Source organism: Streptomyces sp. NBC_00247, assembly GCF_036188265.1.
Classification (GTDB): domain Bacteria; phylum Actinomycetota; class Actinomycetes; order Streptomycetales; family Streptomycetaceae; genus Streptomyces.
This window is the reverse complement of the sequence record NZ_CP108093.1, coordinates 461,374-519,044: the sequence shown is the minus strand read 5'-3', so window position 1 is coordinate 519,044 and position 57,671 is coordinate 461,374. Positions and strand designations below refer to the sequence as shown.

The window sequence follows — 57,671 nt, the reverse complement described above, 5'->3', positions numbered from 1 at the left end:
TCGAGGTGAGGCCGTGGTCCGCGACCTCGGCGAGCAGCCGGGTCCGTGCCTCGTCCGTCAGCCCGTTCCAGGTGCCCCGGACGATCACTCGGTACGTGTGCTGCGTGCCCATCGTGGTGCCTGCCTTCTCCTGCGCCGCACGCGGCCGGACGCCGCGCGTGTTCGTCCCGCGGCGAAATCCGCTCGCCGCCCAGGTTACGACGGGAAAGATGGGTGTCATGCGGAATATCGTGGTCGTCGACGCCCCCTCCAACCTGGGCCTGAGGCCCCCGTCGCCGGGCACCGTCCCCGGCTGCCACAAACTCGCCGGAGCCCTGCGGGAGCTGGGCATCGTGCGGAGGCTCGGGGCCCTGGAAGGCGGCGTCGTGGTTCCGCCCCGCTACGACCTCGGCACCTGGCGGGAGGGTGACGGCGTGTTCAACGCCACAGCCCTCGCCCGCTACACGCGGACCCTGGCGGACCGCGTCGAACGGCACGTCAGGGCGGGTGACTTCCTTGTCGTGCTCGGCGGAGACTGCTCGATCCAGCTCGGCGCCTCCCTCGCCCTGCGCCGGATCGGCAGGTACGGACTGGCGGCCGTCGACGGGTCCGCGGACTTCCGGCACCCGGGCAACTCGGACCGGATCGGAGCGGCGGGCGGTGAGGAACTGGCCCTCGCCACCGGGCGGGGACAGGACGACCTCACCGACCTCGAAGGGCTGCGCCCCTATCTGAGGGACGAGGACCTCCGCCTGTTCGGGATGCGGGACGGGGACGAGGACCGGGCCGAACTGACCGCCCTGAAGATCCCGCACCTGACGGTCGGGGAGATCCGTGAGTGGGGGCCGGAGGAGGTGGCCCGGGGGGTGGTCGCCTCCCTGGAAACCTCTGTGCTCGACGGGTTCTGGGTGCACCTGGACGCCGACGTGCTCGATCCGAGCGTGATGCCCGCCGTCGACAGCCCCGACGACGGCGGGCTCCTCCCGGACGAACTGACCTCTCTGCTGCGTCCGTTGATCGCTTCGCCCCGGTGCGTGGGGCTCAACGTCACCATCTACGACCCCGATCTCGACCCGACGGGCACGGCGGGGGCGCTCCTCGCGGATCTGGTGGTGGATGCCTTCCCGGGGCAGTCGGGGCGTGGGCGCCCCTGAGGCGAGTCCCGGGTCCTGGAAGGCGAGCGACCGCGGAGTGGGGCGGGCAGCGGAGAGGAGCGGGTCAGACGACGGCGTTGCGGTCCGCGTACTCGAAGACCGAGCCGTCCGGGTGGAGGGCGATCAGGTTGCGGCCGACGGGTGTCGGGACCGGGCCGGCGACGACGTGGGCTCCGGCCCGGGTCAGTGCCTCGCGGGCCTCGTCCACGTCCTTGACCGCGATGGTGGCCGCCACCTTGCGCAGCATCTCCAGCTCCGTCTCGGGCCCGCTCATGAGCAGGAAGCAGCCGATCGCGGCGACCGACACCCCGCCGCGCTCGAAGCGCAGTGCTCGGGTGCCGGTGATGCCCTCGTAGAAGGCCACCGAGGCCTCCAGGTCGTCGACGCAGACGCGTAGCGTGGTTCCCAGGATGTCCATGCGTACGAGGTTAGTTGGGTCTCCCGGACCGTGTGATCGGTTCGCCCCGGTCAGCCTCCCCGATGCGTGGCCGAGGAGGTCCGACCGGGGAGGCGAGGGTGTCCGGGAGGAATGGCCGGTGTCCGGTGGATCACGCCCGGGGCGACCCCGGCCGCCGGACACCACCCCGCCGTCTCATGCCCGGCAGAGCACCTCTCCGTGCGGCACCATGAACCAGCCGTCGCCCTCCTCGCCCCAGGCGCGCCACGCCGCCGCTGCCGCCGCGAGCTCCTCGGGCGTGGCGTGGCCGCCCTCGACCGCGTTCCGCGCGTAGGCGGAGCCGACCGTACGGTCCGCCCACAGCCCGCTCCACCAGCTCCGGCTCTCCGGTGTGGCGTAGCACCACGCGGCGGCGGTCGGCACGATGTCGGTGAAGCCGGCCTGCCGTGCCCAGGAGAGGAGCTTGCGGCCGGCGTCGGGCTCACCGCCGTTGGCGCGGGCCACCTGCCGGTACAGCGTCAACCACGCCTCCATGCCCGGAACTTCCGGATACCAGGTCATCGCCGCGTAGTCGCTGTCCCGGGCGGCGACGATCCCGCCCGGACGGCACACCCGGCGCATCTCGCGCAGTGCCTGTACGGGGTCGCCGACGTGCTGGAGCACCTGATGGGCGTGGACCACGTCGAAGGAGTCGTCCGGGTAGTCCAGCGCGTGGACGTCGGCGACGGCGAACGAGACGTTGTCCAGGCCGCGTTCGCGAGCGGCTCCGGCCGCCGCGTCGAGGATCTCCTGCTGGGTGTCGAGGCCGGTCACCACGCCCGGGGCGACCAGTGCGGCGAGGTCCGCCGTGATCGTCCCCGGTCCGCAGCCGACGTCCAGTACGGACATCCCGGGCTTGAGTTCGCCGAGGAGGTAGGCCGCGGAGTTCTCGGCGGTGCGCCAACGGTGCGAGCGGAGCACCGATTCGTGGTGTCCGTGGGTGTAGACGGCGGTTTCCTTCGGCATGCCGAGGTCCTCTCTCCGGGCGTGGCTGCGTGCGGTACGTCAACCGTACGCCGCCGATCGCATGATGAGATACGCGTCTTGTGATGTGAGACGTCTGGTGATGTGGGACGCGCATCCTGGGGGGAGAGAGGGCCCCGGTGGTCTCACACCGGCATGGGGCAGTAGACCGTCAATGCTTCGGGGAGTTTGTCGACGAGCAACTCCGTTCCTGAGGCGGCCACTTCGCCGTCGTACGCGTAGGGAGTCCCCGGCGGCAGCCCGGCGATCCGGACCCGGCGGCGGCGTTCCGCCGCGTGCACGGGGGAGCGGGTCAGCGGACCGGCCACGGCCGCCGCGATCAGGCGCAGCCCGGGGGTGCGGCCTCCGTGGACCACGCGTACGTCCAGCAGGCCGTCCGCGAGGTTGTGGCGCCTGCCGGGTGCGGGGCCGACCCGCTGGAAGAGGCCGTTGCCCACGAAGAGCAGCCACAACGGGCGCCGCTTCCCCTGGAGTTCCGCCTCCAGGGGGCGTTCCCCGCGCAGCACCTCGAAGGCCGCGAGCATTCCGGCCGGCCAGCCGCCGATGCGCGGTGCCCAGTGCTCCCGCTTCCGTACGAGCTCCGGATACACGCCGAGGCTGAACGCGTTGAGGAAGTAGCCGTCCGCCCCGTCGGGCCCGTGCGGGCCGGGGCGGAAGCGTCCGAGGTCGACCCGGACCGCGTCACCGGCCTTCAGGGCGGCCACCGTGTCGTGCACCGTCTCGATGCCGAGGTCGTACGCGAAGTGGTTGAGGGTGCCGCCGGGGAACACCGCCAGCGGGACCCCGTGGGTCGCCGCGACGGACGCGGCCAGGTTGACGGTGCCGTCGCCGCCGCAGACGCCGAGCGCCCGCCCCCTGCCGACCGCCCCGGCGAACGCGTCCGCCAGGTCGCCGGGCGCGCATTCCACCACCTCGGCCATCGGCAGTGCGTCCCGGACGAGCGAAGCCGTGCCCCTCGCGGTCCCCGATTCCTCGTTGACGACCACCACCAGGCCCTCGCCCGCGGGGAGCGACGGGGCCTGGGCGGGCGGCCGGCCCGGCGCGGGGAGCTGGCCACGGGTCGGTACCACCCCGCGCAGGGCGAAGGCCGCCCCCACGCCGAGTGCCGCACCCGCCACGACGTCGCTCGGATAGTGCACCCCCGTGTAGACCCGGGAAGCCGCGACCGCCAGGGCCACCGGGGCGACGACCGCGCCCCAGCCCCTGGATTCCAAGGCCACCCCGGTGGCGAACGCGGCGGCGGACGCGGCGTGCCCGGACGGGAAGGACGTGGTGATCGGCTGCCGCTTCAGCCGCCGTATCACCGGGACCGTGTCGAGCACCGGTCGCTCCCGGCGCACCGCGCCCTTGCCGACCGTGTTGATGGCGGCCGAGGCGAGGGCGAGCGAGGCCACGCCGCGCAGCGCGGCCCTGCGCGCCCGTGCGCTGCCGCCGAGCGCGGCGATGCCCGCGGCGGCGCCGAACCAGAGCAGGCCGTGGTTGGCGCTGCGGCTCAAACGGGGCAGCAGGGGCTCGGCGCCCGGCCAGTGCCGTTCGGCCACCCCCTGGAACGCGGTCAGGTCGCGCTGCTGGAGCCAGCCCCTGAGGCGGGTGGACGAGGTGAAGGTGGAGGGCAGAGGGCGTGTGGACATGGGTCAGCGGATACCCGGTCCGGCGGCCCTGAACCAGGAGGCGCGCTGCGGGAGCCGGCCGGAGGTGTGCCCAGGGGGCCGGGCGGGGGTGCTCGGTGGCCGGGCGTGACCGCGTCCTCCGGCGGCCGGGCCCGTGCGCGGAGCGGGCCGGGGGTGCGCGCGGGCCGGGCGTCGGAGGGAAGACGGTCCCGCCCGGTGGGAACCGGGCGGGACCGCCTCTGTCGTTCGGTCCGGCCCCTGTGCCCCCGGTGAGGGGCGCGGCCGTGGCGCCGTTCCGTCGGCTCCCGGGTCAGCCCGCGGCGCTCGTGCGACGACGGCGCGCGGCGACCAGCAGGACACCTCCGGCGGCCACCGCCGCGACTCCGCCGCCGAACGCGAGGCTCGTACCGGCGTCCGTACCGGTGGAGGCGAGCGGGCCGTCGCCCTGCGCGGTCATGTTCCCGCCGCCGTCCGAACCGCCGGAGGCGGAAGCGGAGCCGGAAGCGGAGCCGGAGGCGCTGCCGTCGCTCGTGGCGTCGCCGTCGGAGACGGGCTCGACCGTGCCGCCGACGGTGGACGCGGTGCCTGAGCCCGAAGTCCCGCCGGTCTGGGCGGTGCTGCCGGTGGCGCCCCCGCCGTCGGTACCGGTCGTTCCGTCGGTACCGCCGTCGCCCGCCTGTGCGGCGTCCTTCTCGTCCTGCTCGCGGGCCTCGTACTGTCCCGACTCCAGGAACGCCACGCGGTCCTCCGGAGTGCCCTTCAGCGCCGCCTCGCCGGCCTCCTTGACGTGCGGCCCGCCCATCTGGACGATCCGGGCGACCTGCACCTTGTTGTCCGTGTCCCGCGCCACGTGCTGGCCGGTCTCCAGGAACGCGGCTCGGTCCTCGGGCGTGCCCTCCAGCGCGGCCTTGCCCGCCTCCCGCACGTAGGTGCCGCCGGTGCTGATGAGCTGGGCGACGAGGACACGGTTGTCCTCGTCGCGGGCCTCGTACTGGCCGGTCTCCAGGAACGCGACACGGTCCTCGGGCGTACCGTCCAGAGCCTTGCTGCCCTCCCGCTTCACCCCGGGGCCGCCGACGCCCATGATGCGCGCGACGGCGATGCGGTTGTCCTGGTCCCGGGCGGTGTACTGGCCGGTCGTCAGGAACGCGCGCATGGCCACCGCGCCCCCGTCGATCGCCGCGCTGCCCCGCTCGGCCACCACGGAGCCCTTCCCGGACGCGGCGATGAGGCGAAGGATCTCGATCCGGTCGTTCTCCTCCTGGTCCTCACCCTCCGAGGACGACGCTGACGACGACGAGTCCGTGGCCGACGCCGTGGCCCGGTCGTCCGTCCCGGCCGCCCACGCGGGGGACGACAGCAGGAAGGCGGGCGCGACGGCGGCTGCGGCGAGCAGGGTGCCGACTCTGGATATCTTCAAGAAGAGCTCTCACTTCACCCAAGGAATCATCAAGTACGAGAGGTGAGTGTAGTGCGCGCGACTGACAAGAGCCCTCGACAATAAGCCGGTTGGGCACTCCGCGCGGTTCCTGACGCGTGGTCGGGCGAGGGCCGGAGGCGGTCGCGCCGGTAGGGCGGGGCCCGTACGCATGTGTCGCGGGGCAGCCCGGTGCGGGACCGGCCCCGGGCGCCCGCCGCGCGCGGGACCGGCCCCGGGCGCCCGCCGCGCGCGGGCCCGGCCGGGGTGCCCGCCCGGCGGGGGCGCCGGCGTCCTGTCCGGGACGGCCCTCCGGGCGGGCACACCGGCCGGAACCTCCGTATAAAGGCCTGAGAGCGGCACGTGGGGCGGAGGCGGACGAGCGTCGCGGCGGACGAGGAGGGCCATGCACCGGACCGAGTACGGCCCGCACGGTGCGCGGGAGGATCACGGGCCGGTCCGTTACGGCCCGCCCGTCCCCGACCCTGGGCTTCCCGCCCTGCCCGAGCTCGTCGGCGTGCTGGCCGCCGCGGCCGGGGACACCCGGCCGGAACCCCCGGGCGGCGGAACGGTTCTCCGGGAGGCGGCCTGCGCCTACTGGGCCCGGCGCGGACTCGGCGGCGACCCGTCGGACGTCGCCGCCGCCCCGGGCACCCAGGCACTGCTGCTGGGGATCGTCGCCGCGCACGGCGGCGACGTCCTGATGCCCCGGCCCTGCCCGGCGGCCTGGATTCCGCAGGCCCGGCTGCTCGGCCGGCCCGCCTACCACGTGCCGACCCCCGCCGAATGCGGCGGCGTGCCCGACCCCTACGCCCTGCTGGAGACCGTCCGCCGGGTCCGCGCCGAGGGCGGCCGACCCAGGCTGCTGGTGCTCTCGGTGGCCGACGACCCCACCGCCACCGTCGCGCCGCCCGAACTCGTCCGCGAGGCGTGCGAGGCGGCCGTCGCCGAGGGCCTCCACATCATCAGCGACGAGACCTGGCGCGACACCCTGCACCGGCCGCACGACACCGTGCTGCTCAGCCCCGCGGAGATGTGCCCCGACGACGTCACCGTCCTCACCGACCTCGCGGGCGCGCTCGCTCCGGCGGCCTGGCCCGTCGCGGTGGCACGCTTCCCCGCCACCCCCCGGGGTGCCGTGCTCCGCGCCCGTACCCTCGACGTCCTCACCGCGCTGGGCGCCCTCGTCGCGACGCCGGTCGCCCGGGCCGCCGCGAACGCCCTGCGGGAGCCGGAGGCGGTCACCCGCCGCGTCCGGCAGGCCGCACGGCTCCAGGCGCAGATCGCCGCCGCCGCCCACCGTGCCGTACTCGCGACCGGGGCGCTGGCGAGGCCCCCGCAGGCGGGCCGGCACCTCTACGCCGACCTCGGGCCGCTGCGCACCCGGCTGGCCGAGCGCGGGGTGACGGACTCCATGGAGCTGGAGGAGTACCTCACCGGCCGACTGGGCGCCCCGACTCCGGGCGGGCACCGGTTCGGGGACGAGCTGGGGGCGCTGCGGGCACGGCTGGGGACCGGCGGCCTCGTGGGGGCGACGCGGGACCAGCGGGCCGCGTCCCTCACGGCGGCGACGCCGCTGGAATTGCCGCACGTAGCGAACGCGCTGAGCATGTTCGCAGCGGCTTTCGACGAACTCCGGTGACGGGAGATTCCGCGATGACCGAACAGACCGGGCCTGTCCGTGCCGACGCGGACCGGGAGCCCCGAGGAGAACCCGGCGCGCGGACCGGGAGCCCGCCCGCCGGGGAACGTGTCTGGCCGAGGACCTTCGCCGACCGGCTCACCGCGCCCCTGCCGGGAATCAGGGCCATGACCCGGCTGGTCCGCGAGCGCTCCCTGCGCCCGGACGCCGCAGGGCTCAGGGGCGTCCACCTGCTGCCGTTCGATCCGGCGCCGCTGCCCCTGCCCGACCAGGACGCGGTCACCTGGGCCGGCCACGCCAGCTGGCTCGTGCGCATCGGAGGGCTGAACGTCCTCACCGACCCCGTCTGGTCCCGGCGGATCCTCGGCACGCCGGCCCGGATCACCCCGGTGGGTGTGGCGTGGGAGGCCCTCCCGACCGTGGACGCGGTCGTCGTCAGCCACAACCACTTCGACCACCTGGACGCCCCGACGATCCGCAGACTCCCGCGCGAAACGCCGGTGTTCGTGCCCGCAGGACTCGCCCGGTGGTTCAGGCGGCGCAGGTTCACCCGGGTGACCGAACTCGACTGGTGGGAGACGGCCGAACTGCGGGGCGTGCACTTCGCGTTCGTTCCCGCGCACCACTGGTCGCGGCGGACCCTCTTCGACACCTGCCGCTCTCTCTGGGGCGGCTGGGTCCTCACCGACACGACGAACGCCCCGGGGGCGCCGGGGCGGAAGGTCTACTTCGCCGGGGACACCGGGTACGGCCACTGGTTCCGGGAAATCGGCCGCCACCACCCGGGCATCGACCTGGCGCTGCTGCCGATCGGCGCGTACGCGCCCCGATGGTGGCTCGCCGACGTGCACACCGACCCCGAGGAGGCGGTGCGGGCGTACGAGGACCTCGGTGCCCAGGCCATGGCGCCGATGCACTGGGCGACGTTCCTGCTCTCCGCCGAACCCGTGCTGGAGCCTCTGGTGCGGTTGCGGCTGGCCTGGCAGCGCGCGGGCCACCCGCGCGAGCGCCTCTGGGACCTGCCCATCGGCGGCTCGCGCGCGCTCGGTGAACCCGCCTGACCCCGGGGACGGCCGGGTGCGGCCCGCGCGTCAGCCCCAGATGCGCTGCGCGTAGTCGGCGAAGTTCCGGCCGAGGATCTTCTCGATGCGCCCGGAGCCGTAACCGCGCTTCTCCAGCAGCCGGACCAGCTCGCGGAACTGGTCCACACCGCGCAGGTCGACCACGAACGGGTAGGTGTCGGCCCGTTCGCCCGCCGCACCGACGCCCGCTGCCCGGCGTTCGGCCACGTGCGCCGCGAGAGTGGCGGCGTAGGCGTCCAGATCGTCGATGGCGGTGACCGGCCCGTCGGTGCCTATGCCGACCGCGTCCTCGCCGCAGACGTTCACGGCGTGGGCGATGTGCTCCACCACGTCGGCGGCCGTGGCGTGCCCGGTGGGGTTGAGGAAGGGCATGAAGTAGATGCCGACGAAGCCTCCGCGCCCGGCGACCAGCCGCAGTTCCTCGTCCGTCTTGTTGCGCGGGAGGTCGGTGACCGCCCTGCACCCCGTGTGGTTGATGGAGACGGGCCGGGCGGAGATCCTGGCCGCCTCCAGGCAGGTGTTCTCGCCGCTGTGGGAGAGATCCACCATCATGCCGGCCTCGTTGACCGCCTCGACCACCTCGCGGCCGAACGGGGTCAGCCCCCGGTTCTCCGGCGCCATCGATCCGTCGCCCAGACGGTTGGCCTGGTTGTACGTCAACTGGAAGACGCGCACGCCGCGTTCCTGGAAGATGGCGACACGTTCGAGGTCCTCGCCCACGGCCACGCCGTTCTGGAAACCGTAGATCACCCCGATCCGTCCCTCGTCCTTCGCGCGGTACAGGTCGGACGCGGTACGGACGTGGAGCAGGTCACCGGGACGCGCGGCGATCAGCCCGTCCCACACGTCGAGTTCGTGCAGGGTGTGTTCGTACGGAGGCATGTCGCCCATCACGTACCCGAGGGTGATGTTGACGGCGTTCATCCCGGAGGCGCGCGCTTCGGCGATGGCCCGGCCGTCGACGGCCAGCTCGTCGATGGTCTGCAGGAGCTGGCCCGCTCCCTCGGCGGCTTCGGGGGCATTGGGGTTCTGCAGCTCACCGAGGGCGTTGACGATCAGCATGTCGTGGACGGAGGTCGTGTTCATCGGCCGTTCGTGCCTTCCGGGTCCGTGGTCGTACCGGCCGGGCCGGACGCGTCGGACGTGTTCGCCGCCGGGGCGCTCTCCTGGGTGAACTCCGAGCGGTCGAGGCGCAGTCCGCGCTTCACCACCGTGGTGACGGTGCGCAGATTGCGGATGTCCGCCAGTGGATCGTCCTTCAGCACGACGAAGTTGGCGAGCTTGCCCTCGGCGACCGTCCCCATGGAGTCCTCCGCGTCCATGCTGCGGGCCCCGACCAGGGTGGCCGACCGGATGGCCTGCGCTGCGGGCATGCCGCACCGCTCCACCAGGAAGACCAGTTCGTCGTGGACCGAGGGGTAGGGCTGCCCGGGGGCGGTCTCGTAGTCGGTGCCCGCGCTGATCTCGACACCCGCTCCGAACGCCTGCGCCGTCAGGGCCGCCGAGAGCTCCGCGTTGTCCCGGGCCCTGGTCTTCTCCTCGGGCGTGTCCGCGTCGTCGGCGAGCCAGTCCCAGAGCGTGTTCGTCGCGTCGAGCACCGTGCCCCGCTCCCGCATCCGGGCGAACAGCCCGGCCATCTCCGGATCGTCACCGGCAAGGAAGCGGTCCCGGTCCACCGGCGGCTTGTCCTTGTACGTGGTCAGCGCGCGCCCGGCGAACTCGTGCACCAGCAGGTGGACATGGGAGACCGAGTCCACCCCGGCCTCCACCACCTCGGCCGGGGAGGCGGGGAACACCGCCGCGTGCGCCCAGACGCCCAGCCCCTGCCGGTGCGCCTCGGCGGTGATCGCCGAGACCAGCGAGCCCGGCAGGTCCGCGTAGATCTTGACGGCGGTGGCGTACGTACCGGCGGCCCGGGCGACGGCCAGCGGCAGGTCGGTCTCCTCCGTGACGGCCTGCATCCACGGGACGTGGCCGGGCACCGCGCCCTGCGTGACCTGCCAGGTGCGCGGGTCGTCGAAGAACCCGGGACCGGCGGTCAGTGCCGCGTAGTGGATGTCCGGGCCGGGGATCTCCCCGACCAGCGTGGAGCGCGCCAGGTCGGCGACGTGTCGCAGGTCGTCGGCCATGTCGCGGATCGCCGTGACGCCGCCGTAGACCTGGCGGCGCAACGCGGCTTCGGCGACCGGGCGGTTGGGCGGGGTCGCGATGTGCTGGTGCGAGTCGATCAGACCCGGTACCACGAACGCGCCCTGCAGGTCGACGACTTCGGCCTCCGCGAGGAGGGCGACGGGGATCTCGCCGTCCGGCGCGACCGTCCGGATGCGATCACCGTCCACCACGATCGAGGTGGCCGGCCGCGCGGCCCCGCCGGTGCCGTCGATCAGCGTGGCACCCCGGTACAGCACCACCGTCCCCTTCGCCGGGGCGGCGAAGGGGACGGGAGCGCCGACATCCTCGTGAGCCATCGGGTCACACCTCTCCGTCATGTGCCGCACCGGCGGCCTGGGAAATTACATCTGTTGTCATGCTGGTTCCGTCTGTGGAAACATACGCTACCGTCCTTACTCCCGTGATCGGCAAGGGTTCGCCGTGAGAAGTCCCGGGAGGTGTCGACTTGAGGAGAGGGGTGGCCCGGACATGCCCAAGTCCGCCAGTTCGGCCGTCGACAAGGCGCTGGACCTCGTGGAAGCGGTCTCGCGTTCCGAACGTCCGCTCAGGCTGAGCGAGATCGCCGACGAGGTCGGGCTGCACCGGCCGACCGCCTACCGGGTCCTCGCCGACCTGGTCCGCCGAGGCTGGGTGCTGCGCTCCGGCGACCACTACCTGCCGGGCGCCGCCGCCCTCCGGCTCTCGCGCACCGCCGCCGCCAACTCCCTGGTGACGCTGGCCCGTCCGATCCTCGAAGCGCTCGCCGGCCGTACCGGCATGATGGTCAACCTCCAAGTGCTGGAGCACGACCGCTCGCGGGTGCTCGACGCGGTCCGGCCCGCCCGGCTGGAGATGATCAGCCTGCTCACCGACCGGACGCTGCCCGTACACCGGTTCGCCGGGCCGCTGGCTCTGGTCGCCGCGCTGCCGCCCGCCGCTCGCGCCCCCTACCTGCGGCCCGCCGCGGAAGCCGGACACCCGATGCAGGGCCCCGACGGACTCCTCGGCGACCTGGCCACGGTGGAGCGCACCGGATTCGCGGTGGAGCGCGGCCGCAACGAGGCCCTGGTCGCCTCCGTCGGCCGCGCCGTCCTCGCGGGCCCCGGCCGGCCGCTCTGCGCGCTCACCGTGGTCGGACCCGACGCGGAGTTCGACGAGCCGACGCTGGGTGCGCTCTGCGAGGCGCTCAGGGACGCCGCCGCCGCCGTCGCGGAGCTGCTGGGCGTGGGCACGGCGGCGGAACCCGGGGAGCGGACGGACGGGGGGGAGCACGTATGACGGACGAGGTGCTCGTACTGGACGCGGCGCGGACCCGCGCCGGGCTCGACCCGGACCGGTTGGCCCAGGCGCTCACCCGTGCACTCGTCGCGGTGGCGCGCGGGACGGTGTCCGCACCGCCGAGGATCGCCGCCGCGGCCCCCGCCGGCCTGCTCGGCGTGATGCCCGCCCACGTCCCCGGCCTCGGCCTCGCCGCCAAGCTGGTCTCCGTCTTCGCCGACCCCGCCGTCCCCGGGCGCAGCTCCCACCGGGGCGTGGTGGCCCTCTTCGACGAGAAGGACGGCCGGCCGCTGGCGGTGATGGACGCCGAGAGCATCACCGCCGTACGGACCGCCGCCACCGCGACGCTCGCCCTGCGCACGCTGGCCGGCCCGGACCTGAACCGGATCGCCGTGCTCGGCACCGGCGTGCAGGCGACGGCCCAGCTCGACCTGCTGGCCCGCCAGTACCCCGACACCTCCGTCGTGGTCGGCGGCCGGGACCCGGAGCGTGCCCGCTCCCTGGCCGCCCGGCACCCGCGCGCCACGGCCGACACCGTCGAGGGTGCCGTGCGCGGATCAGGCGCCGTGCTCTGCTGCACCGGCGCACGTGCACCGGTGATCCACCGTTCCTGGCTGGCCGAGGGCGCCCATGTCGGTTCGGTCGGCGGCTCCCACGGGCCGGAACTCGACGGGCCGACCGTGGACGAGGGCTCGCTCTTCGTCGAGTGGGCCGGAGCGGTCACCGCCCCGCTGCCCGCCGGGGCTCACGAGCTCCAGGGCCTGGCCCCCGACCGGGCCACCCTCCTCGGCGAGGTCCTGGACGGCAGCCACCCGGGCCGTCGCGGCGCCGCCGAGCTGACGGTATTCAAATCCACCGGGCACGCCGCGCTCGACGTGGCCGCGGCAGCCGTCGCGTACGCCGGGGCGCGGGAGGCGGGGAGGGGGATCAGCCTCACGTTCTGACTGGGGCCGCGCGGGACCGTGACGGGGCGGCCCGGGGCGAGGCCTTCCGGCGGCCGGGTCAGTGCCCGAACCGAGCCCGCAGGCCCCGCCACCCGGCGGGCACCCCGCTGATCAGCAGCGTCAGCGCCACCGCGGCCACCACCCCCTGCCACGGCTCGGGGAAGAGCGAGCCGCCCAGGATGCCGATCAGCTGATACGTGGCCGCCCAGGCCAGGCACGCCGGAACATCGCCCCGGGCGAACCGGTGCAGCGGCATCTCGCCCAGCAGGCACGCCAGCATCACCGGTATCCGGCCCGCCGGGACCAGCCGCGACAGCACCAGCACCATCACCCCGTGCTCGTCCAGCTTCCGCTGCGCCTGCGCCAGCCGCTCCGGGGCGGCCCGGTCGGTGATGACCTTCAGCCACTTCGACCCGTTCTTCGACCTGACCCCGCGCTTGCCGAGCCAGTACAGGCAGAGGTCGCCGAGGAACGCCGCCGTCGCCGCCGTCAGGAAGACGTACAGCAGGGAGAACGGCGAGGACTGGTGGAACGCCACCACGCCCGCCGAACTCACCAGCGCCCCCGTCGGCACCACCGGTACCAGGGAGCCCAGCATCACCAGCGCGAAGAGCGTCGGATACCCGACGGCCTGCTGGGTCCCCTCGGTCGGCAGCCGCACCAGTTCATCCACGATCACCGGCGGACCTCCGGCAGGACCCGTTCGCCGTGCGCCGGCAGATGGACCGCCACGTCGGGAGCCAGCAGCGCCGCCTGCCGTACGAACTCGGAGCCCGGCGAGTGGAACTCGTGCGGACGCACCCCGTCCATCCCGATAGGCCAGAACGTGCCCCAGTGGACCGGTACCGCGGAGCGGGGAGCGAGCCGGGCCAGGGCCTCCGCCGCCCGGGCCGCGTTCAGATGGCCGGGACCCAGATGGGGCCCCCAGCCGCCGACCGGCAGCAGCGCCACATCGACCGGACCCACTTCCTTCGCCATCTCCTCGAACAGACCGGTGTCCCCGGCGAAGTACGTACGCGCCTCGCCCTCCACCACGTAACCGAGTGCCGGAACCCGCTGCGGGCCGACCGGGAGGCGCCTGCCGTCGTGCTCGGCCGGCACCGCGCGTACGGTCACCCCGCCGATCCGTACCGCGTCGCCGGGCGCCACCTCGGTGATCCGCAGTTCCCGCATCCGCCGCACCACCCGCAGACCGGGCACCGCGCGGACCGTACCCTCCGGCACGATCAGCCGGGTGCCGCAGGCGACCCTGGCCAGCGACGGCAGGTGCAGATGGTCGGAGTGGAGGTGGGAGACGAGGACCACGTCGGCCAGCGCCGCCGACGCGGGTGGAACGGCGCCGGAGCGGCGGCGCAGATGCGCGAACCGGCGCACGAAGAGCGGGTCGGTCAGCACCCGCACGCCGGAATCCTCGATCGTGCAGGTGGCATGCCCCCACCAGGTGACCTCCACCGGCGCCCCGCCTCCTCTTCCACTTCCACCCGCCATGACGCTTTCGTACCGGCGTTCCGCGCTCGGCACGCTCCGACGAGCCGGTACGAGCCTATGCCTCCCGCACCGGGCGCCGACCCGGGGTCTGCCCCCTCCCACGGGACGTACACCTGTGCCCGAGGACCGGACCGTGAACCTCCGGGAAGGGCTGTGCGAAGCTGGTGGGCGGGCCCTGAAGGGTGTCCCGGGGCATGCCCCCGACCGACCGGCCCCGACGTACGGAAAGGCGGAGCGGGCGTGGGAGCCGGGCGATGGCGCAGGGCGGGCAGTGCCCTGCTGCGGGTGGCGGCCGTGTGGGCGGTCTCCACCCTGACGATGCTCGCCCTCGCGGGAGCCCTCCCCGACTTCCAGCTCCAGTCCGACGACGGCGACACCATCACCAAGACCGCGTTCACCGCCGCCTGGGGAGCGGGCGCCTTCGGACTGCTCTCCGCCCTCGTCTGGCCCGTCGTGGTCAGAGCCCTGCTGGTGGTCCCCGCGCTGGTCCTCGGCGCGCTGGTCTTCTTCCTCAACGGCTCCCTGCTGCTCGTGGCCCTCTGGCTGATCCCGGACGGGCGCGGCACCGCGAACCCGGAGACCGCCGTGGCCGTCGCCGCCGTGATGTCCGCCGTGGCCTCGGCGGCCTCCACCGCCCTCGCGGTCCGGGACGACGACGCCTACCGGCGGCGGCTCTCCCGCCTCGCCGACCGGCGGCGCAAGCGCGTCCCGGGCGACGCCGGGGACGGCCGGAGCGGTCCGCCGGGCACGGTCTTCATCCAGCTCGACGGCGTCGGCCACGACGTCCTCACGAAGGCCGCCGCCGCCGGACTGATGCCCACCGTGGCCGACTGGCTCGCCGATCCCGAAGGCCACCGGCTCACCCCCTGGCGCACCGACTGGTCCAGCCAGACCGGCGCCAGCCAGCTCGCCCTGCTGCACGGCTCCAACCACGACGTACCGGCCTTCCGGTGGTACGAGAAGGAGACCGGCACCGTCATGGTCTCCAGCCGCCCCGCCAGCGCGCTCGAACTCCAGCGCCGGGCCGTCGCGCGCACCCACGACGCCGGCCTGCTCTCCCTCGACGGGGCCAGCCGGGGCAACCTCTTCAGCGGGGGAGCCGACCAGCTCGCCCTCGTCCTCTCCATGGCCGGGCGGTTCGGCAAGGGCCGCAGGTCGCGCGCGGGGTACTTCGCCTACTTCTCCGACCCGGCCAACGCCGTCCGCACCGCGCTCTCCTTCGTCGCCGAGGTCGGCCGCGAGATGGGCCAGTCCACCCGGTCGCGGCTGCGCAAGGAGCACCCGAGGATCAAGCGCGGAGGGCTCTACCCCTTCATACGGGCCTTCGCGACCGTCGTCGAACGCGACGTCGTGGTCGCCGCCGTCATCGGCGACATGTTCGCCGGACGGACCGCCGTCTACGCCGACCTCGTCGCCTACGACGAGGTCGCCCACCACTCGGGGCCGTACAGCCGCGACGCCGACAAGGTGCTCGCCCGGCTCGACCGCTCCCTCGCCCTCATCACCAAGATCACCGGTCACACCCCGCGCGCGTACCGGATCGTGCTCCTCTCCGACCACGGCCAGAGCGTCGGGGAGACCTTCGCCGGACGGTACGGGCTCACCCTGAAGGACCTCGTACGGGCCGGCTGCGGCCTCCCCGTACCCAGGCGCGCCCAGCGCACCCTCAGCGCGTCCGAGGCCCGCGACGCGGTGCGCATCGCGCTCCACCGGCCCGTGCAGGAGACGGAGGCGGCGCCCGCCGCCGTCGCCGCCTCGGACCCGGTGGTGCTCGCCTCGGGGAACCTCGGACTGATCTCGTTCCCCGGCATCGGAGGCCGTGCCTCCCGCGAGGAACTGGACCGCCGCCACCCCGCTCTGCTCAGGACCCTGGCCAACCACCCCGGGATCGGCTTCCTGCTGGTCCGCAGCGAGGAGCACGGCTCGGTCGTCCTCGGAGCCGGCGGGGCCGAGGTGCCGGTGGCGGACCTGCGGGACGACGAGGGACCGCTCGCCGGCTTCGGTCCCGGTGCGGCGGACGCGGTACGCCGCACCGACACCTTCCCGCACGTCGCCGACGTGATGGTGAACTCGATGTACGACCCCGCGACGGGGCAGGTACACGCCTTCGAGGAGCAGATAGGTTCGCACGGCGGGCTCGGCGGCCCGCAGTCACGGCCGTTCCTGATGTGGCCGCGCGGCATGACCGACCCCCTCGACGCGCTCGCCGCCGAAGCGTCGGCGTCCGGCGCGGCGGAGCGGCCCGAGCCTGGCCCGGTGCCGCACCCCGGCGCGGCGGGGAAACCCGCGCCCGTCCCGGCACCGCACATCGGCCCGGTCGGGGCCGAGGCGGTCCACCGGGTGCTCAGGCGCTGGCTGCGGGAGCCCTCCGGACCGCAGGTGCCGCTGCGCCCCGAAGGACCGCCGGGCGTCACGTACGCCGACCGGCCCGTCCCCGGCGCCCGGGAGGCGGAAGGCCGCCCGGCCGCGGACGCCGTACGGCCGGAAGCCGACGGCCCGACCGTCCTCGGCCCGCGCGGCTGACCGCGGCCCTTACGACATCCCGTCCCTCAGGCCGACTCCCGGCCCACCAGCACCGAGGGGAAGACGACGGACGGCGCGGGTCCCTCGGAGGTACGTATCTGCCGCAGCAGCAGCCGGGCCATCTCGGCCGCCATCTCCTCCACCGGCTGGCGCACCGTCGTCAGCGGCGGATCGCAGGCCAGCGCCGCACTGCTGTCGTCGAACCCCACCACCGCGACGTCGGACGGCACGTCGAGACCGGCCCGCAGCAGGACCGGCAGCGCGCCCAGCGCCATCAGGTCCGACGCGACGAACACCCCGTCCAGGTCCGGGCGGTCGCCCAGCAGCCGCTTCATCGCCGACGCCCCGCCCGCGTGCGTGAAGTCGCCCTCGGCGCTCGGCACGTCCGTGATCCCGTGCGCCGCCAGCGCCTCCAGGAACCCGCTCAGCCGGGCCCGTCCCGCGGGCCGGTCCTGCGGACCCGCCACCGTCACCAGCCGCCTGCGCCCCAGCGCGACGAGACGGTCCGCCGCGAGACCCGCCCCGGCGTGCTGATCGGCCTCCACGTGCGTGAGCGGGGTGGGCTGCGCCGGAGCGCTCGCCAGCACGGCGGGCAGCCGGGTCCCGTGCAGCAGCCCGGGCAACGGGTCGTCGGCGTGCGAGGAGATCAACACCACCCCGTCTACGTGCCCCTGCCGCAGGTACGACAGCAACTGCCCCCGGGAGACCGCGTCGTCCGCCAGCATCAGCACCATCTGGATGCCCGCCGGGCGCAACACGTCCAGCAGACCGGTGACGACCCGCCCGAAGTGCGGGTCGGAGAACATCCGCCCCACGAACGGCTCGGCCACCGTGCGGCGTTCGCGCTCGGAGACCACCAGCGCGATCGAGTCGGTGCGCCGGGTCACCAGCGAACGCGCCGCGCGGTTCGGTACGTACCCCGTGGCGGCGACCGCCTCTTCGACGACCCGGCGCAGCAAGGGATCGACCGTGGTCGCCCCGTTGATCACCCTGGAGACGGTGGCGCGGGAGACACCGGCCACCGCGGCAACGTCCTCCAGGGTCGCGGGACGCGCGGGAGGTGACACATCGGCAGTCATGCAGCATTTATACCGGGAGCGGGTGCGGCCCGGACCGGGTGCGGGCAACGAGGTGATCTTCAGAGGTGATCTCCGGATTCGATCCCCGGGGCGGAGAAGGCCGCCGCCGTCCGCGCGGCTCGTTGTCAGTGGTGGACGGCAGGATGGTGGCCATGACGAACTCAGCCGTCGCGCTCGCCGACGCCACCGCCTACGCCGCCGCCGTCGAGGAGGCCACCCGCGCCGCCGCCGCGTACTACGCCACCGGGGACAGCGCGCTCGACGACGACGCGTACGACCGGCTGGCGCGAGCGATCACCGCCTACGAAACGGCCCATCCCGAGGACGTGCTGGCCGACTCGCCCACCGGCAAGGTCGCGGGCGGCGCGGCGGTCGGGGACGTCCCTCACACCGTCCCGATGCTCTCGCTGGACAACGTCTTCTCCGGCGAGCAGTTCGCGACCTGGACGGCCTCGCTGGAGCGCCGGATCGGCAGACCCGTCGAGGCGTGGAGCGTCGAGCCCAAGCTCGACGGCCTCGCGGTGGCCGCCCGTTACCGCGCGGGACGGCTGGAACGCCTCGTCACCCGCGGCGACGGCACCGCCGGCGAGGATGTCTCGCACGCCATCGGGACCGTCCTCGGACTGCCCGAGGAGCTCGCGGCGCCGGTCACCATCGAGATGCGCGGCGAAATACTCATGACCACCGAGCAGTTCGAACAGGCCAACACCGTCCGCACCGCCCACGGCGCGTCCCCCTTCGTCAACCCGCGCAACGGCGCCGCCGGCACCCTGCGCGCCAAGGACCGGCCCTACCGCGTCGAGATGACCTTCTTCGCCTACGGCGCGCTCCCGCTGCCGGACTCCGGCGACCTCGTCGAGCGACTGCGAGAACTGCCGCACAGCGAGGTCCTCGCGTACGTCGCCGGCCTCGGCGTGCACACGGCGGCGGACACCCCCGTCGCCCCGCGCACCCTCCGGGCGGTGGAGGACGTACTGGCCCGGGTGGAGGAGATCGGCGCGCTCCGGGCCTCCCTGGCCTTCGGCATCGACGGCATCGTCATCAAGGCGGACCACGCCGCCGACCAGCGCGACGCGGGCAACGGCACCCGCGCGCCGCGCTGGGCCATCGCGTACAAACTCCCCGCCGTGGAGAAGGTCACCCGGCTGCTCGCCGTCGAGTGGAACGTCGGCCGCACGGGCATCATCGCCCCGCGCGCCGTGCTGGAACCCGTGGAGATCGACGGTTCGACGGTCGGTTTCGCCACCCTGCACAACCCCGCCGACATCACCCGCCGCGACCTGCGCGTCGGCGACATGGTGATGGTCCACAAGGCGGGCGACATCATCCCGCGCGTGGAGGCGCCCGCCGTCCACCTGCGGACGGGCCAGGAGACGCCGATCGAGTTCCCCGACGTCTGCCCGCAGTGCGGCTCCGCGATCGACACGAGCGAGCAGCGCTGGCGGTGCGTCCGGGGCCGCGACTGCCGGCTGGTCGCTTCCCTCTCGTACGCCGCCGGCCGGGACCAGCTCGATATCGAGGGACTCGGGGCCACCCGGGTCGTCCAGCTCGTCGAAGCGGGACTCGTCTCGGATCTCGCCGACCTCTTCACCCTGGAGCGCGAGCAGTTGCTCGGCCTGGAGCGGATGGGGGAGACGTCCACGGACAACCTCCTCGCGGCCCTCGACGCGGCGCGCACCCGCCCGCTCTCCCGCGTCTTCTGCGCCCTCGGCATACGCGGCACCGGCCGTTCGATGTCCCGCCGCATCGCCCGGTACTTCGCCACGATGGACCGGATCGTCGCGGCCGACGCCGAGACGCTCCAGCGGGTGGACGGCATCGGCACGGAGAAGGCATCGGCCGTCGTCGCCGAACTGGCCGGACTGGCCCCGCTGATCGAGAAGCTGGTGAAGGCGGGCGTCAACATGACCGAGCCGGGCGCCACCCCGCCGCCGGAGCCCGGCACGGAGGAGCCCGCCTCCGACGCCGCCCCCGCCGACGGGAACGGCACCACCGCCGGCGGTGGGCCGGAACTGCCCCTGGCCGGAATGACCGTCGTGGTCACCGGGGCGATGACCGGAGCGCTGGAGAAGCTCTCCCGCAACCAGATGAACGAACTCGTCGAGCGCGCGGGCGGAAAGTCCTCGTCCAGCGTCTCCGGGCGCACCAGCCTGCTGGTCGCCGGGGAGAAGGCGGGCTCCAAACGCACCAAGGCGGAAGGCCTCGGCGTACGCATCGCCACGCCGGAGGAGTTCGCCGTGCTCGTCGCCACCCACCTGGAGGCGGAGGGGGAGGCTGTCTGAGGAAGGCCGGGACGGGGGCGCCGGGCGCGGGCATCCCCGTCCGGCTCGGGCGTCCTCGTCCGGTGCGGCCGGCGCCCCGGTCCGGCCCCGGGCGTCCGTACGGGCTTCCTACGTCCCCGACTCGCTCCACCGGACCTCGCCGTCCGCCACCACCGTCGACGCCCGCAGCCCGAGCGCTTGCGCGATGCCCGCCGACGCGTCGTGCCCCGGACGGATGTGGGCGACCAGTTTGCCCACGCCTTGCGCCCGCAGCCAGGAGGCCATGGCGAGCGCTCCCTCGCGTCCGTAGCCCGCGCCCTGGTGGTCGACGCCGACCACCCAGGCGAGCGACGCCTCGATCGCGTCTCCGGTCGCGTCTCCGGTCGCGGGCCGCCGGTACAGCGTGGCCTGGACCGTGCCGATCAGCAGCCCGTCCGACGTCCTGCGCAGCATCCAGTTCAGCCACCCCTGCGAGCCGTCCGGCGACCGGCCCGCCGACTGGCGCGCGTACCGCGCTTCGAGCTGAGTGAGCGGGGCGGGTGTCCCACCCGTCCAGGTGTGAAGCCGGACATCGTCGAATACGGACACGGCCTCGGGGGCGTGCTCCACGCGGAGCGGTTCCAGGGAGAGCCGTGGCGTCGCCAGAGGAACCGCGGCGAGCCACGGGGGCGGTTGATCAGAGAGTGGTTGACCGGGCATCGGCGCAACGTAGCGCGAATCGGCGCCGCGGGCACAGCGCGTCCGGGCAGCCGCGGCGCAGTGGCAGCGCGTCCGCGGCGCGTCCACGGCGAACCGGGAGCGGGAGCGAGCCGAGCGGCAGCGTGTCGGTGATGGCGCCACGAGCGGGAAGAACGGGACAATCCGACGCCCCAACTGATCGGAGCGCACCGATGCCGACCCTGTTGCGCGAGGCATGGGCCACCCTGGTCCCCGATCCGGCCGGCCGGCACGGTCCTCTGCCGCCCCTGTTGCTCGTCCTGACCGTCGTCACCGGCCTGGTGGACGCGGTCAGCTACCTGGAACTGGGACGGGTCTTCGTCGCCAACATGACCGGCAACGTGGTGTTCACCGGGTTCGCCCTCGCGGGCGCGCCCGGATTCTCGCTCGCCGCCTCCCTGGTAGCTCTGGCGGCCTTCGTGGCGGGAGCCTTCGCCGGAGTGCTGATCGTCCACCGCACCCGGGCGGCCGGACACCGGGGCCGACTGCTCCTGTACGCGCTGCTCGCCGAGACCGTGTGCGTGGTGGCCGCCCTCGTCGTCACCCTGGTCTCCGGAACCCCGTACGTGGGCGGTGTGCGGTTCGCGCTCGTCGTGCTGCTCGCCCTCGGCCTCGGTACCCAGAACGCGGCCTCCAGGGCGCTCGCCGTGCCGGATCTCACCACGACCGTGCTGACGCTCACGATCACCGGCACGGCCGCCGACAGCCGGCCGGCGGGCGGGGCGGGCAGCCTGGCGGGGCGCCGGACACTGTCCGTCGCCGCGATGTTCCTGGGCGCGCTCGGCGGCGCACTGGCCGTCCTGAACGGGCAGCCGAGACTTCCGTTGCTGCTCGCCGCCGTCCTCCTGGTGGTGGTGACGCTCGCGGCGGTGCCGGCGGCGAGGGGAGCCCGGGCTTGGGCCGCCACCGGTGGTGCTTAGGCCGTGTCGGGCGGCCCCTTCGGGGGACGTCCGGCGGATCATGACCGCAGTCGGCGCACGCCCCGGTCCGGTGGCCGCCGCACCGGACGACCACCGGGCCATCGGACGACTACCCCGGCGCCACCCGGGGACCCGTACCGCCCGTGACCCGTACCGCCCGGAAATCCGTACCGTACCGCCCGTGAAGGAGCCACGCATGCCCGCCGAACCGCTGACGCAGGCCGAGATCGAGGAAGGGCTGGGCGAACTGCCCGGCTGGGAGTACGAGGGGGATCGGCTGACGCGCGCTTACCGGCTTCCGTCCCACTTCGCCGCCGCCGCGTTCACCCTGCACATCGCCCGGATCCAGGACGAACTGAACCATCACTCGGATCTGACCCTCGGGTACAACACCGTCTCCCTCGCCGTGCACACTCATGACGCGGGCGGCGCCGTCACGGCCAAGGACCTCGCGCTGGCCGCCCGGGTGACCGCCGCCGCGCCGGCCCACGATGCCGGGTAACAGCGTGCTCCGGACGTAGCGCCGTCCGCCCACCAGGGCTCTTCCCCGGGCGGGCGGACACGCCGACGGCGTCCCACCGCGGCTGTGGTGGGACGCCGTCACGTCGGACACGCGCGTCGGAGACGGCGTGTCCGAGAGGGGTCAGTTGAACTCGGCCGGGTTCGGGCCGAGGCGCTTGCCTTCGTCGAGCGCGGCGAACGCGGCCAGGTCGTCCGCGTCCAGCTCGAAGTCGAACACGTCGATGTTCTCGGCGATCCGCGACGGGGTCACGGACTTCGGGATGACCACGTTGCCGAGCTGGAGGTGCCAGCGCAGAACCACCTGGGCCGGCGTACGGCCGTGCTTCTGGGCCACCGCGACGACGGTCGGGACCTCCAGGAGGCCCCGGCCCGAGCCGAGCGGGGACCACGCCTCGGTGGCGATGGAGTGCTTGGCGTGCGTGGCGCGGGACTCGGCCTGCTGGAGCTGCGGGTGGAGCTCGATCTGGTTGATCACGGGGACCACCGAGGTCTCGGAGATCAGCCGCTCGATGTGCTCCGGCAAGAAGTTCGAGACGCCGATCGCCTTCGCGCGGCCGTCGGCGAGGAGCTTCTCGAAGGCTCGGTACGTGTCGACGTAACGGTCCTTCTCGGGCGTCGGCCAGTGGATCAGGTACAGGTCGACGTACTCCAGGCCCAGCTTGTCCAAGGAGGTGTCGAAGCCCTTCAGCGTGGCGTCGTAGCCCTGGTCGTCGTTCCACAGCTTCGTGGTGACGAAGAGCTCGTCGCGCGCCACACCGGAGGCGGCGATGGCCTTGCCCGTGCCCGACTCGTTCCCGTAGATCGCGGCGGTGTCGATGCTGCGGTATCCGGCTTCGATCGCCGTCGCGACAGCGCGCTCCGCCTCGTCGTCCGGCACCTGCCAGACACCGAAACCGAGCTGCGGCATGTCGACGCCGTTGTTGAGGCTGAGGGAGGGGACCTTGCTCACGAGCGGTCGATCCTTACGTCGATGGCAATGACACCTGCGGAAACGAGCGGGGCGACCGATCCATTCCCGTATCCCCCGGAGGCTGTCCCGACAGCAACGGACAGGGACAGCCTCGTGTCCCTGAAACCGGTTCCCGGGGACCGCCCCGCGCAATCCCCTCCCGTGCTCGCTTCCCACGGGCGGCCCGGTCCGGCGGCGGCCCGGACCGGGCTCAGCCGTAGAGTGCGTCCACCTCGACCGAATACGCGGTCTCGATCGCCTTCCGCCTCAGCTTCAGGGACGGCGTGAGCAGGCCACGCTCCTCGCTGAACCGGTGGGCCAGGATGCGGAACGTACGGATCGACTCCGCCTGCGAGACGGCGGTGTTGGCCGCCACCACCGCGCGCCGTACCTCCATCTCCAGGTCCGGGTCCCGGACGAGTTCGGCCGGTGGCAGAGGGCCCCGTCCCTGCATCGCGAGCCAGTGGTCCACGGCCTCCTGGTCCAGTGTCACCAGCGCCGCGATGTAGGGGCGGTCGTTACCGACCACGATGCACTGGGCGACGAGCGGGTGCGCCCTGACCCGTTCCTCCAGGCCGACGGGGGAGACGCTCTTGCCGCCCGAGGTCACCAGGATCTCCTTCTTCCGCCCGGTGATCGTCAGGTAGCCGTCCTCGTCCAGCGCCCCGAGGTCGCCCGTGGCGAGCCAGCCGTCGTGCAGCACCGCGGCCGTCGCCTCCGGGTTTCCCAGATAGCTCGCGAAGACCTGGTCTCCGTGCACCCACACCTCTCCGTCCTCGGCTATGTGCACGGTGGTACCCGGGATGGGCTGGCCCACGGTTCCGTACCTGACACGGCCGGGAGGGTTGCCGGTCGCCGCGGCGGTGGTCTCGGTGAGGCCGTATCCCTCGTAGATCTCGATGCCCGCGCCCGCGAAGAACAGCCCCAGCCGCCGTTCCATGCCCGATCCGCCGGACATCGCGTGCCGTATCCGGCCGCCCATGGCGTCGCGGAACTTCTTGTAGACGACCTTGTCGAAGAACTGGTGCTGCACGCGCAGACCCGGTGACGGGCCGGGGCCCGTGCCGAAGGTCCGCTGTTCCATCGCCTCCGCGTACCGGACGGCGACTTCCGCGGCTTTGTCGAACGGGCCGATCCGTCCCTCCGCCTCGGCCCGGCGGCGGGCACCGTGGAAGAGCTTCTCGAATATGTAGGGGACGGCGAGGACGAACGTCGGACGGAACGACTCCAGGTCCGGCATGAGGGCGCCGGCCGAGAGCTCGGGCTGATGGGCGAGTGTCACACGGTTGCGCAGGGAGGCGACCTCCACCATGCGCCCGAAGACGTGGGCGAGCGGCAGGAAGAGCAGGGTGGACGGTTCGTCACCAGGTCTGGAACGGAAGACCGGCTCCCAGCGCTGGGCCATGGTGTCGGCCTCGAACATCAGGTTGGCATGGGTGATCAGACAGCCCTTCGGGCGGCCCGTGGTCCCCGAGGTGTACACGACGGTGGCCACGGAGTCGGGTGTCACCGCACGCCTGTGGCGGTGCACCACCTCGTCGTCGATCCGGGCCCCTGCCTCCATCAGCTCGGCGACCGCGTCGCCGTCGAGCTGCCAGAGCCGCTTCAACCGGGGCAGCCGGTCGATCACCGAGCCCACCGTCATGGCGTGGTCCTCGTGCTCCACCATGATCGCGGCGACCTCGGCGTCGTGCAGCATCCACAGGACCTGCTCGGCCGAGGACGTCGGGTAGACCGGCACCGACTGGGCGCCCAGCGTCCACAGGGCGAAGTCGAAGAGCGTCCATTCGTAGCGTGTACGGGACATCAGGGCGACCCGGTCGCCGAAGCGGATGCCGTGCGCCACGAGGCCTCGCGCGAGGGCCAGCACCTCGTCGCGGAAGGTCTCGGCGGTGACGTCCTGCCACTGCCCGTCCGCGTCCTTCCGGCCGAACGACACCCGTTGCGGATCGTCGTGCGCCTGTTCGAAGACGGCGTCGGCAAGGCCCCCGACCGGACGTCGTGCGGCTGCCATGGGTGGGACGGTGAACTCGCGCAATGACCTGCTCCTTACGGCGCTCCGCACAGCGCCGCGACGCTACCCCAACGAGAGGGGGCTTGGGAGGGGAAAGGGCCCGCCCGCCCGGGCGCCGAGCGCCGGGCATGCGTCGAAATCCGGCCAGATGGGCAAGGCTCGGGCGCACTTCTGACCCTGGAGTAAGCAGGTGCCACCCTTTCTGCACAGAATCTGTACAGGTGGGAGGCCCGCGCCTTTCCCGTCGAAGGCCCCCGGCGCACGGCGGGCCGGCCGGCAGGCGGTCATCGGTGGTCATCCGATGCCGGAGCGGCCGGCTCGGCGATCGGTGTCGGCGTCGGTCACTCGTCACGCGACCGGCGCCCGCCCGGCCCGCGACCTTCCGACCCGCCCGACCTCTCCGGCCTGCCCCGGCCGCGACCTTCCGACCCGCCCGACCTGTCCGCCCGACCTCTCCGGCCTGTGGATCGGCAGGTCAGGGGAGGGGCGTGGCGCCTCGGTCCTCACGGTCGGCGGTTTCTCCCGGTCCGCCGAAGCCCCGGTGCAACCGGTCTCCGCCCGCCAGGATCGCGGCGGCCAAGGCATCCGCCGCCTCCGGCGAGCCGCCCCGGCCCTGGCCGTGCAGCAGGACGAAGTCGACGTCGCCGAGGTCCGGCAGTCCGGCCCGGGTCGGTACCTGCACCAGCCCCGGCGGGATGAGTCCCCGGGTGTGCGCCATCACGCCCAGCCCGGCGCGGGCCGCCGCGACGAGCCCGCTCAGGCTGGTACTCGTGCACGCCAGCCGCCAGGACCGGCCGTGTCGTTCCAGCACGTCCAGCGCGCGGGCCCGGGTGATGCCGGGCGGTGGGAAGACGATCAGCGGCAACGGCCGTTCCGGGTCGATCCGCAGATGCGGCGCCCCGATCCAGGTCAGAGCGTCCCGTCCGACCAGCTCTCCGTGGGTGTCCCCGGCCCGGCGTTTGGCCAGCACCAGGTCGAGCCGGCCGGCGGCGAGCGACTGGTGGAGCGAGCCGGACAGTTCCACCGTCAGCTCCAGCTCGACCTCCGGGTGCTCCTTGCGGAACCCCTCCAGGATCTCCGGCAGCCGGGTCAGTACGAAGTCCTCCGAAGCGCCGAAGCGCAGTCGTCCGCGCAGCCGGGTCCCGGCGAAGAAGGCGGAGGCCCGTTCGTGCGCCCGCAGGATCGTGCCGGCGAAGCCGAGCATCGCCTCGCCGTCCTCCGTGAGGTCCACCCGGTGGGTGTCCCGTGTGAACAGCTGTCGGCCCGTGGCCTCCTCCAGTCGCCGGACGTGCTGGCTCACCGTGGACTGCCGGACTCCGAGCCGCCGCGCGGCCCGGGTGAAGCTCAGGGTCTGGGCGACGGCCAGGAAGGTGCGGAGCTGTGCGGGGTCGTACATGGGGAAAGGTTATCGCGATCCGTGATCACAGTGAGTTCGGTATACGGGTTTCCCGATGGGATGGGTCGGTAGCAGAATGGCGACTGTATACACTCGACCGTGAGACGAACGTGGAGCACATGAGCCCCCGCACCTTGAGGCTGCCGTCCTGGCTGCCCGTCGACCCGTACATCCTGGCGCTCATCGGGACCGTCGTGGTCGCCGCGCTGCTCCCGGCGTCGGGCACCGCCGCCGATGTGGCGGGCCGCACCTCCACCGGTGCGGTCGCGTTCCTCTTCTTCCTCTACGGCACGCGCCTCTCCACGGCCGAGGCGATGGACGGCCTGCGCCACTGGCGGCTCCACCTGACCGTGCTGTGTTCCACCTTCGTGGCCTTCCCGCTGCTGGGGCTGGCGAGCAAGGGCCTCGTCCCCTTCGTGCTGAGCCCGCAGCTCCAGTCCGGTTTCCTCTTCCTCTGCCTGGTGCCGTCCACCATCCAGTCGTCGATCGCCTTCACCTCGATCGCACGCGGAAACGTTCCTGCGGCGATCTGCGCGGGCTCCTTCTCCAGCATCGCCGGGATCGTGATCACCCCGCTGCTCGCCGCCCTGCTGCTCGGCGGCTCCGCCGGAGGCTTCTCCACCGACTCCCTGGTGAAGATCGTCCTGCAGCTGCTCGTCCCCTTCCTGGTGGGACAGCTCCTGCGCCGCTGGACCAGCGGCTTCCTCGGACGCCACAAGAAGATCCTGGGCTACGTCGACCGGGGTTCCATTCTGCTCGTCGTCTACACCGCGTTCAGCGAGGGCATGGTCGCCGGCATCTGGCACCAGGTGACCCCGCTGCGGCTCGTCGCGCTGCTGGCCGCCGAGGCTGTCCTGCTGGCCGTCATGCTCCTGATCACCTGGCAGGGAGCGAAGCGGCTCGGCTTCGACCGCGCCGACCGGATCGCCATCCAGTTCGCCGGATCGAAGAAGAGCCTGGCCTCCGGGCTGCCGATGGCCAGCGTCCTGTTCGGCGCGCACGCGAGCCTCGCGGTCCTGCCGCTGATGCTCTTCCACCAGATGCAGCTGATGGTCTGCGCGGTCATCGCGAAGCGCCGCTCCCGTGACCCGGAGGAGCCGGAGGCAGCCTCGGGGCCCGCCTCCGAAGCGGCCGTCGGGGGCGCGGCGGCCACCGCGAGCTGACGGAGAGCGGGAGCGAAGGGCGGGACCCCGGAGCCCCGGAGAACGGGGCCCGCCCCCCGCCCGTCCACGCATTGCCGCGCCCGGTCCGGACGCCGCGCCCGGTCCGAACGGCCCGCCCCGCCCGGTCCGAACGCCCCGCCCGGCCCGGTCCGTGAGGCGGGGCGGGACGGCCTCACTCTCCGGTGACCGGGGCCTCCAGCGCGATCCGGTGCTCACCCGCGTACACGTTCATCGACGGCCCCCGCAGGAAACCGACCAGGGTCAGTCCGCTCTCGGCCGCCAGGTCGACGGCGAGCGACGAGGGTGCCGACACCGCGGCCAGAACCGGAATCCCGGCCATCACCGCCTTCTGCGCGAGCTCGAACGAGGCCCGCCCGGACACCAGCAGGACCGACCGCGACAGCGGCAGCCGGTCGTCCGTCAGGGCCCGCCCGACCAGCTTGTCGACCGCGTTGTGCCGGCCGACGTCCTCCCGGACGTCCACGAGCTCGCCCTCCTCGGAGAAGAGGGCCGCCGCGTGCAGCCCGCCGGTCCGGTCGAAAACCCGCTGCGCCGCGCGCAGTCGGTCGGGCAGGGCCGAGAGCAGCTCGGGCGTCACCCGTACCGGAGGCTCGTCGGCCACCGGATACCGGGTCGTCGTCCGTACCGCGTCGAGACTGGCCTTGCCGCAGAGGCCGCACGAGGACGTCGTGTACACATTGCGTTCGAGGGTGATGTCGGGGACCACGACGCCCGGCGCCAGCTGCACGTCCACCACGTTGTACGTGTTGACGCCGTCCGCCGTCGCCCCCGCGCAGTAGACGATCGACCGGACCTCGGAGCCGGCGCCGATGACGCCCTCGCTGACCAGGAACCCGGCCGCCAGTGCGAAATCGTCGCCCGGAGTGCGCATCGTGATGGCGAGCGGCTTGCCGTTGAGGCGGATCTCCAGCGGCTCCTCGGCGACGAGCGTGTCGGCGCGGCTCGACACCGCTCCTTCCCGGATGCGGAGAGTGCGGCGTCGCTCGGTGACCCGTCCCATGGTTCAGACCCGATTCCTGTACGTACGTGGGGAGGCCTCAGCGGCCCTTGCGGCGGAGGCTCCGCCTTTCCCGGCTCGTCGACCGGCCCCGGTCAGCTTCACGATCTCATGGTCCGCCCCACGCGCCGGGAGCCGCAGGGTCCCCGTTCCCGCAGCCTTAGCTGATGGTCGGTGGATCATGGCTGGTGGCTGGTGGCTGGTGGCTGGTGGCTGGTGGATCGTGGCCGGAGGCCGTCACGCCCGGGTACGGGACGGAACCTGACGGGCCGCCGGGCCTGCGGGAGCGAAACGGCGGAATGCCGCCCGTCCGGAGCACGCCTGTCGCCAAAGGGTTGTCCCGCGATGCGTGGTGGATCGGTGCGCGGCGTCGGATGCGGTGCATCGCAAGGCGGAGGGGCGTCCGCGTAATGGATGGAGCGGGACGTTCCGGCAACGCGGCGAGGTGCCGTAGCTGTCGTCGCGCACCCGCCAGGAATCGCGGGACAGCCCTAAGGCTCCAACCCGCGGTCCGTATTCCTGTCGGATCACGTGCCCCCGTACCGGACAGTAGCGACCAACACTGGATGGTTCCTGCCATACGTAGCGAGGGGAACCCGTACATGACCGGCTCACGTGTCGTGGCGCTCGGCCACTACCAGCCCGCGAAGGTGCTGACCAACGACGATCTTGCCGCCATGGTCGACACCAGCGACGAGTGGATCACCAGCCGCGTCGGCATCAGAACCCGTCATGTGGGGGGCCCGGACGAACCGGTGGACGAGCTGGCCGCGCACGCCGCCGCCAAGGCGCTCGCGACGGCGGGACTCCAGGCCTCCGAGATCGACCTCGTCCTCGTCGCGACCTCCACGGCCATCGACCGCTCGCCCAGCATGTCGGCGCGGGTCGCCGCACGGCTGGGCATGGGCTCCCCCGCGGTGATGGACATCAACGTGGTCTGCTCGGGCTTCACCCACGCACTGGCCACCGCCGACCACGCGATCCGCGCCGGCGCGGCCACCCGCGCGCTGGTCGTCGGCGCCGACAAGATGGGCGACATCGCCGACTGGACCGACCGCAGCACCTGCGTCCTGGTCGGCGACGGGGCGGGGGCCGCCGTGGTCGTGGCGGAGCCGGAGGGCACCGGCACTCCGGGTATCGGTCCGGTGCTGTGGGGCTCGGTGCCGGAGATGGGCAACGCCGTGCGGATCGAGGGAACGCCGCCACGCTTCGCCCAGGAGGGCCAGTCCGTCTACCGCTGGGCCACCACACAGCTGCCGCCCATCGCCCGCAGCGTGTGCGAGAAGGCGGGGATCGCCCCCGAGGACCTGGCAGCGGTCGTGCTGCACCAGGCGAACCTCAGGATCATCGAGCCGGTGGCCCGCAAGATCGGCGCGGTCAACGCGGTCATCGCCCGGGACGTGGTGGACTCCGGGAACACCTCCGCGGCGTCCATTCCCATGGCCCTCTCCAAGCTCGTGGAGCGGGGCGAGATCGAGAGCGGGGCGCCCGTCCTGCTCTTCGGTTTCGGCGGCAACCTCTCCTACGCCGGCCAGGTCATCCGCTGCCCGTGAGAGGCCGCCGCCCCAGGCGCCGCCCGCCGTTCATGAGACAGATATGTTCCCGCGGATCTTGGTCGGTAGACTGTAGACGATAAGCAATTACTCGCCGCCCGGAGGGGGAGCGCGATGTTGTTTGCAGGACTGCCGCAGGGGGCCGTGCCGAAACTGGAACGACCGGGCCCGTTGCGCGAACGCGTGTACGAGGCGCTGCTCGAACTCATCACCATCCGCGCCCTCCGGCCCGGTCAGCACCTGGTGGAGAGCGAACTGGCCGGCCAGCTCGGCGTGTCCCGGCAGCCGGTGCGCGAGGCGCTCCAGCGGCTCAACACCGAGGGATGGGTCGACCTGCGCCCCGCCCAGGGCGCTTTCGTGCACGAGCCGACCGAGGAGGAGGCCGACCAGCTGCTCTCGGTCCGCACCCTGCTGGAGGCCGAGGCCGGGCGGCTGGCCGCCGCCCACGCGGACGCGGACGGTGTGGCGGCGCTGGAGGAGCTCTGCGACCGGGGCGAAGCGGCGGTCGCAGAGGACGACGTCGATCTCGCGGTCGCGCTGAACGCGGAGTTCCACGCCAAGGTCATGGAGCTGGCCAAGAACGTGGTGCTGTCGGCCCTCGCCGCCCAGGTCGGGCGCCGGGTCCGCTGGTACTACACACCGGTGGCCCGACGGCGGGGGAAGCAGTCCTGGACCGAGCACCGTGAGCTGATCGCCGCCATCGCGACCCACGACGAGCAGCGAGCCACGGAGATCATGCGGGCGCACACCGAGCACACCCGCCGGACGTACCACGAGCGCGAGAAGGGCTGACCCGGGGACCCGGTCCACGGTCCGGGGCCGCGTTCCAGGGTCCGGACCCGGTCCGCGGGGGACGGGTGCCGGCCGTTCAGCCGATTCCCTTCCGGTCCGGGATCAGCCCGAACGTCCGCTCGGCGTGCTCCGGTGACGTCCGCTCCACCGCCAGGACCAGGAGCGCGCGGTGCCTGAGCAAGGCCGCCGCGCGCGTGGCCGGTACGGCCGTCAACAGGTCGTCCAGGCCGGCCAGCAGCCGCCTGGTGACCTGCGGTCCCGCCCCGGGAACGCACCGCCTGACCTCCTCGAACGCCAGATCCACCAGGTCGTCCCAGTCCGGCGTCTCCACCACGAGCCGGACCGCGCCCCGGTGGTCGCGGTGGCGCACCGTACCGAGCGGCCGGTCCGCCAGGGCCGCCAGGAACTGCACGGTCCGGTCCAGACACTGCACCGCGGTGGTCGGGTCGTTCACGGCGGCGGACAGGGCGTGCAGCGCGATGTCCGTGAGCTGCCGCAGGCCGAACGACGCATCGCGGCGCAGCGTGCGCTCGACACCCACGGACACGGCGTCACCGGGTACGGACCCGGGGCCGGTTCCGCCGCCGTGCACCGCCAGTACGGGCATGCCGGGCACCAGGAAGTCCCCCATGCGGGGGAGCAGTCGCAGAACCACCCCGCGCCGCCGTGCCACCCGCACGAGCCTCGCCGCGTCCACGTCCCGCAGCACCCCCGCCCGGCCCCCGTACCGCACCCTCCCGGTCTCCGGCGGCAGCGGCGGCGGGCCGCCAGGAGTGCCGGCGGCCCCCTCCCGGTCCTCCTCGCGCGGCTGCCGTTCCAGCGCGCGCAGCGAGTCACGGGCGATCCGGTCGACGACCGGGCCCACCTGGAGCAGCCGCAGCGTGGACGACACGTACGTGATGAAGAGCAGCAGGCTCAGGGCGACCATGGCCAGGGTCAGCAGGCTCTGCAGCACCGGCACGGAGGTCAGACGCGGGACCTCCGTCTCGCTCTCGTACGAGGTCAGGACCAGGAGCGAGAACACGAAGGTCGCCAGGAACACCGTCAGGGTGAGCTTGGTGATCCGGCTCCGCACGAAGATCCGGACGATGCGGGGCGTGAGCTGCCCGCTCGCCATCTGCACGGCCACCAGCGAGATGCTGAAGACGACGCCGATGAAGGTCATCATCGCCGCGCTGACCGTGGTGACGACCGTACGCGCGTCGTTGGCGAAGGAAGCCAGATCGCCCAGTTCCCGGTAGGCCTTGTCGACCCGCAGATGCGTGACGATCGCCGAATCCAGCGTCGAGACCCCCCACCAGAGGAGGAAAGCGCCCAGGAGCCCCGCGGCCGGAGCGAACCAGAAGGTGTCCCGCAGATGCTCGCGCAGGTCCGAGAGGGCGAAAGGGCGCAGGTGGTACCGGACGTTCATGACCGCGAAGGTAGCCCGCGCGACCTTGGGTACGCGTCCGGTGACACACCGTACGCGCGTGCGTCCGAGGGCCCGGAAATCGGCCCCCGTGACACCCGGCACCGCACTGACCACGGGAAACAGGGGTGATCGAGGGTCCAAACCCCTGGTATTGTTCTCTTTGTCGGAGCGGGAAACACCGCGAACGACAGACACCTTGTCCGGGTGGCGGAATGGCAGACGCGCTAGCTTGAGGTGCTAGTGCCCTTTATCGGGCGTGGGGGTTCAAGTCCCCCCTCGGACACCAACGGAAAGACCCCAGATCACCTGGGGTCTTTCGTGTTTTTCGGGTCGTGGCGTGACCCACGGGCGAGCGATTCCCGGCCGGACGAGGGATGACGGGCGGAGAGTCGGGTCCGGTGCCGAGCACGACCGGCGGCGCCCCGGCAAGGTCACGGCGACAGCCGGTCACAGCTCCGGTACGGCTTCCAGATCGAGCGCCACCTCCGGGGCCGTCGTCCCGGAGGACGGTGCGTCGAGCCGCTGCTCGCACCAGATGGTCTTGTTCCGGCGCCCGTGGCGGACGCCCCAGCGCGTGCTGAGGCGCATCACGATGTAGAGCCCGCGACCCCCCTCGTCGCTCGCCCGGGCGTGGCGGAGGTGAGGGCTGGCGCTGTTGGCGTCGGTGACCTCGGACAGCAGCCGTCCACGGTCGTGGACGAGGCGCAGCCGGACCGGGCCGGTGCCGTAGAGGATCGCGTTGGTGACCAGCTCGCTGACGACGAGTTCGGCGGAGTGGGCGGCGTCCTCGAGTTCCCAGGCGGCGAGCTGGCGGTCGACGAGCCTGCGGGCGGTCGCCACCACGGAGGCGTCGGCGGGCAGGGTCCAGTCCGCCACCTGGTCCGGCGGGAAGGCCCGGGTGCGGGCGAGCAGGAGGACCGCGTCGTCGTCGTGGGACGGCGCCATCCGGTAGACGGCGGTGTCGCACAGTTCGGCAAGGGGCTGGGTGGTGGAAGCGAGCACGTCCGCGAGCCGGCACGCGGCTTCGGCGCGGTCATGGCCGCCGACGTCGAGAAGACCGTTGGTGAAGTGGGCGAGCAGGCTGCCCGGGAGAAGCTCGGTCTCGGCTGCGAAGTAGGCGCGTCCGCCGCCCGCTCCCAGCGGTGGACCCTCAGGGACGTCGATCGTGCGGCGTGTACCGTCCGGGTCGATGACCAGCGGTGCCGGATGTCCGGCACGGATCATGGTGCAGCGCCGGGAGACCGGGTCGTAGACGGTGATCGCGCAGGTGGCCACCGCGGCCTCTCCGCTCGATGCGGCGCTGCCCGGGAGTTGGGCGCAGACCTCGTCCAGATGGGTGAGCAGTTCGTCCGGCTCCAGGTCCTGGAGGGCGAGGGTGCGCACGGCGATCCTCAGCTGGCCCATGGTCGCGGCCGCCTCGATGCCGTGGCCGTTGACGTCGCCGACGATCAGGGCGACTCGGGTGCCCGACAGGGGAATGACGTCGAACCAGTCGCCCCCGGCGGTCTCGGGCAGGTACACGTGGGCGGTCTCCACGGCGGTGAGAGCGGGGACCGCGTCCGGCTGGAGCCTGCGGTGCAGGGCCGTCGCGATCGTCCTTTCGCGGTGGTACCTGTACGCGTTGTCCAGGTGCGCGGAGGCGGCGGAGGCCGCCTGGCGCGCCACGTCCAGGTCCGCCTCCTCGAAGGGGTCCGGCCTGTACCGGTAGAGGGTCAGCAGCCCCAGGACGGTCTCCCGGACCACGAGCGGGGCGACGATCATGGAGTGCACGCCCGCCTCGACCAGGGGAGCGAGGCCTTCGGGAGAGGCCCTCAGCCACGCGGCGTCGCGCGAGACGGGGACCAGACGCGCCCGCGCGTCCCCCAAGGCCTGCGAGTACGGGGTGGCGAACGGGAACGGGCGACTCTCGCCGTCCTTCCTGCTCGTGATGGTGTCCGCCGGTGCGAAGGACACACGGCGCAGAGGGGCGTCCCGCGGCGGGACGTCGGCGAGCCCCGCGCCCGGCCCCCCGGCCTCGTCCAGCAGGTCGACGCTCGCGGCGTCGGCGAACGCCGGCACGAGGGCCCCCACGAGTCCGTCGGCGAGGGGCCGTGCCTCCAGCACCGGACCGAGAGCCGCGTGCACGCCGCTGAGGACGGCCAGCCTGTCCGCCGCGGCCTGGTGCTCGGTCACGTCCTCGACCACGCCCACCACACGTCTTGGTTCACCGGCGGGTCCGTCGAGGGGGAAGAGGGAGACCTGCAGGATCTGGTTGTTGTAGGGGGCGGACGGCGCCCGTCCCCGTATCTGGTGCCGCCGCACCGGTTCGCCGGTCCTGAGTACCTCGTCGATCAGGGCGACCGTGGCGTCGGCGTCGAATCCGGGGGCGAAGTCGTGCACCCGGTGCCCGATCACCTCCTCGGCGGGGAGATCCCGTACCCCCAGGCCGGAAGGGTTGTACCGCATGACCGTGTGGTCGCTGTCGAAGACGAACAAGCCCTGTGGCGAGTCGGCGAACAGCGCGTTCAGCACCGTGGTGTCGTCGAGGGAAGCATTCACTTGCCGCAGCCTCCCTCCGTGGCCGTCCCTCTCACCATCCCGCATCGGCCGGAGGCGGCAACCCGGGCCGTCCGTGGTCCGGCGCGGCGGGACCACCGCCTGCCGTCCCGACGCGGAGACAGCCGCTCGGCCCCGGGCGGTCGCGGCACGCCGAGCGCGCTCGCGGGTGGGACCACCAGCGGCCGCCCGCCCGCCTGCCGGGCGGAGGGCCCCGGACCGGTCAGGGCAGTTCGGCCGTCTGCGGTACGCCTCCCACCGGCAGGGCGGACTCCAGGCCTGCTACGGGGCCGGGAACAGGGCCGGGGCCAGGGCCGGGGCCGGCGGTGAGGAGAGGCGTGAGCGGGGCCGACGGCGTCCGCTGCCGCGGGACCGCCGGGCGCAGTGCGCGCGGTCCCGGGACCACCGCGTAGTCGGAGCCCAGGAAGTCCGGGCTCAGCTCGCCGGGATCGTCGCCGAGTGCGAGGCGTACGGCCGCCCACGGCACGTTGAGGCCGCACTCGGAGAGCTGGTGCAGGCCACCGGCGGGGCGGGTGTTGACGTCCATCAGGACGGGCTCGCCCGCGTGCAGGCGGAACTGGATGTTCGTCAGCCAGTGCAGGCCGAAGGACCGGGCGATCAGGCGGGCAGGATCGATCCACGCGGGGTCGAGCGTGAAGCCGCGCCGCCGGCCGTTCTTCGTACGGCCCACCGCCAGCCGGACCGCTCCGTCGGGGCCGGTGAGGCAGTCGACGGAGACCTCCGGCTCGTCCAGACGCGGCATCACGAGCCAGTCGACGGACCGCTCGGTGCGCCGCAGCGCCCTCGTCACCAGCTCCAACGGCACGTACGGGCTCGGGAATCCGGTCAGGTGCAGCATGGAGAACGGCGCCCGGGTGATGATCCGGAAGCCGACGCCGCCCTCGCCGCCGGTCGGCTTGAAGCACGCCTTGCCGCCCTGCGCCTCGATGGCGTCGACCGCGGCCAGAAGTTGTGCCTCGTCGCGCACCCGCCACCACGGTGGCACCGGAACGCCGACCCGCCCCACGGTCTCGTAGGCCAGTGCCTTGTTCGCGAAGAGGCCTATCGCCTCGGCGGGCGGCGCGAGCAACGCCGTCCCGAGGGCCGCGAAGTCCTCGCGGTGCGCGGCCAGAGCCGCCTGGTGGAGGACGGGTACGAACACGTCGGTGCCGCGCCGCGCGCACTGGTCGAGCGCGTACTCGACGTACGCGGCGGGCGACAGGTTCTCCGGCTCCGGAGCGCAGGTGTCGGCGGCCGCGAGTACCGGGGAGTCCGGGTCGGCGTGCGTGGCGTGGATCTCGACAGGACGGCCGTGCGGATTGCGCCGCAGCTGATCCATGAAGAAGACGTTCTCCGCGTACGTGCGGTTGAGCCAGACGCGTACGGGAGAGACCATGCAGGCCGCCTTCCGGGGTCGCGGACACGGCGGGGCGGGGCCGGATCCGGTCGGTGAGAGAGGGAGGGAACGCCGACCACGTGCGACGCGGAGAACCGCAGGTGGGGGAGCGTTGGGGTGATCCTAGGGGGCAGGACGGCCCGCGTTGGCTACGTGCGTGTTACGGATTTCGCGGTCCGATGCCCGGACCCCGGTTCGCGGCAATGTCCGGCCCGGAGTGGTTCTGCCCTTTCGTGGACGGGTGGCGCCAGGATCTGAAGCCCACGGCTTCTGCGCTTCCTGGACGGCTACCACGCCATCGCCGCTCGGTCCGGCTGAGCGCACGGTGTCGGGCGGGCAGCTGCTTCAGTAGGTGGGCGCTCAGGTGGCGTTGATGAAACGCTTTCCGGCCAGTCGCAGGGGTTCGCGTCGGGCGTTTCGACGTCACACCTGTCGAACGGCATCGCCCGGTCGTGTAGTCCACCTGAGCCCCGAACAGTAGATCTTTCCGCGTCTGTGACCTGCTGGCCGTCCAGACACAGGAGGGATGTCGGCAGGCGGTCCTGTGCCCCGTGGGCTCCTCGCTCTGTTCGACGGCATCTGCGGCTACGGCCGGATTGCTTCGTACGCGCTGAGCGCATGGTGGTTATACCCCCATCAGCCCCTAGGGTGAGCCAAGTTGAGTCGAAGCACGTCGGGGGGACGAAGAATGACCACTGGGTTGGCGACCGATCCGACCACCTTGATTCTCGTCGCCGGATATGCCGGGTCAGGGAAGTCCGAAGCGGGCAAACTGCTCGCCGCGGCAACAGGTTGGGCCATGCTCGACAAGGACACGATCAGCCGCCCGATGACCGAACGTCTACTGACCGCGTTGGGCGGCGATCCCGATGACCGGCACAGCTCTTCCTACCTGGAGCAGGTCAGACCTCTCGAGTACGAGTGCCTGATGAAGACCGTGTGGGAGAACCTTGAGTGCGGCACGTCTGTCGTTGCCGTGGCTCCGTTCCTCGCCGAGAGCGTCGACCGGCAGTGGACGTCCAGAGTCGCGCGACGTTGCAGAAGGTCAGGGAATCGCTTCGCGACTGTGTGGGTGGACAGTGACCTCGAATCCATGCGCGACCGATTGATCTCCAGGAACGCTTCCCGCGACACGTGGAAACTGACGCACTGGCCCACCTATACCGGTGGGATCGATCTCGAACTCCGGCCGGTGATCCCTCACCACCTGATCGACAACCGGATCGGGGCGGCGCGTCCGCTGGCTGAACAGGTCGAAGGCGTGGCGCAGTTGCTCTTGGGCAGCTCATGAGGGCCGTCGTTCTGTACGGCCCCCCGGCTGCGGGGAAGGACACCGTCACGGCAGCCCTCTGTTCCGCGGATCCACGCTTCGAGCTGTTGATCAAGCTCAAGCATGGATCCGGTCGCTCGGCCGGATATCGCTTCGTGACTGCGGAGGAACTGGAGTCTCTGCGCAGGGTGGGCCGGATCGTGGTGGAGACCCGTCGCTACGGAAACGTCTACGCGGTTGACCGAAAGTCGTTGGACGAGGCGCGGCAGCGCGGGGCGATCCCGGTCACCCATATTGGCAACCTCGCGGACATGCGGCGGTTGCTGGCCGAAACTCCCTCCGTTTCCTGGTTACGTGTCCTTCTCTGGGTTCCTCGGAGTGAGTGCGAGAAGCGCTCCCTGGAACGTGGTGACCTGGACACGGCGGAGCGACTTGCTGCGTGGGACCAGACTTCGGCGGATGTGCTCGATTCCGACGTGAAGGATCTGTTCGACATGGTGATCCGGACGGACCGTACGGACCCCACGACCGCAGCCAAAGAGATCAGTGGCGAACGCGTCCGTACGCGAGACGCGTTGCGGCGGGACGAGCTGGAGGCTGCTCTGGCGCTTCCTCGGGGGGACGGCGCTTCCTGATGCATGTGCTGCGTGTTGGCCGACCAGGGCCGCTGTCCGTGTACCAGATTCATGATTGCGAGTGGCAGGGGGATGCGGGTGGGGGTCGTCCGTACACTGGAAGATTTGGCGAGGATCGGTCGTCAACGGACTGTGAACGAGCGCAGTGTGCACTTGAGGCACGATGAGGTCGCAACTGATCTCCTGCTCGATACGGTGTCGGCCGACCGGGTCTCCCTGGAGCGCATGAACGTCGACGGGGCGCTGACCGTTCGATCGTGCCACATCGATGAACTCGTCATTGATCACGTGGAGGCGGACGCGCTGCTGGTGGTCAACTCGCGCATCGGCCGCCTGACCGTCCGCAATGCTGCGATGGGATGCGAAGTCACGATCATCGATTCGGCGCTGGACTTCGTGGCTGTGCACTCGTGCGGCACTACACGACTCGAACGTCTGCGGGTTGAGGAGGTGATACAGGTGAACGCGCTGCGCGGCCCTCTGCGTATCGCCAACACGCGTGTGGCTTCGCTGACGATCCGAAGTCAGGCGTCGGGCGGCAGGCTAGGCCGGCCGAGAGTGGTGCTGAAGGGCCTGAAAGCCCGAGAGGACATCACCTTCGACGATCTCTGGCTGTCCGCGATCGACATCGACGATGTCGAGACCTGCGCACTCACCCTGCGGCGAGTTCGTCTGGACGAGCCCTTGTGCGCGAACGAACTACGTTGCAGTGAGACTATGCGCGTCAACGGGCTCGTCATTCCCGCTCAGGACAGCAAGATCTCCAACAGTGCTGTCGGAGGACCGGTGGAGTTACGGAATCTGAGGCTGACCGAGGGGGACCTCGAGAGCGGGGGAGTCGCCCGACTGGCTCTGCACAACACGACGGTCGTGTCCCTTTCCGCGTCCTCCGAGGCATCGTCCGTCATCAGCCTGCACGGCTCTTCGGTCACGGGAACACTCGGCATTCCGTTGGGATGTTCGCGCTACAGCCTGGACGGTTCGTCGAGCGTCGGGGACATGGAGCTAGCCGGCCAGGTCTTCCGCAACGCCACCCAGGCTCTGGGCTTTCTGGAACGCTCCTTCACCGAGGTGACTGCCGCGACGATCGAGTCAGTGCGGTCTGCGCTGGCCAGAAGAAACCGGAATCGCGAGGTCGACGAGCTCTACTACCTCGCGAGGCAACGCGAGGCCGCCACGTTACCTGTGCTGCGGAGAACCCTTGAGCGGGTGATCCTCGGCGGGGTTCTCGGGTGGGGGGTACGCGCACGGAACCCGGCACGGGTCCTCGGGCTGTGTGTGCTGCTGACCGGAGCGGCCTTCCATCTGGCAGGTGTTGGGCGGGAGCCGGGACGAGGCCTCATGGACGCGGTTGTCATGGGCAAGAGCCTGGTATTGGCCCTGGCCCTGTGGCTGAACGTGGGAACCGGTATGCCCTCGGAGCTGAAAACGGCTGAGTGGTCCGCGCTCGCGGTGGCATTCACCGTTGCGGGCATGCTGTTCACCACACTCATCGTGGGCATCGTCATACGCAAGCTTGTGCGCTGACCTCTGCCACTACTGATGTCAGAGTGGCGCTCATGGGCATAGATGAAAAAGCTGTGCACGGCGCAGCGACGAGTCCGCCAACGGTCTATGGACTGCGAGGCCGATCGTTTGTGGTGACCGGAGGCAGCAGGGGGTTGGGCTACGCGACGGCGCGTCTCCTTGCCGCAGAGGGGGCGTCGGTAGCGATCTGCGGCCGGAACCGCGAGAGCCTCACGCGTGCGGCGTCCGGGTTGCGCGAAGAGTTCGGCGTTCGCGTGCTGACGGAATCGGTGGACGTGCTGGCACAGGGTGAGCTGGAGGACTTCACCCGGCGTGCAGGAGAACTCCTCGGCGGGCTCGACGGCTTGGTCGCCAACATTGGTGGCAAGCGTGGCGGTGGCCTTCTCGAGTCGACTCGAGAAGACTGGGCAGCGACCTGGGAACTGAACGGCGGCCATGCCGTGCGCGCCATCCGCGCTGCCCTCGACAGCGTTCGCCCCGGTAGTTCCGTGGTGCTGGTCTCCTCCGTCTCGGGGTGGAAGCCACGTTTTCCGGCGCAGTACGGCGCTGCGAAGGCCTCGGAGATCTACCTCGCGGGCGCACTGTGTCAGGAACTCGCCCCCCGCCGGATTCGGGTCAACACGGTCAGCCCCGGCTCGATCCTCATACCGGGAAAGAGCTGGGACCGGCTGCGGCGTCGGGACCCTGAGGCTTATGAGGCGTACGCCCGGAGGAACCCCAGCGGGCGGCTGCTCGACGCGGAGGAAGTCGCGCAGGTTATTGGATTCCTGCTGTCGCCGGTGTCGGGAGCGATGAACGGAGCTCACGTTCCGGTCGACGGCGGGCAGCCGCAGGCGGGCCTGGGGCCGGAGCGGTGAGAGCAGTGCGCGCCGGTTGATCCATGCTTACGTGCCGGGCCCGGTCTGTAAGCCGGTTTTCCGGCGGCCCGTCCTCCAACCCGCCGCGCCGTCTCGCCCCGCTCCTGCTACGCGACCGGCTTCCGGATCGCGGCGATGTCGAACTGGAGGCGGAGCTTCTCGCTGACCATGGCTCCGCCTTCGGCGAGGCGGGCGTTGTAGGTGAGGCCCCAGTCGGTGCGGTTGATGGTGGTGGTGCCGTCGAAGCCGACCCGTTCGTAGCCGAACGGGTCGGTGACGTGCCCGATGTAGGTGAGGTCCAGGTCTACCGGGTTGGTGGTGCCCCTGATCGTGAGGTCTCCCGTCATACGGAAGAGGTCCTGGGCGACGAGGCTCACGGCGGAGCTGGTGAAGACCATCCGGGGGTGCTTCCGGGCGTCCAGGAACTCCCGCCCGACGAGGTGCGCGTCGCGCTGTTCCACGCCGGTGTCGACGCTGGCGGTGGCGATGGCGATCTCGGCCCGGGAGCGGGAGGGGGTACTGCCGTCGAAGTAGAGGAGGCTCTCGTACTCGGCGAAGGAACCCCGCACCGTCGTCACCATGGCGTGCCGCACGGAGAATCCGATCCTGCTGTGCGCCGGATCGATCATCCATTCTCCGGTGAGTCCCTTCAGCGCGGGAGGGGGAAGCACGGCGGCAGGCGCGACCGTCGTGTCCGTGCCCGGGTCAACTGTGCGTCGGGGCGTTGAGCTGCGGCTGAAGATGTTCATGAAGTACTTAGTTACTGTGAGAAAACGATCAAGGTAAGAGAGCGTCGAGGAATCCGACCATGTGCACGCGAACCTTCACGAAGTGGAGCCCTCGTGGGTACGCGGCGTAGCGCCCGGGTGAGCGGCGCTCCGGCACGACCGTGCTGGGGGTGGGGAGCGATGGGCGGTCGGCGTACGACTGCTCCACGGTTCGTCCGCGACTTCGTCCCCGGGCCGCGGGGCGCCGCGTGGAGCGCGTCGGACTTCCGGCGGGCGGCGTGCGGGAGGCCCGGCGGAGTTCCCGCGGGGGAGCGCCGTCACCCGGTCGTGCTGCCGGGGTGTCCGGAGGAGGGCAGCCGCCAGTCGTACGGGAAGAAGTCCACCGCCCAGGAGGCGTCTGCGGCTGTCAGCGCGGCCACGTTCTCCGGCGTGCGCAACAGGCATCGACTGGACAGCAGTTGACGCCGCTCGGCAGGGGTCAGCAGTGCTTCGCAGGGGTCGGGGTTCGCTCCGCCGTCGTCCAGGTCCCTTCGGCCGTCGGCGTTGACCCTTCTGCCCGTCGGCGTCCGGTGGTCCAGGCGGAAGTCGGTGCGCCACTGGGAGTTGCTGCCCCACCCCTGCGACAGGTCGACGGTGGGCCGGTGGCGGCGCAGGAAGGTCCAGTAGAGCGGGGAGCGGTCGGCGACGCCGCGCTCCGCGTGCCGGGCGCCGGCCCGGACGCGTACGCCGGCACGGCTGAACAGCAGCGGCCCCAGCCACAGTCCCGGCCAGACCGTCCCGGTCACGCGGACGGCTTCCTCCGGATCCTCGGCCTGCTCGACTTCGACGATTTCGTGGAGGAAGGGGTCGAAGGGGCCCGTCGGCCGGAACGGCTTCAGCCCAAGATCGGTGAACAGGCGGAGATACTGCTCCAGGCCGAGCGCCGGCCACCCGTCGAGCGAGCGCGAGCGACGGGCCCACGGTGCCTCGATCCCCGGGTCGGCAGGAGGCTGATGGGCCAGGAGCAGCATGTCGCTGACCCGGCTGAGGGCGTACAGCTCCCAGCTCATCGCGTTGCGGAGATCGGCCGGTCCGTCGAAGTCCTCCCGGCAGAGCGAGTCCGCCGCCGTTGCCAGCCAGGCCGGGTAATCGGCGGCGCCGCGTGCGAGCCACGGCGCCACCACCGCCCCGAAGGCGTTCGGACCCCCGTGTCCCAGCAGTTCCTGGTAAAGATCCCTGGCGTCGACCGATGTCGCTTCCTCGTCCATCCGCGCAGCGTAGCGACGCCGCCGAACCGGGATCGAACGGTTTCCCGCCCTGCGTGAGAGCCGGCGAGGCTGCTGCGGGATGTCCGGCGACCGTCCTTCGAGGGTGAGTCGCGGTTCCGCTCGGGCCCGCGGGGGAACCGCCGGCCGAACGCGCGATGAACCGGCCCTCCATCGGTGGCAACCTTTTGGCCCCGTGCGGCGACTACGAGTCCGGAACCCCCCGTCTTCCCGCTGGGAACCGAGGAACGGAACAGCCCATGGCACCGTACGGACGCACGCCACCGGAACGCCGGTTTCACGGGGTCGCGGTGGCCGGGGCCGGGTCGTCGACGGAACGGGTTCCGGGCTTCCCGCAGCCGTCCGGAGCCATCGCGGGACTTCCCGGTCCCTGAGTCTCACCGAGTGTCGAAGCGCTTCGACACCACTCTGGACAGTTCTCCGGAGTCGGTCTAGGCTCGTTTGGATCTCTGCATGTCAGAGGGGGGTTGGGGGAAACGCGGCTGTTTCGAAGCGCTTCACCACCATCCTCCTTCCCGCTGTTGTTCTGCCGTCCCGTCACCTGTCACTGTCACCCGTAAGGGAGAGCGCATGGTCACCCTGGCCGAGGTCGCCCAGCACGCCGGAGTCTCCGCGAGCACGGTGAGCTACGTCCTCAGCGGGAAGCGGTCCATCTCCGGGCCCACCCGGGAGCGAGTGGAGCTGAGCATCCAACAGCTCGGCTACCACCCCAACGCCGGGGCCCGCGCGCTCGCCAGCAGCCGATCCAACATCATCGCCCTGATGGTGCCGTTGCGTACCGACATGTACGTGCCGGTGATGATGGAGATCGCCATCGCGGTGGCCACCACCGCCCGTACGCACGGCTACGACGTACTGCTCCTCACCGGTGAGGAAGGCCCGGCCGCCGTCCGGCGGATCGCCGGGAGTTCGCTGGCCGACGCGCTGATCCTCATGGACGTGGAACTGCACGACGAGCGCCTCCCCGTGCTCCGGGACACCGAACGGGCCGCCGTGCTCATCGGGTTGCCCGCAGACGTGGCCGGACTGACCTGTGTGGACCTCGACTTCGAGGCGACCGGGGCGCTGTGCCTGGATCATCTGGCCGGACTCGGGCACCGGGAGGTCGCCGTGATCGGCGAGGCACCCGCGGTCTACGAACGGCACACCGGCTTCGCCGAGCGCACCATCGACGGCATCCGGGCCAAGGCGCGGGAGACCGGAGTGACCGTGCTGCACCGGCCCTGCGAGGGCGGTTACGCGGCGATGGCGCAGACTCTGTCCCGGATCTTCGACGAACGGCCGGGCACCACCGGGTTCATCGTCCAGAACGAGTCCGCCGTGGAGCCGCTGCTCAACCTCCTCCAGCAGCAGGGCCGTGCCGTGCCCGAGGACGTCTCGGTGGTCGCGGTCTGCCCCGAACAGGTGGCGGTACAGGCCTCCGTGCGGCTCACCTCCGTCGCCATTCCCGCCCAGGAGATGGGGCGCCGGGCGGTCGAGCTGGTGGCGGCCAAGCTCACCGGCCGAGGCGCGGACGAGGTCGAGCTGATCGCGCCGGAGCTGACGGTACGGGCCAGTACGGGGCCCGCCCCCGCGGTGTGAGCCGTGCGGGCCGGCCCGACCGCCTCGGGCCGGGCCCACCCGCACGGGCGGCCGGCGGTCCGCCGGACCGCTCACCGGCCGGCCGCCTCCCGTCGCGGCACCGTCAGGACCCGGTCGGCCCCCGCGGTGAGCGTGATCCAGGACGCCGCGCCCGGCTCCGCCGCACCCGCCGGGGCACCGGGCGGCGGGCCCGTACGCAACTCGACCCTGACGTCGCGTGCCGGACGGAGCACCGCGGTGACCTCGTCCGGGGTCCAGGTGAGGTCCAGCGCCGCGCCGAACCGGGTGCGGACGCCCCGGAGCGAGCCTCGCGGGTACGCGGCCGGGAGCGCGGGCAGCAGGACCAGCCGGCCCGGCGTGGACTGCACCAGCATCTCCAGCACGACGGCCGGCAACGCGTGGGCGGCGTCCGCGTTGTAGACGTCGCGGGCCGGGTAGTGCGCGCTCATCAGCGAGTCGTGGAAGAAGTCCCCGGCCAGTACCGACGCGAGCGCCGAGGACACCCGAGAGCGGTCCCGCAGCCGCGCCGCGACCAGCGCGTGGTGCAGATGGCCGTGGGCCGAGTCGTTCTCCGAACCCCGCAGCGCCAGCGCGCGGTGAGCGGCGCCGGCCAGCCGAGGGGTGTCGTACGGGTTGATCTCGTCGAGCGGCCACACCGGGTAGAGATGGCTGAGGTGGCGATGGTCGTACGTCTCGCGCAGTCCGGGCCAGGCCCACTCCGCCAGCGCGCCGTCCTCGTTGACCAGGTAGTGCGGGAGCCGTCCGGCGAGACTCCGCCAGTGGCCCGCGTCCGGGTGCCCGGGGGCGAGGTCCGCCGCCGCGGTGAGCGCGTGGCGGGCCGCCGCGATGTCCATCGTGGCGTTGACGGCGCCCCAACTCGCGTTCGCCGGGCGGTTCTCCGGCGAGTACGAGGGGACGATCGCCACACTCCCGTCCGGACCCTCGCGCGTGAGGAAGTCCGTGTAGAAATCGGCGACTTCGACACAGGCCGAGACCAGTGACTCCCAAACCGCGCCGGTGGCCGCCGCGTGATCGAGCAGGGGTTGCAACAGCCAGTCGGCGCCTGCCGTCCACAGGTGCAGCGGATAGGCCCGCTGGAAGTGGCGGGTGTGGCCCGACTCGCCGTCCGAGTGGGAGGGAGCGACGATGCCCCGGGTGCCGAAGAGCGCCCTGGCGTTGTCCCGCCAGTGTTCCAACTGGCCCTCGATCAGGCGAGTATGGGCGTCCAGCACCTCGGGCAGATCCGCCGCGGAGGCCGAGGACACCTGGAGGTTGAGGTTGGCGTTGGTGGTGAAGGCCCCCGACCATGCGGTGTCCCAGTCGCCCGTCCACAAGCCGGTCAGCCGTGGTGGCAGCAGCCCCGACGCGGAGAGCAGGTGGTAACGGCCCGCCGCGAACAACCGCTCCAGCAGCGCGGGGCTGTCCGGGTGGCGCAGCAGTTCACTGCCCGGCAGGCTCCGACGGGCCGGCTCCTCGTCGTGCAGGGAGAACGCGCAACGGGCGAAAGCGCCCCGGTGCAGGGGCATGTGACGGTCAAAAAGCTCGGCGTAGCCGGTGTCCGGCAGGGCTGCCCACTCGGCTTCGAGATCGGGGTCGCCGAGTCCACGGCGCACCCGGGTGAGCAGCAGCACGCTCTGGGCGCCCGTGACACGGATGCCGTCGCCGTCCACCGACACGGTGCCGCCCTCGGCGCGCAGCGTCGTCACGCCGAGACACGACAGTTCGCCGTCCGGGTAGCGCAGGCGCAGCGCGAGGCGGGCGCCGTGCGGTGTCAGCACCGTCGAGCGGCCGACGGCCAGACCCGCCGGAGCGCCGGGCAGGGCCGGGTCGAGCGAGACCTCGACGGCCGGCGCCAATCCGGTGATGCGCTGCGCGATCACGTCGTCGGCCCGCGACACGAACACCTGGCTGCGCCAGTGGCCCGAGGAGGCGGTGGTCTCGCCCGAGGTGAAGTCCACCTCGCGGCGGTAGGGCGACGATTCGGGTCCGGCCGGGGGAGCGGTGTCCCCCGGGCCCTGGGGCGCGAGGCCGTCCGTCCCGGAACGCCGCACCCGGGTCTGGAACGCCGGGTGGAACGGCTGTACCCACACCAGCGGCCGGCCCGCGCCGAAGCGTTCGGCCGCCTGGGTGTCCCCGGCCAGCAACGCGTCCTGGAGCGGGCCGAGTTCCCCGGACAGTTCCGGCGGGCGCAGGTGCTCGCTGCCGTTGGGCCGGACGAGGGTGTGGTGGTTGACGATGACCCGGTCGTCGACCGGGTCGCCGTACACCATCGCACCGTGGTGACCGTTCCCGCTGAGGAAGGCGTCCTCCCAGCGGACGGCGGGCCGCGGCTCCCAGGTGCCCCGGATCATGCCGCGCCGACCGGCTTGAGAGCCGCCACGCCGTAACGCCCCAACTCCACGGTCCCGTCCGTCCTCGCGCCGCTGAGCACGTCGACGTGACTCCCCGGAAGCTCCACGGTCACCTCGCCCCGCCCGTGGTGGAAGAGGAAGAGCAACTCGCCCCGGCGTACCGCCTCCACACCCTCCGGCAGTCCCGCCACCACCGGCCGGACACCCGCCTCGCCGGCCACCCGGCCGAGCAGTTCGCGCAGGGCCGCGGGCTCCGGCAGGGTCGAGACGTACCAGGCGCCGCCCTTGCGGAGCACGGCGGGCAGCCCGTCCAGTTCGCCGCCCCGGTAGGCGGCCACTGTCTCGCCGGTGCCGTCCGCCTCCAGCTCCTCCGACCACAGCAGACCCCGGAAGCCGTCGCAGTCGACGCCCGCCTCCGGCTCGACGGGCCACCATTCGTGGAGCGTGCGGATCGAGAAGAGCGCCCGCAGGCGTGCGTCCATCCCGCCCGGCCGGATGCGGTCGTCCACGTCGGCGACGCCGGTGAAGAACCCGCTGACCAGGGTGCCGCCGCCCGCCACGTACGCGACCAGGTTGTCGACGGCCGCGTCGCTCAGGAGATAGAGCTGCGGCACCACGACCATCCGGTAGCCGCTCAAGTCGGCCTCGGGGCGGGCGAAATCGGTCGCGGTGCCGTTCTCCCAGAGGGCCCGGTGCCAGGCTTGTACGAGCTCCGGGTAGTCCAGGTGCGCGGAGGGGCGGCCCTCCTGCGCACTGCCCCACCAGGCGTCCCAGTCGTGCAGCACCGCGACGTCGGCCAGGGCGTGTGCGCCGCTCACCTCCGGTGCGAGGGTGGCCAGTTCGGCGCCGATGCGGGTGATCTCCCCGAAGGCGCGTCCATCGGGACCCGCGTGCGACACCATCCCGGAGTGGAACTTCTCCGAGCCCTGCCGGGACTGGCGCCACTGGAAGTAGCAGACGGCGTCCGCTCCCCGGGCCACCGACTGGAGGGACCAGAGCCGGTTGAGCCCTCGGGGCTTCGGGTGGTTCACCGGGCGCCAGTTGACCGCGCTCGCGGCCTGCTCCATCAGCATCCACGGTCCCCGGGCCTGCGAGCGCGTCATGTCGGCGAGCATCGCGTTGTACTGCCCCGCTCCCGGGTCCGCCGGGTCCGGGTAGACGTCCACCGAGACGACGTCCTCCTGGCCGGCCCACGCCCAGGCGTCCTGCCCCGACCACAACGGCATGAAGTTGGACGTCACCGGGAGGGCGGGGGAGTAGCGGCGCACGATGTCGCGCTCGGCGGTGTAGCACTCCATCAGGGCGTCGGAGGTGAACCGCTTGAAGTCGAGTACCTGCGTGGGGTTGCGCGTGTACTGGGCCTTGCGGGGCGGCAGGATCTCCGCCCAGGTGTCGTACCGCTGGCTCCAGAAAGCCGTCCCCCAGGCCTCGTTGACCGCTTCGAGGGTGCCGTACCGGTCGGCGAGCCAGCGGCGGAAGTGCGCCGCCGTCTCGTCGCAGTAGCAGTGCGTGCAGTACTCGTTGTTGATGTGCCACATGGTCAGCGCCGGGTGGCCGGCGTACCGGGCCGCCAGGTCCTCTGTGAGAGCCGCGGCGTACCGGCGGTACACCGGTGAACTCGCGCAGAAATGCTGGCGCGAGCCGTACCAGACGACCGAGCCGTCCTCCGCGCGCGGCAGCGTCTCCGGGTGCAGAGCGCCCATCCACGGCGGCGGGGAGGAGGTCGGGGTGGCGAGGACCACCCCGATGCCGTTCTCCTCCATGAGCCCCAGCAGTCGGTCGAGCCAGTCGAACTCCCTGGCACCCGGGCGGGGTTCGATCTTCGCCCAGGAGAAGACGCCGAGTGTCACCGAGTTGACTCCGGCCTCCTTCATCAAGGCCACGTCCTCGGCCCACACCTCCTCGGGCCACTGCTCGGGGTTGTAGTCGCCGCCGAAGAGAAGGCGGCCACGGGTGGCGTCACGCAGGGACGGCATGGTGTTCTCGATCCTCATTCCGGTTCGGCGTACTGGATGCCCCGGCCGTTGGTGCCCAGATACACCCGGCCGTGGACGCGGGGGTCGCCGGTGATCACCTCACCGGTCCACCCCCACTGGTGCTGGTCGTCGTTGATGCGGATCCAGGTGGCGCCCGCGTCGTCGGAGCGCAGCACCGCCACCCCGTCGTGCGTCGCGGAGACCCGACCCGTCTGGAAGAGCGCGGGGAAGCCCGGGCGCCGGGATCGGCCCTTCTGCGAGGAAGGGGCGGCCTTTCCGAAGCCCAGGGCGTGCGACTCCTGGACGCCGGCCACGGCCGTGAACGTGCCTGCGCCGTCCGTCGAACGGTGCAGCCCCCCGGTCTTCGCCGACAGCCAGAGGTCGCCCGTCCGGCCCGGTGCGGCGGCCATCTTGAACTGCGCGTCTCCCCAGGGCAGTCCGGTGGCGCCGACGGTGAAGGAGGCGCCGCCGTCCGTGGAGCGGTGGACGGTACCGGTGTCCGTGTCGTACGCGTAGAAGCGGTCGGGGTCCACCGGGTCGGCGACGGGGGTCGCGCCCTTCGGGAACGTCGACACCTCGCTCCAGCTCGCGCCGCCGTCCGTGGACCGGTGCGCCGGGTACTTCGTGCCGTCCCAGTGGATGAACGTCCAGAGCAGGGTCTTCCCGTCCGCGCTCACCGCGATCGGCCCGGGCGCGGAGGCCGCGATCTCCGGCTGGGACGCGAACGGCTGCCAACTGGCGCCTCCGTCGCGCGAGTACGCCCCGGCGGCATTCGACCCCGAGGGCCAGCCGGTCCGTACGACGTACGAGGGGAGGCCGGCGGCGAGGGCCAGGCCGGTCGCGGTGCCGAACACCGGCGTGGACGCCATCCCGCGCGAGGGGGAGGCGGTCAGCGACTCGTGGTACATCACCCCGATGTCTCCCAGCCCGCTGAGCAGCCGGGCGCCCCGGGCGGTGGGCGGTGCGACCAGGTGCCGTACCGACGACTCCTCCAGGCCCCGGATCTCCGGCGCCCAGTGCACCAGGTCCCGGGTGCCGAAGACCGTGGCGCCGGTCCCGTAGACGATGTGGCGCGAGTCGAACGGGTCGACCGCGACGGCCTGGATCCACCAGCCGAACTTGGCCTCCCCGCCCCAGCGCAGATAGGGCGTCTCCGACACGTCCAGCACCGCCGTGTCCTTGAGGGAGATCCAGGTGCGTCCGTGGTCGGTGGAGCGGAAGAGCGTGTCGACCTGCGCCCAGCGGTTGTTGGTGGAGACGACGACCGTGCCGGGACGCCGGGCGTCCACCGCGATCCCGCCGTAGCCGAACGCGTCCGCCCCGCCGGGGACGACCGGTGTCACGTCCGACCAGGCGCCCGTCACCGTGTCCAGACGGTGCACCGCTCCGTCGCTCTGGTTGTTCGGCCCCGGACCGTTCGCCCAGCTCACGTACAGGGCACGGGAGCCGGCGTCGTACGCCGCGCGGACGGGCACCCGGGTCGCCCCGTCGGCCACCGGCGCGCCGGGGACGGGCTCCCACCCGCCGGACGGGGTCGAGCGGTACAGCGAGGCGGCGCCGTCGCCCCAGCCCGCGTACACCGTCCGCCCGGCCGCCACCAGCAGGGTGACCCCCTGGCCGGACGCGGACGGCACGGCCGGGAAGGAGGTGTCCGGGGCCCAGGTGGCGCCCCGGTCCGTGGAGCGCAGCAGACCGTCGTGGCGGGTGCCGAGCCAGAGGGTCCCGCTGTCGCGCGGGTCGACCAGCAGCCGTTCACCGGTGCCCCGCCCGTCCTCGTTGGCGCCGAGCCGCACCGTGAGGTCCGTACGGCTCCAGGTCGCGCCCCGGTCCTCGGAGCGCAGCACCGCCCCCGGGGACGCCCAGGACTGGGCGTACGTGCCGAGCGCGAGGTACACCCGGTCCGGGTGGGCAGGGTCCACGGCCATCGCCTCGACGCCGAGGAGGTTCCAGTCGTCCCAGCCCGTGAAGTCGGTGAGGGCCGTCCAGTGGGCCTTCGCCGCGTCCCACCGGTAGGCGCCGCCGATGTCGGTGCGGGCGTAGGCCAGTCCGCGCGCCGACGGGTGGAACAGCAGACCGGTGACGAACCCGGTGCCGCCGATGGCGGCGGTACGCCAGCGGTACGCCTCGGTCCTCGGCCGGCCGGAGGGCCGTTCCGCCGCCGAGGCCGTACCGGCGGCGGGCAGGACGCACGCGGCGGCGGCGACCGCCGCGGCCCCGGCCAGGACCGAACGGCGGCCGGGCGGAGCCGGCACGGCGGGAGAGGGAGCGCGGTCGGAACGGAACGCGGGCATGGCGGAGTCCTTCCGGAGCGGGGAGGGGCGGGGTGAGGCGGGGGATCGGGGCCGTGCGGGGGACGCTCCGTGCCGCGCGCGGGAGGTCCCGGCGCGCGGCACGTGGGGCAGGGGGAACGCGGTGGGCTCAGCCCTTCACGGCCCCGGTGAGCATCCCCTTCTGGAAGTGCTTCTGGACGAACGGCGACAGCACCGCCACCGGGATCAGCGCGAGGACCATGACGGCCATCTGGACCGCGAGGCTGTTGATCTGCCCGCTGCTCACCGCCGCTCCCATCGCGCCCGGCGGCACCTGGTGCTGGAGCACGAGTTGACGGAGGATCATCTGGAGCGGGTACTTGTCGCTGTCCTGGATGTAGAGCATGGCGTTGAACCACTGGCTCCAGTAACCCACCGCGTAGAACAGCGAGATGACCGCGACCACCGCGCGGGAGAGCGGCATGACGATCTGGAGCAGGATGCGCCACTCACCGGCGCCGTCGATCCGTGCCGCGTCGATGAGTTCGGGGGCGGTGTCCATGAAGAAGCCGCGGAGCACCAGGATGTTGAAGACGGAGATCGCGCTCGGCAGGATCATCGACCAGTAGCTGTTGCTCAGACCGATCCCGGTCACCAGCAGATACGTGGGGATGAGTCCCGCGCCGAAGAACATCGTCGCCATGAGCGTCATCAGCAGCGGCCGGTGGGCGATCGAGTCGCGTCGGCTGAGGCCGTAGGCGCACAGGATCGAGATCACCATGCTGAACACCGTGCCGACGACGGTCAGTCCGATGCTGACCATCGCCGCCCGGGTGACGGCGCCGCCGCTCAGCAGTTCCTTGTACGCGACGAAGGTGATGCTCTTCGGCCAGACGACCAGCCCGCCCGCGTCGTTGATGGCCTTGGTGTCGGAGAGACTGGTGACGACCACCACCCAGATGGGGATGAGGATCACCGCGCAGATCGCGACGAGGCCGAAACCCTTGAAGGCGAGACCGGCCTTCGTCGGCTCGTCCTCCCAGGCGGGGCGCGATTCGGTGCCGAGGAGGCGCTGGAGCGGGGTGCGGGCCGGCGCGGTGTCCACGGGCCACCCGCCCGGAGTCTTTTCGAGGTCCAGGAGAGTCGTCATTTCTTGGAGTACACCCCCTGCTCGCCCAGCATGTGGGCGACCTTGTTCGCGCCCAGCACCATGGCGACGCTGAACAGTCCCTTGAAGATCCCGGCCGCGGCGGCGTAGCCGAAGTCACCGGTTTTGATGCCCGTCCACCAGATGTAGGTGTCGAGGATCTCGGACGCGCCGGCGCCCACCTGGTCGCGCTGGAGCAGGATCTGCTCGAAGTCCAGGTTGAGCGCGCTGCCGACCCGCAGGACCAGCAGCAGGGCGATCACCGGGCGCAGCGCGGGCAGAGTGACGTGCCACATGCGGCGCCAGCGTCCCGCGCCGTCCACCGCGGCGGCCTCGTAGAGGTCGGTGTTGACGGCCGCGAGCGCGGCGAGGAAGACGATGACGCCCCAGCCCGCGTCCTTCCAGACCGCCTGAGCGGTGACCAGGAACTTGAAGAACCCGGGGTTGGTCATCAGGTCGAAGCCTTCGTGGCCGTGTTCGCGCAGCCACTGCGCGACGAGGCCGGCTCCGCCGAACATCTGCTGGAAGACGGTGACGACGAGCACCCAGGAGAAGAAGTGCGGCAGGTACACGATCGCCTGCACCCACGCACGCACCCGGGAGCTCATCACGCTGTTCAGCAGCAGCGCGATGGCGATCGGGATCGGGAAGAAGAGGATCAGCTGGGTCAGGAAGATGACCAGCGTGTTGATCAGGACTTCCCAGAAGCGGTAGTCGTCGAAGATCCGGGTGAAGTTGTCGAAGCCGACGAAGGGGCTGCCGGTGATGCCCAGGTCGTAGACGTCGTAGTTCTGGAACGCGACGATGTTCCCGAGCAGCGGTATGTAGTTGAAGATCAGCAGCAGCGCGATGGCGGGGAGCGTCATCAGGATCAGCGTGCGGTCCCGCCGCAGCCGGTGCCGCCAGGTGATGCCGCCGGGCAGCAGGCCGGAGGCCGGACTGCCGCCGCCCTTGGCCGTCTTGCCGAAGCGGCCGCCGCGCGCGCGGGCAACCGTACCTCCGCCGGCGGCGCGTGGCCTGTCCGTACCGTCCTTGACTCCGTCGTCCGACGTTCCGCCGTCGGACGTCACGTCCGACGATCCGGCATCCGCTGTTCCGCCGTCCCGCGCGGTGGTCAGACCGTCCTCGCCGGACGGGACGTCGGTCCCGTCCGGCGTGCGGCCCGTGCCGGCCGCCTCCGTGGCCCGTGGCTTCACCGTGAGCTCCCCATGTCGTGCTGCTCCGCCCCGGCCGCCGGGCGTCATCGCGCCCGGCGGCCACTTTCGTCTGTGCGTGGGTCCTGCCGTCTGCCGCGTGCGGTCAGCTGCCGGAGCCGTTCTTGTCGAGGATGTCCTGGTACCAGGTGCGGAGCTCGTCGCCACCGCTCTGCTTCCACGTGGAGACCGCCGCCTCCAGGTCGCTGACCTTCTTGCGACCGCGCCGGATGTCCTTCTGCAGGTCGTCGAAGGGCGTGTACAGGGAGGCGTAGCGCTGGGGCTCGACGATCTGCATGCCGAAGAAGAGCGGCTTCTTGATGTTCGGCGCCTGGCGGGCCATCCACCCCGCGTAGTCCTGGACCAGCTTCGGCTCGTCGGGGAAGGCGATGGTGTGCGGCGGGGAGGCGAGGAAGAGGAAGGTGGAGGGCTGTGCCTCCTGGATGCCCTGGTCGGTGAAGGTCGGGACGCCGTCCTTCACGTTGTAGTGGGTCCCCTGGACGCCGTAGTTGGTGAGCATGAACTCCTCGGTGCCGTAGGGGGCTGCCGCGAAGTCGGCGATGGCGAGGAACTCCTCGATCTTCGCCTTGGGGAGCTTCTTGCTGAGGAAGGTGTAGATGCCGGCCGGGTCGTCCTGCCAGAGGACGGGCTTGCCGCCGTCGGCCGAGAAGAAGTCGAGCGCCTGCATGTCGAACTTCGGGTTGGCGGCCTTCTGTTCGGTCACCATGCCCTTCCAGCCGCCGGTGCCGTCGTTGTACATGACGATGTGGCCGCTGGTGAAGCGGATCTTGGAGTCCGCGTCCTTGTTGGCCTCGGCGTCCGGGTGGACGTAGCCGAGGTCGTGGAGCTTGCGGGCGAAGGCCAGGGCCTCGCGGTACTCCTTGGTCTCGATCTTGTGGACGAGCTTGCCGTCCTGGAGCTGCCAGTAGTGCGGGGCGTCCGGCAGCACGCCGTAGAGCTTCTGGATGCAGGTCCACAGGTCGTCGAAGGCCCAGACCTTGCTCTTCGGGGCGGTGTACTCCTTGCCGAAGGCGAGCAGGTCGTCGGCGCTGGCCGGGACCGCGCCGGAACCGACGATGTCCTTGCGGTAGAAGATCGCGTTGCCGATGACCGGCGACGGCATGGGCAGCCCGCGCAGCTTGCCGCCGAAGACCGAGTACTGCCAGGCGCCGGTGGGGATGTTGGCGAGGTTCGGGTACTTCTTCACCCCGTCGCCGGCCAGGTAGGGGCTGAGGTCGGCGAACTTCGCGGTGATGGCGTTGCGGATCTGGCCCTGCATGTTCCAGCCCGGGATGGTCACCGCGTCCGGGATGTCGTCGCCGGCGAGTACGGCACCGATCTTGTCCTGGTACGTGTTGCCGTCCTGCGGGTCGAAGTTCAGCGTCGCGCCGACCGCCTTGTTGACCGCGGTGTAGTAAGGGTTGTCCTTCTTCGGGACGGTGCCCCACAGCGGGGTCATCACCCGGAAGGAAGATCCCTTGCCAGGAACGGACTTGACCGACTTCGCCAGCGGGTCGGGCAGCTTGGCGAACCCGGGGCTCGATCCGTTGACGCTGGCCACGTCGGGCTGCACCAGGTTGGAGGGCACGTAGCTCGGCACGACCTTGCTGAGCGCCTTGCCGCTCGTCGTGCCCTCCCGGCTCCCCGAATCGGAGCCGGAACCGCCGCACGCGGCCAGCAGCGGTACGCCGCCCGCCACGGCCACCGCAGCGAAGGCGCTCGAAGCCAGGAAGCTCCGGCGGTTCGGCGTTACGGCGCGGAGGCCCGGAGCACCGCTCTCGGACCGGTTCGTGGCGGGGGAGGAATTCGGCGTCATTGCGTCAACCCTTCATGGCGCACCAGGACGACACACGGCGGGCGACCGCCGTTCGGTTCCTGAGTCTGAGGTGGGCGTAACTGGACGGAACCGCCCGGATCGGGCGGTACGACCGGGCGGTGACGGCTTGAAGTCACCACCGGCGGCGAGACCGGGAGTGGACCACGGAGGACCAAGCCGTCCGAGGCACTTTCCGGAGACACCGGCTGAGCACCCTCGAAGTGCTGTCGAAGCGCTTCGATGTTGCAGCGAGGTTAAGTGAAGGGGGCCAGCCGCACAAGAGTTCGCCCGCACATTCCTCGGAGCTGTTTCCGTAACGTTTCCCGCGTTCCTGGGCGGCTCCTGTGAGCTGGGCAGGCCGAGTAGACCCGCCGTGCTCTTGACACTTGGCCGGTCGTACGCGGAGCATCGAAGCGCTTCGAAAGATCACCAGCTGATGTTCCGAAGGACCCGTGGCAGCCCATGGCTCCGCCAGACCTCCCACCTTTCCAAGGGGACCCGCACGTGACGGACCTTCCGCTTCCCTTCCGCGACCCGCAGTTGCCCTTCGAGGCCCGCGTCGACGACCTGCTCCAGAGGCTCACGGCCGACGAACGGATCGCGATGCTGCACCAGTTCGCCCCGCCGGTGGAGCGACTGGGGCTGGCGGCCTTCCGTACCGGCCAGGAGGCGCTGCACGGTGTCGCCTGGATGGGCGGGGCGACCGTGTTCCCCCAGGCCGTCGGTCTCGGCGCCACCTGGAACGACGACCTGGTGCGCCGGGTCGGTGAAGCCGTGGGCGACGAGGTGCGGGCCAAGCGCCGGAGCGACGACCGGGTCGGCCTCAACGTCTGGGCCCCGACAGTGAATCTCCTGCGCCACCCCCTGTGGGGGCGCGGCGAGGAGGGCTACTCCGAAGACCCCGCGCTCACCTCCGCCATCGCCGTCGCCTACACCCGCGGCCTGCGCGGCGAGCACCCCCGCTACTGGCGCACCGCCCCGGTCCTCAAGCACTGGCTCGCCCACAACAACGAGACCGACCGCGACACCGCCTCCTCCTCCGTGCGCCCCCGTGTCCTGCACGAGTACGACCTGCGCGCCTTCCGCGACGCGGTCCGCGCCGGAGCGGTCGCCGGGGTGATGCCTGCCTACAACCTCGTCAACGGCCGCCCCAACCACGTCTCCCCGCTGCTCGCCCAGCAGTTGAGGCAGTGGACCGACCAGCCGCTCGTCGTCTGCTCCGACGCCGGCGCACCCTCCAACCTGGTCGACTCCGAGCACTACTACGACACCCACGAAGAGGCCACCGCCGCCTCCCTCAAGGCGGGCGTCGACAGCTTCACCGACCACGGCACGGACTCCTCCGTGATGACCGGCCGCATCCGCGACGCGCTCGCCAAGGGACTCCTCGACCCCGAGGACATCGACCGGGCGGTGCGCAGGCTGCTCCATCTGCGCTTCGCGCTCGGCGAGTTCGACCCGGAGCTCGACCCCTACGCGGACACCGACGCCTTCGACACCCCCGCCCACCGCGAACTCGCCCTGGAGGCAGCCGAACAGGCCGGGGTGCTGCTCAAGAACGACGGCCTGCTGCCGCTCGCGCCGCGCGCTGGACACAAGATCGCGGTCGTCGGCCTGCTCGCCGACGCCTGCAAGCTCGACTGGTACAGCGGTACTCTGCTGCACCGCTCGACCCCGCTCGACGGAGTGCGCGCCCGCTACGGCGCGGACGACGTGCTGTACGCCGAGGGCGTCGACCGGGTCCTGCTGACCTGTGACGAAGGCCAGCTCCTCGTCCCGGCCGCCGGGGCGGGGACCGGCGGCGCGCGCGGCGAGGAAGGCGCGCTCGACCCGGCGCTCCTCACCGGCCGCACCGACCTCCCGCCGCTCGTCGCCGCCCCCGAGGGCACCGCCCTCGCCCTGGTCGACTGGGGCGACGGCGTCCTCACCCTGCGCACCGGCGAGGGGCTCTACCTCTCCGTCGCCGAGGACGGCTTCGTGCGCGCCTCCGCCGAGGAGCCGGGCGGCTGGATCGTCCAGGAGACGTTCCGCCTGGAAGCGGTCGAGGGACACGACGGAGGACACCGCCTTCTGCACATCGGTACGGGTGGGTACGTGTCTGTCGCCGCCGACGGCGCAAAGGTTGCCGAGAACGGCGAAAAGATTCCGGCGGACCGCGCCACCGTCCTCGCCGTCGAGACCGTCGAGCGCGGCGCGGACGAGGTCGCACGGGTCGCGGCCCAGGCCGACACCGTCATCGTCGTCGCCGGCAACGACCCCCACATCAACGGCCGCGAGACCGAGGACCGCACCACCCTCGCCCTCCCCGCCCAGCAGGAGGACCTCTGGCGCGCAGCGCACGCCGCCAACCCGCGCACCGTGCTGGTCCTGACCTCCGCCTACCCGTACGCCGTACCGGAGGCCGACGCCACGCTCCCCGCCCTGGTGTGGACCGCCCACGGCGGCCAGGCCGCCGGCACCGCGCTCGCCCGCCTCCTCGCCGGAGACGTCTCCCCGGCCGGCCGGCTCCCGCAGACCTGGTACGCGTCCGACGCCGACCTGCCGGACCTGTTCGACTACGACGTCGTCGGATCCCGCCAGACGTACCTGTACTTCGACGGCGCCCCGCTCTACCCGTTCGGCCACGGCCTCTCCTACGCCTCCTTCGCGTACGAGGACCTCA

At 72.0% G+C, this 57,671-nt stretch carries 44 protein-coding genes and 1 tRNA gene (2 of these 45 only partly in view); 19 read left to right on the top strand and 26 right to left on the bottom strand.

What is annotated here, in order from left to right:
* Window positions 1–112, bottom strand: the beginning of a protein-coding gene (locus OHT52_RS01960; RefSeq protein ID WP_328718346.1) for a DUF6204 family protein. 242 nt of this gene lie to the left of the window's left edge; the window shows 112 of its 354 coding nt (coding positions 1–112); it begins with the start codon at window positions 110–112; its stop codon lies beyond the left edge, outside the window.
* A gap of 106 nt (window positions 113–218) precedes the next feature.
* Here OHT52_RS01960 and OHT52_RS01955 point away from each other — a divergent pair, with 106 nt between their 5' ends.
* Window positions 219–1,133, top strand: a complete 915-nt coding sequence (locus OHT52_RS01955; RefSeq protein ID WP_328718345.1) for an arginase family protein — start codon at window positions 219–221, stop codon at window positions 1,131–1,133.
* Between the two features lie 64 nt (window positions 1,134–1,197).
* Here the strand turns inward: OHT52_RS01955 and OHT52_RS01950 are convergent, their stop codons facing one another.
* The 4 genes from OHT52_RS01950 to OHT52_RS01935 all read right to left on the bottom strand — a co-directional run bounded on the left by OHT52_RS01950 (window position 1,198) and on the right by OHT52_RS01935 (window position 5,583).
* The gene (locus OHT52_RS01950; RefSeq protein ID WP_328718344.1) at window positions 1,198–1,551 is read right to left on the bottom strand and encodes a VOC family protein; all 354 of its coding nucleotides are present in this window, start codon (window positions 1,549–1,551) and stop codon (window positions 1,198–1,200) included.
* A 174-nt stretch (window positions 1,552–1,725) separates the two neighbouring features.
* Entirely contained in the window at window positions 1,726–2,535 is an 810-nt protein-coding gene (locus OHT52_RS01945) for a class I SAM-dependent methyltransferase (RefSeq protein ID WP_328718343.1), read from the bottom strand.
* A 143-nt stretch (window positions 2,536–2,678) separates the two neighbouring features.
* The gene (locus OHT52_RS01940; RefSeq protein ID WP_328718342.1) at window positions 2,679–4,184 is read right to left on the bottom strand and encodes a bifunctional phosphatase PAP2/diacylglycerol kinase family protein; all 1,506 of its coding nucleotides are present in this window, start codon (window positions 4,182–4,184) and stop codon (window positions 2,679–2,681) included.
* A 289-nt stretch (window positions 4,185–4,473) separates the two neighbouring features.
* Window positions 4,474–5,583: an ALF repeat-containing protein gene (locus OHT52_RS01935; RefSeq protein WP_328718341.1), complete on the bottom strand. Its 1,110-nt coding sequence runs from the start codon at window positions 5,581–5,583 to the stop codon at window positions 4,474–4,476.
* 403 nt (window positions 5,584–5,986) lie between these two features.
* Here OHT52_RS01935 and OHT52_RS01930 point away from each other — a divergent pair, with 403 nt between their 5' ends.
* The gene (locus OHT52_RS01930; RefSeq protein WP_328718340.1) at window positions 5,987–7,222 is read left to right on the top strand and encodes an aminotransferase class I/II-fold pyridoxal phosphate-dependent enzyme; all 1,236 of its coding nucleotides are present in this window, start codon (window positions 5,987–5,989) and stop codon (window positions 7,220–7,222) included.
* A gap of 14 nt (window positions 7,223–7,236) precedes the next feature.
* Window positions 7,237–8,283 carry an MBL fold metallo-hydrolase gene (locus OHT52_RS01925; protein WP_328718339.1) on the top strand — a complete coding sequence of 349 codons (1,047 nt, stop codon included), beginning with the start codon at window positions 7,237–7,239 and terminating at the stop codon, window positions 8,281–8,283.
* 30 nt (window positions 8,284–8,313) lie between these two features.
* Here OHT52_RS01925 and OHT52_RS01920 read toward each other — a convergent pair whose 3' ends face one another.
* Together OHT52_RS01920 and OHT52_RS01915 are read right to left on the bottom strand one after the other, a co-directional pair.
* The gene (locus tag OHT52_RS01920) at window positions 8,314–9,390 is read right to left on the bottom strand and encodes a dipeptidase (protein ID WP_328718338.1); all 1,077 of its coding nucleotides are present in this window, start codon (window positions 9,388–9,390) and stop codon (window positions 8,314–8,316) included.
* Window positions 9,387–10,772, bottom strand: coding sequence for an amidohydrolase family protein (locus OHT52_RS01915; RefSeq protein ID WP_328718337.1), 1,386 nt, complete (start codon window positions 10,770–10,772; stop codon window positions 9,387–9,389). The genes OHT52_RS01920 and OHT52_RS01915 overlap by 4 nt, the downstream gene beginning before the upstream one ends.
* 172 nt (window positions 10,773–10,944) lie before the next feature.
* Between OHT52_RS01915 and OHT52_RS01910 the strand changes: the two genes are divergently transcribed.
* Together OHT52_RS01910 and OHT52_RS01905 are read left to right on the top strand one after the other, a co-directional pair.
* Window positions 10,945–11,733, top strand: coding sequence for an IclR family transcriptional regulator (locus OHT52_RS01910; RefSeq protein ID WP_328718336.1), 789 nt, complete (start codon window positions 10,945–10,947; stop codon window positions 11,731–11,733).
* Window positions 11,730–12,677, top strand: coding sequence for an NAD(P)-binding domain-containing protein (locus tag OHT52_RS01905; protein ID WP_328718335.1), 948 nt, complete (start codon window positions 11,730–11,732; stop codon window positions 12,675–12,677). The genes OHT52_RS01910 and OHT52_RS01905 overlap by 4 nt, the downstream gene beginning before the upstream one ends.
* A gap of 58 nt (window positions 12,678–12,735) precedes the next feature.
* Here OHT52_RS01905 and OHT52_RS01900 read toward each other — a convergent pair whose 3' ends face one another.
* Together OHT52_RS01900 and OHT52_RS01895 are read right to left on the bottom strand one after the other, a co-directional pair.
* Window positions 12,736–13,356: a DedA family protein gene (locus OHT52_RS01900; protein WP_328718334.1), complete on the bottom strand. Its 621-nt coding sequence runs from the start codon at window positions 13,354–13,356 to the stop codon at window positions 12,736–12,738.
* A complete protein-coding gene (locus tag OHT52_RS01895) occupies window positions 13,353–14,129 on the bottom strand; it encodes an MBL fold metallo-hydrolase (RefSeq protein WP_328718333.1) in 777 nt (258 codons plus the stop codon). Before OHT52_RS01895 ends, OHT52_RS01900 begins: the two co-directional genes overlap by 4 nt.
* A gap of 276 nt (window positions 14,130–14,405) precedes the next feature.
* Here OHT52_RS01895 and OHT52_RS01890 point away from each other — a divergent pair, with 276 nt between their 5' ends.
* Window positions 14,406–16,688 carry a phage holin family protein gene (locus OHT52_RS01890; RefSeq protein ID WP_328718332.1) on the top strand — a complete coding sequence of 761 codons (2,283 nt, stop codon included), beginning with the start codon at window positions 14,406–14,408 and terminating at the stop codon, window positions 16,686–16,688.
* Between the two features lie 26 nt (window positions 16,689–16,714).
* Here OHT52_RS01890 and OHT52_RS01885 read toward each other — a convergent pair whose 3' ends face one another.
* Window positions 16,715–17,767 carry a LacI family DNA-binding transcriptional regulator gene (locus tag OHT52_RS01885; RefSeq protein ID WP_328718331.1) on the bottom strand — a complete coding sequence of 351 codons (1,053 nt, stop codon included), beginning with the start codon at window positions 17,765–17,767 and terminating at the stop codon, window positions 16,715–16,717.
* Window positions 17,768–17,910: 143 nt separating this feature from the next.
* Between OHT52_RS01885 and ligA the strand changes: the two genes are divergently transcribed.
* The gene (ligA, locus tag OHT52_RS01880; protein ID WP_328718330.1) at window positions 17,911–20,049 is read left to right on the top strand and encodes an NAD-dependent DNA ligase LigA; all 2,139 of its coding nucleotides are present in this window, start codon (window positions 17,911–17,913) and stop codon (window positions 20,047–20,049) included.
* Window positions 20,050–20,157: 108 nt separating this feature from the next.
* Here the strand turns inward: ligA and OHT52_RS01875 are convergent, their stop codons facing one another.
* On the bottom strand, window positions 20,158–20,727 hold the full coding sequence (locus OHT52_RS01875) for a GNAT family N-acetyltransferase (RefSeq protein ID WP_328718329.1): 570 nt from the start codon (window positions 20,725–20,727) through the stop codon (window positions 20,158–20,160).
* Window positions 20,728–20,918: 191 nt separating this feature from the next.
* On the opposite strand from OHT52_RS01875, the gene OHT52_RS01870 reads away from it, so the two are divergent.
* On the top strand, window positions 20,919–21,665 hold the full coding sequence (locus OHT52_RS01870; protein WP_328718328.1) for a DUF1275 family protein: 747 nt from the start codon (window positions 20,919–20,921) through the stop codon (window positions 21,663–21,665).
* Between the two features lie 196 nt (window positions 21,666–21,861).
* Window positions 21,862–22,167, top strand: coding sequence for a 4a-hydroxytetrahydrobiopterin dehydratase (locus OHT52_RS01865; protein ID WP_328718327.1), 306 nt, complete (start codon window positions 21,862–21,864; stop codon window positions 22,165–22,167).
* A gap of 141 nt (window positions 22,168–22,308) precedes the next feature.
* Here OHT52_RS01865 and OHT52_RS01860 read toward each other — a convergent pair whose 3' ends face one another.
* The 3 genes from OHT52_RS01860 to OHT52_RS01850 all read right to left on the bottom strand — a co-directional run bounded on the left by OHT52_RS01860 (window position 22,309) and on the right by OHT52_RS01850 (window position 26,546).
* Complete coding sequence (locus OHT52_RS01860; RefSeq protein ID WP_328718326.1) at window positions 22,309–23,136, bottom strand: aldo/keto reductase; 828 nt, start codon at window positions 23,134–23,136, stop codon at window positions 22,309–22,311.
* A gap of 211 nt (window positions 23,137–23,347) precedes the next feature.
* A complete protein-coding gene (locus OHT52_RS01855) occupies window positions 23,348–25,150 on the bottom strand; it encodes an AMP-dependent synthetase/ligase (protein ID WP_328718325.1) in 1,803 nt (600 codons plus the stop codon).
* 475 nt (window positions 25,151–25,625) lie between these two features.
* The gene (locus tag OHT52_RS01850) at window positions 25,626–26,546 is read right to left on the bottom strand and encodes a LysR substrate-binding domain-containing protein (protein WP_328718324.1); all 921 of its coding nucleotides are present in this window, start codon (window positions 26,544–26,546) and stop codon (window positions 25,626–25,628) included.
* A 119-nt stretch (window positions 26,547–26,665) separates the two neighbouring features.
* Here OHT52_RS01850 and OHT52_RS01845 point away from each other — a divergent pair, with 119 nt between their 5' ends.
* On the top strand, window positions 26,666–27,709 hold the full coding sequence (locus tag OHT52_RS01845) for a bile acid:sodium symporter family protein (protein ID WP_328718323.1): 1,044 nt from the start codon (window positions 26,666–26,668) through the stop codon (window positions 27,707–27,709).
* 172 nt (window positions 27,710–27,881) lie between these two features.
* On the opposite strand, the gene fdhD is transcribed toward OHT52_RS01845, so the two are convergent.
* Complete coding sequence (gene fdhD, locus OHT52_RS01840) at window positions 27,882–28,730, bottom strand: formate dehydrogenase accessory sulfurtransferase FdhD (protein WP_328718322.1); 849 nt, start codon at window positions 28,728–28,730, stop codon at window positions 27,882–27,884.
* Between the two features lie 599 nt (window positions 28,731–29,329).
* Between fdhD and OHT52_RS01835 the strand changes: the two genes are divergently transcribed.
* Window positions 29,330–30,280 (top strand): beta-ketoacyl-ACP synthase III, encoded by a 951-nt coding sequence (locus OHT52_RS01835; RefSeq protein ID WP_328718321.1) that lies wholly within the window; start codon window positions 29,330–29,332, stop codon window positions 30,278–30,280.
* A 114-nt stretch (window positions 30,281–30,394) separates the two neighbouring features.
* Window positions 30,395–31,072 (top strand): GntR family transcriptional regulator, encoded by a 678-nt coding sequence (locus OHT52_RS01830; RefSeq protein ID WP_328718320.1) that lies wholly within the window; start codon window positions 30,395–30,397, stop codon window positions 31,070–31,072.
* Between the two features lie 76 nt (window positions 31,073–31,148).
* Here OHT52_RS01830 and OHT52_RS01825 read toward each other — a convergent pair whose 3' ends face one another.
* Window positions 31,149–32,483, bottom strand: a complete 1,335-nt coding sequence (locus OHT52_RS01825; protein WP_328718319.1) for a DUF2254 domain-containing protein — start codon at window positions 32,481–32,483, stop codon at window positions 31,149–31,151.
* A 198-nt stretch (window positions 32,484–32,681) separates the two neighbouring features.
* Here OHT52_RS01825 and OHT52_RS01820 point away from each other — a divergent pair.
* A tRNA-Leu gene (locus tag OHT52_RS01820) sits at window positions 32,682–32,769 on the top strand.
* Window positions 32,770–32,930: 161 nt separating this feature from the next.
* Here OHT52_RS01820 and OHT52_RS01815 read toward each other — a convergent pair.
* Both OHT52_RS01815 and OHT52_RS01810 read right to left on the bottom strand, forming a co-directional pair.
* Window positions 32,931–35,021 (bottom strand): SpoIIE family protein phosphatase, encoded by a 2,091-nt coding sequence (locus OHT52_RS01815; RefSeq protein WP_328718318.1) that lies wholly within the window; start codon window positions 35,019–35,021, stop codon window positions 32,931–32,933.
* A gap of 220 nt (window positions 35,022–35,241) precedes the next feature.
* Window positions 35,242–36,414: an ATP-grasp domain-containing protein gene (locus OHT52_RS01810; RefSeq protein ID WP_328718317.1), complete on the bottom strand. Its 1,173-nt coding sequence runs from the start codon at window positions 36,412–36,414 to the stop codon at window positions 35,242–35,244.
* Between the two features lie 688 nt (window positions 36,415–37,102).
* On the opposite strand from OHT52_RS01810, the gene OHT52_RS01805 reads away from it, so the two are divergent.
* The 4 genes from OHT52_RS01805 (at window position 37,103) to OHT52_RS01790 (ending at window position 40,703) form a co-directional block, all read left to right on the top strand.
* Entirely contained in the window at window positions 37,103–37,705 is a 603-nt protein-coding gene (locus tag OHT52_RS01805) for an AAA family ATPase (RefSeq protein WP_328718316.1), read from the top strand.
* Window positions 37,706–37,791: 86 nt separating this feature from the next.
* Window positions 37,792–38,319 (top strand): guanylate kinase, encoded by a 528-nt coding sequence (locus OHT52_RS01800; protein ID WP_328718315.1) that lies wholly within the window; start codon window positions 37,792–37,794, stop codon window positions 38,317–38,319.
* Window positions 38,320–38,451: 132 nt separating this feature from the next.
* Window positions 38,452–39,846: a hypothetical protein gene (locus OHT52_RS01795; RefSeq protein WP_328718314.1), complete on the top strand. Its 1,395-nt coding sequence runs from the start codon at window positions 38,452–38,454 to the stop codon at window positions 39,844–39,846.
* Window positions 39,847–39,878: 32 nt separating this feature from the next.
* On the top strand, window positions 39,879–40,703 hold the full coding sequence (locus tag OHT52_RS01790; RefSeq protein WP_328718313.1) for an SDR family NAD(P)-dependent oxidoreductase: 825 nt from the start codon (window positions 39,879–39,881) through the stop codon (window positions 40,701–40,703).
* A 107-nt stretch (window positions 40,704–40,810) separates the two neighbouring features.
* Here the strand turns inward: OHT52_RS01790 and OHT52_RS01785 are convergent, their stop codons facing one another.
* Complete coding sequence (locus OHT52_RS01785; protein ID WP_328718312.1) at window positions 40,811–41,452, bottom strand: YceI family protein; 642 nt, start codon at window positions 41,450–41,452, stop codon at window positions 40,811–40,813.
* 296 nt (window positions 41,453–41,748) lie between these two features.
* The gene (locus OHT52_RS01780; RefSeq protein ID WP_328718311.1) at window positions 41,749–42,678 is read right to left on the bottom strand and encodes a hypothetical protein; all 930 of its coding nucleotides are present in this window, start codon (window positions 42,676–42,678) and stop codon (window positions 41,749–41,751) included.
* A gap of 588 nt (window positions 42,679–43,266) precedes the next feature.
* Between OHT52_RS01780 and OHT52_RS01775 the strand changes: the two genes are divergently transcribed.
* Entirely contained in the window at window positions 43,267–44,277 is a 1,011-nt protein-coding gene (locus tag OHT52_RS01775; protein WP_328718310.1) for a LacI family DNA-binding transcriptional regulator, read from the top strand.
* A gap of 71 nt (window positions 44,278–44,348) precedes the next feature.
* Here the strand turns inward: OHT52_RS01775 and OHT52_RS01770 are convergent, their stop codons facing one another.
* From OHT52_RS01770 to OHT52_RS01745, 6 genes are all read right to left on the bottom strand, one after another.
* The gene (locus tag OHT52_RS01770) at window positions 44,349–46,628 is read right to left on the bottom strand and encodes a glycosyl hydrolase family 95 catalytic domain-containing protein (RefSeq protein WP_328718309.1); all 2,280 of its coding nucleotides are present in this window, start codon (window positions 46,626–46,628) and stop codon (window positions 44,349–44,351) included.
* Window positions 46,625–48,604, bottom strand: coding sequence for a beta-galactosidase (locus OHT52_RS01765; RefSeq protein WP_328723580.1), 1,980 nt, complete (start codon window positions 48,602–48,604; stop codon window positions 46,625–46,627). Before OHT52_RS01765 ends, OHT52_RS01770 begins: the two co-directional genes overlap by 4 nt.
* Before the next feature lie 14 nt (window positions 48,605–48,618).
* Window positions 48,619–50,895 (bottom strand): WD40/YVTN/BNR-like repeat-containing protein, encoded by a 2,277-nt coding sequence (locus OHT52_RS01760; RefSeq protein ID WP_328718308.1) that lies wholly within the window; start codon window positions 50,893–50,895, stop codon window positions 48,619–48,621.
* Window positions 50,896–51,022: 127 nt separating this feature from the next.
* Window positions 51,023–52,003 carry a carbohydrate ABC transporter permease gene (locus OHT52_RS01755; protein ID WP_328718307.1) on the bottom strand — a complete coding sequence of 327 codons (981 nt, stop codon included), beginning with the start codon at window positions 52,001–52,003 and terminating at the stop codon, window positions 51,023–51,025.
* On the bottom strand, window positions 52,000–53,196 hold the full coding sequence (locus tag OHT52_RS01750) for an ABC transporter permease (protein ID WP_328718306.1): 1,197 nt from the start codon (window positions 53,194–53,196) through the stop codon (window positions 52,000–52,002). Before OHT52_RS01750 ends, OHT52_RS01755 begins: the two co-directional genes overlap by 4 nt.
* A gap of 103 nt (window positions 53,197–53,299) precedes the next feature.
* On the bottom strand, window positions 53,300–55,009 hold the full coding sequence (locus tag OHT52_RS01745; RefSeq protein WP_328718305.1) for an extracellular solute-binding protein: 1,710 nt from the start codon (window positions 55,007–55,009) through the stop codon (window positions 53,300–53,302).
* Window positions 55,010–55,513: 504 nt separating this feature from the next.
* Here OHT52_RS01745 and OHT52_RS01740 point away from each other — a divergent pair.
* Window positions 55,514–57,671: the 5' portion of a glycoside hydrolase family 3 C-terminal domain-containing protein gene (locus OHT52_RS01740; RefSeq protein WP_328718304.1), read on the top strand. It continues 725 nt past the right edge of the window; 2,158 of the gene's 2,883 nt are visible here — the first part of the coding sequence; it begins with the start codon at window positions 55,514–55,516; its stop codon lies beyond the right edge, outside the window.

Coding starts and splice junctions, on each gene's coding strand:
- OHT52_RS01955 (WP_328718345.1), top strand. CDS start 219: ATGCGGAATATCGTGGTCGTCGACGCCCCCTCCAACCTGGGCCTGAGG.
- OHT52_RS01950 (WP_328718344.1), bottom strand. CDS start 1,551: ATGGACATCCTGGGAACCACGCTACGCGTCTGCGTCGACGACCTGGAG.
- OHT52_RS01945 (WP_328718343.1), bottom strand. CDS start 2,535: ATGCCGAAGGAAACCGCCGTCTACACCCACGGACACCACGAATCGGTG.
- OHT52_RS01940 (WP_328718342.1), bottom strand. CDS start 4,184: ATGTCCACACGCCCTCTGCCCTCCACCTTCACCTCGTCCACCCGCCTC.
- OHT52_RS01930 (WP_328718340.1), top strand. CDS start 5,987: ATGCACCGGACCGAGTACGGCCCGCACGGTGCGCGGGAGGATCACGGG.
- OHT52_RS01925 (WP_328718339.1), top strand. CDS start 7,237: ATGACCGAACAGACCGGGCCTGTCCGTGCCGACGCGGACCGGGAGCCC.
- OHT52_RS01920 (WP_328718338.1), bottom strand. CDS start 9,390: ATGAACACGACCTCCGTCCACGACATGCTGATCGTCAACGCCCTCGGT.
- OHT52_RS01915 (WP_328718337.1), bottom strand. CDS start 10,772: ATGGCTCACGAGGATGTCGGCGCTCCCGTCCCCTTCGCCGCCCCGGCG.
- OHT52_RS01910 (WP_328718336.1), top strand. CDS start 10,945: ATGCCCAAGTCCGCCAGTTCGGCCGTCGACAAGGCGCTGGACCTCGTG.
- OHT52_RS01905 (WP_328718335.1), top strand. CDS start 11,730: ATGACGGACGAGGTGCTCGTACTGGACGCGGCGCGGACCCGCGCCGGG.
- OHT52_RS01885 (WP_328718331.1), bottom strand. CDS start 17,767: ATGACTGCCGATGTGTCACCTCCCGCGCGTCCCGCGACCCTGGAGGAC.
- ligA (WP_328718330.1), top strand. CDS start 17,911: ATGGTGGCCATGACGAACTCAGCCGTCGCGCTCGCCGACGCCACCGCC.
- OHT52_RS01875 (WP_328718329.1), bottom strand. CDS start 20,727: ATGCCCGGTCAACCACTCTCTGATCAACCGCCCCCGTGGCTCGCCGCG.
- OHT52_RS01870 (WP_328718328.1), top strand. CDS start 20,919: ATGCCGACCCTGTTGCGCGAGGCATGGGCCACCCTGGTCCCCGATCCG.
- OHT52_RS01865 (WP_328718327.1), top strand. CDS start 21,862: ATGCCCGCCGAACCGCTGACGCAGGCCGAGATCGAGGAAGGGCTGGGC.
- OHT52_RS01855 (WP_328718325.1), bottom strand. CDS start 25,150: ATGGCAGCCGCACGACGTCCGGTCGGGGGCCTTGCCGACGCCGTCTTC.
- OHT52_RS01850 (WP_328718324.1), bottom strand. CDS start 26,546: ATGTACGACCCCGCACAGCTCCGCACCTTCCTGGCCGTCGCCCAGACC.
- OHT52_RS01845 (WP_328718323.1), top strand. CDS start 26,666: ATGAGCCCCCGCACCTTGAGGCTGCCGTCCTGGCTGCCCGTCGACCCG.
- fdhD (WP_328718322.1), bottom strand. CDS start 28,730: ATGGGACGGGTCACCGAGCGACGCCGCACTCTCCGCATCCGGGAAGGA.
- OHT52_RS01835 (WP_328718321.1), top strand. CDS start 29,330: ATGACCGGCTCACGTGTCGTGGCGCTCGGCCACTACCAGCCCGCGAAG.
- OHT52_RS01830 (WP_328718320.1), top strand. CDS start 30,395: ATGTTGTTTGCAGGACTGCCGCAGGGGGCCGTGCCGAAACTGGAACGA.
- OHT52_RS01825 (WP_328718319.1), bottom strand. CDS start 32,483: ATGAACGTCCGGTACCACCTGCGCCCTTTCGCCCTCTCGGACCTGCGC.
- OHT52_RS01810 (WP_328718317.1), bottom strand. CDS start 36,414: ATGGTCTCTCCCGTACGCGTCTGGCTCAACCGCACGTACGCGGAGAAC.
- OHT52_RS01805 (WP_328718316.1), top strand. CDS start 37,103: ATGACCACTGGGTTGGCGACCGATCCGACCACCTTGATTCTCGTCGCC.
- OHT52_RS01790 (WP_328718313.1), top strand. CDS start 39,879: ATGGGCATAGATGAAAAAGCTGTGCACGGCGCAGCGACGAGTCCGCCA.
- OHT52_RS01785 (WP_328718312.1), bottom strand. CDS start 41,452: ATGAACATCTTCAGCCGCAGCTCAACGCCCCGACGCACAGTTGACCCG.
- OHT52_RS01780 (WP_328718311.1), bottom strand. CDS start 42,678: ATGGACGAGGAAGCGACATCGGTCGACGCCAGGGATCTTTACCAGGAA.
- OHT52_RS01775 (WP_328718310.1), top strand. CDS start 43,267: ATGGTCACCCTGGCCGAGGTCGCCCAGCACGCCGGAGTCTCCGCGAGC.
- OHT52_RS01770 (WP_328718309.1), bottom strand. CDS start 46,628: ATGATCCGGGGCACCTGGGAGCCGCGGCCCGCCGTCCGCTGGGAGGAC.
- OHT52_RS01765 (WP_328723580.1), bottom strand. CDS start 48,604: ATGCCGTCCCTGCGTGACGCCACCCGTGGCCGCCTTCTCTTCGGCGGC.
- OHT52_RS01760 (WP_328718308.1), bottom strand. CDS start 50,895: ATGCCCGCGTTCCGTTCCGACCGCGCTCCCTCTCCCGCCGTGCCGGCT.
- OHT52_RS01755 (WP_328718307.1), bottom strand. CDS start 52,003: ATGACGACTCTCCTGGACCTCGAAAAGACTCCGGGCGGGTGGCCCGTG.
- OHT52_RS01745 (WP_328718305.1), bottom strand. CDS start 55,009: ATGACGCCGAATTCCTCCCCCGCCACGAACCGGTCCGAGAGCGGTGCT.